We start from the raw sequence: 51,403 nt of genomic DNA, 5'->3' as shown, positions 1-51,403 counted from the left end.
AAGAGCTAGCCGCTGGTGATGGGCGATACAGCCGACGCAGAAAAACTCGGCGGTCATTGATCGGTCCAGTAAGGTGCCGCGTCGAGCTGTCGGCAGGCGCGGCTATGGCACCTTGTCGGCTGTGGAACGCAGCCTGCAAGCCCGAGGTGCTCATCCATCCCTGGGCTGCAGCCCGCCGCAGCATAGGGCGCGACGTCCTGCGTCGGCTGGGCCTGGAACAGGCCGCACTTGCACCCTAACGTACTGCCCGCTGCCCTATTGCAATGCCGATTCGCAGTGTACGAACCCGAGAACCCACAAGCGCGTGCTCCAGCCGCCTGCATCCATCCGCCGCGTCAGCGACGATGCTCTGCCGCGGTAACCCGCCCAACTGCATCCGCCCAATAAAAAAGCTCCCTCCCCGCTGGGCGTCGGGGAGAGAGCTCGATGTTTACGGCGATCGGGTGTTACAAATCAGATCAGCGGTGCCGGGGTTGCGGGCAGCGCGACCGGAGCGGCCTTCTTCTTGCGAGCGGCCGGCTTCTTCTTGGCGACCTTCTTCACAGCAGGCTTCTTGGCAGCAGACTTCTTGGTGGCGGACTTCTTGGTCGCCTTCTTCGGAGCTGCCTTCTTGGCGGTCTTCTTGACGGCCTTCTTGACGGCAGTCTTCTTGGTCGCCTTCTTTGCAGTCTTCTTCACTGCCTTCTTGGCGGCAGTCTTCTTGGTTGCCTTCTTCGCAGTCTTCTTGACGGCCTTCTTGGCAGCAGTCTTCTTGGTTGCCTTCTTTGCAGTCTTCTTGACGGCCTTCTTGGCGGCGGTCTTCTTCACTGCCTTCTTGGCGGTCGCCTTCTTCGCGACCTTCTTGACGGCCTTCTTGGCGGCAGTCTTCTTCACTGCCTTCTTGGCGGTAGGTTTCTTTTTCGCAGCTTTTTTAGTGGTGGCCATGTGTTTGGCTCCTCGTCAGTGAACTATGGAGTTGGAAAACGCCCAGTTGAAGCAAACCCCGTGACGGCATGCCGTCGTCGGGAACCGTCCGCAGGTGATGCGCGACGGGACGGATACAGAAACACCCGCATCGAACGGCGACACGGGTGCGTGATCGGAACGACCGCTGCGTTTTTTGGAGAGAAGCGAACCCGACTCCACCGTTGATGGTGCTTCGGTGGACATCTGGAACAAGCGTGTCGGCCTGATGTCGATTCTGCTCACTCTCTTCCGCAGCAATGTCTGCTGGGCGAAACCTAATCACGCTTTTTTTTACTGTCAACACTCTTTTGCAAATATTTTTCAGTCTGGTGTCGCCACGCGTCGGCAAGCGGCGACGCAAACCGGCGTTGCCGGCGATCACCAACCCCGCATTCGCACAGACGCTTGCGCAGTGGTTTTTTAAAAAGCACTTCTTTTGCGCTGTTTTTTTCATACATGCCGTTCAAGCACATACGCAGGCACTGCGCGCCAGCAACACGACGCGGTGTCTGCGATGACCGCTGCGCCGCCTGTCCGCCAGCTGAAAATTTTTTTGCCGGCGTTGCCGCTTCCGGCGTCGCACAAGCACAAATGCGCAAACTTCTTGCGCCGTTTTGTACTGCATGCGGTGTGGCGCACGCACACCAATGGAGTCGCATGCGTTGGTTCGCGCCATCGGCAATGGCAGTACGACGACTACTTTTTCACCGAGCGCACGCCAACTCCTCACGAGTGGCTCACGCCAGAATTCCGACGCGACGAAAAACGACCGCGCACGTTTGACCAACAAACCGACCGCCCGCATGTAGCGCATCGGCCGACCATCACCCGTGACGGATGCGACAGCGACGACAGCGATCGGTCGACCGCTGCTCCGCGCGCCGACGCCCTGCACGTGCGCATGCATCACCCCCAGCTGGAAAACGACGGCATGCAGGTCTGCGCTCGGTCGGCGAACCACCGCCCGCCAGGCAAAAAAATGGCCGCTCGGAGAGCGGCCATCGGGATGCAGCAGGCGGCGCGATCAGTGCGCGTCGTCTTCCAGCAGCTCGGCGTAATCGTCCGGGGCCAGCAGTTCGTTGAGCTGTTCCTTGTCGTCGATCTCCACCACGAAGATCCAGCCTTCGCCGTAAGCGTCTTCATTGATGGTTTCCGGCTTGTCGCTCAGCGAGGCATTGACCTCGACGACCGTGCCGGTGACCGGGCTGTAGACGTCGGAGGCGGCCTTGACCGACTCCACCACCGCAGCGCCGTTGCCAGCCTGGACGGTGTCGCCAACGGCTGGCAGTTCGACGTAGACCAGGTCACCCAGCAAGCCTTGCGCGTGGTCGGAGATACCGACGGTGACGCGGCCATTGCCTTCGACGCGGGCCCACTCGTGGGATTTGAGGAACTTGAGGTCGCCAGGGATCTCGCTCATGGGTGTGCTCCGGGAAAACGTAGGGTTCGGGGACAAGGCGCTAGTTTAACCAAGGCCGTGCGTCAGGTGCTGGCATCGCGTGATGGCAATGCCGATGGATCGCTGCTGCCGGCCGCGCGAACGACCGGCAGCGGCAGGCTTACGCGCCGAGTACGCCGGGCTGGGCCTGGCCATCGCGCACAAACGGAAACTTCACCGCGCGCAAGGGCACCTGCTTGCCACGGATGTCCACACGCAGATCGTCGATGCTGCCGGCCGGCACGCGTGCGAAGGCGATGGCCTTGCCCAGGGTGGGCGAGAACGTGCCGGACAGGATCTCGCCCTCGCCGCCTGCGCTGAGCACCTTCTGGCCGTGACGCAGCACGCCCTTCTCGTCCATGACCACGCCGATCATCTGGCGGGGTGCGCCCTGCGCTTTTTGCGACTCCAGCACGCTGCGGCCGATGAAGTCGCGGCCTTCGTCGAGCGTGATGGTCCAGGCAAGCGCGGCTTCGTACGGAGTGACGTTGTCGTCCATGTCCTGGCCGTAGAGATTCATGCCCGCTTCCAGACGCAAGGTGTCGCGCGCGCCCAGGCCGGCAGGCGCCACGCCATGCGCGAGCAGCGCATTCCAGAACGCGACCGCATCGGCCTGCGGCAACACGATTTCAAAACCGTCCTCACCGGTGTAGCCGGTGCGCGCGAGGAACAACGCAACGCCATCGCGCGTGCGCGTCTGCAGCGCAGCGAAGCGGCCGAGCTTGCTCGCCGCGCTGGCGTCGGCGGGGTCGAGCAGATCGATCACCTTGCTGCGCGCGTTGGGCCCCTGCACCGCGATCATGGCGAAGTCGGCGCGTTCTTCCACGCGCACCTCGAAGCGTGCGGCCTGTTCGCCGATCCACTGCAGGTCCTTGTCGCGGGTGGCGGCGTTGACCACCAGGCGGAAGAAATCTTCCTGCATGAAGTACACGATCAGGTCGTCGATCACGCCGCCTTGCGGGTTGAGCATGCAGGTGTACAGCGCCTTGCCGGAGGCCTTGAGCTTGTCGACCGAATTGGCCAGCAGGTAGCGCAAGAACTCGCGCACGCGCGCGCCGTGCAGATCGACCACGGTCATGTGGCTGACGTCGAACATGCCGGCGTCGCGACGCACCTGGTGGTGTTCGTCGATCTGCGAGCCGTAGTGGATCGGCATGTCCCAACCGCCGAAGTCGACCATCTTGGCGCCGAGCGCGCGATGGGTGTCGTTGAGGATGGTCTTCTGGGTCATGAGCGCCGGTCCAAGGGAAAGAAGACCATTATCGCCGGCCGGCCATGCTTGCGGGAAACCGCGGGCCGGCACTGGCGCAACGCGCGGCCGATGCGTGGGCATCGGGGTGCGTGCGCCGCTCGGACGCACCCCACCAGCGGCGACCGATGAGTTCCCGATTGACCGGCGTGCGGCGCAAGACGGGCGCATCACGCGCCCGTGGGTGGATCAGGTGTTGGGCTGCACCTGCAGGGTCATGCCGTCGACCGCAACGATGCGCACCGACGCACCGGCGGGCAGATCCGGGCCACTCACCACCCAGAACGCATCGTCCACTTTGGCGCGGCCACGTCCGTCAACGATCGCCTGATCCAGCAGCACACTGCGGCCGATCAACTGTTCGGCGCGCCGGTTAAGCAAGGGCCGATCACTCTGCCGGCCCTTGCCGCGGAACCAGGTGCGATACACCTGGATGGCGACGAAGCTGAGCACCACGAATGCCACGATCTGCAACAGTACCGAGATGCCGGGCACGGCCAGCACCAGCACGCACACCGCGGCGGCCGCGATGCCCATCCACAGCAGAAACGCGCCGGGCGCCAGCGTCTCGGCGGCGATCAACAGCAGGGCCAGCACTGCCCAGGCGACCACGTCCCAGCGCATCGCTCAGCCTCCCGCGCGCGGCGGTAGTGGCGGCACGCGCACCACCGGCGCGTCGGGCTTGCCCAAGGCCTCCTTGGCCAGCTCGGCGATGCCGGCGATGGAGCCGATGATGCCGCTGGATTCCATCGGCATCAGCACGAACTTCTGGTTGGGCGCGGTGGCCAGCGCCTTGAACGCTTCCACATACTTCTGCGCAACGAAATAGTTGATGGCCTGCACGCTGCCCTGAGCGATCGCATCGGACACCACCTGGGTGGCCTTGGCTTCGGCCTCGGCCAGGCGCTCGCGTGCCTCGGCATCGCGGAACGCAGCTTCCTTGCGGCCCTCGGCTTCAAGCACCGCGGCTTGCTTCTCGCCTTCGGCGCGCAGGATTTCCGATTGACGCGAACCTTCGGCTTCGAGAATCTGCGCGCGCTTCTCGCGCTCGGCCTTCATCTGCCGCGCCATCGAATCGATCAGGTCGCGCGGCGGCTGGATGTCGCGGATCTCGATCCGGGTGACCTTGATGCCCCACGGGTTGGTGGCCTGGTCGACCACGCTGAGCAGCTGCGCGTTGATGGTTTCGCGTTGGCTGAGCGATTCGTCCAGGTCCATCGAACCGATCACCGTGCGGATGTTGGTCTGCACCAGGGCGATGCTGGCGATTTCCAGATTCGACACTTCATAGGCGGCCTTGGCCGCGTCCAGCACCTGGAAGAACACCACGCCGTCCACGCGCACCACCGCATTGTCCTTGGTGATGACGTCCTGGCTGGGCACGTCGAGCACCTGTTCCATCATGTTGATCTTGCGGCCCACGCCGTAGACCACCGGAATCAGGAAATGCAGCCCCGGCGTCATCGTGTGGGTGTAGCGGCCGAAGCGCTCCACGGTCCACTCGAATCCCTGCGGCACCATGCGCACCGTCTTGAACAGCACGATGACGCCAGCGACCAGAACCACGATTGCCAAGAACGATGTTGGAAACATGTGCGACTCCTTCCCCGATGCGAACGATCCTTGCCCAAGTATAGGCCTGTGCGTGGGACTGCCCGAATGCGCTGGAGGACGGGAGGCATGCACGTGGGATGATCGATGGGTGTCATCACGCAGGCGGCGCATAGGCGCTGCGCATGACCAACCTTACGCGTGTGCGCGGCGCTTGATCAGTACGCGCGTGATCCCCTCGCATTGCGCAGTGCAGCAGCCACGGCGATCTGTCTCGGACCTGCCGAAGGCAGTTCTTACCGCGACGCATAAGAAGGTGTGGAAAGGCTTTGCCTCAACGTGCAGCGCGATGGCAAGGCACTGCATGCCTGTGACCCACCCGCACGAGCGCACTCAACCGGAGCGCGGCGAGAACATGATGATGGCCATGCCCAGCAGGCAGCAGCCGGCGCCGAGCAGATCCCACCGCGTGGGTGTCACCCGGTCCACCCACCACAACCACAGCAGTGCGGTGGCGATGTAGACGCCACCATAGGCGGCATACACGCGGCCGCTGGCGGCCGGGTGCAAGGTCAACAACCAGACGAACACCGCCAGGCTGAGTGCCGCCGGCAGCAGCAGCCACACGCTGCCGCCTTTGCGCAGCCAAAGATAAGGAAGGTAGCAACCCACCAACTCGGCCACCGCGGTGGCCACGAACAACAGCAGCGTGGTCAGTGCTGCGCTCACTGCGCGGCGGGCTCGTCACGCTTGACGCGTTGCCACAACGCTTCCTGTTCGCTCAGCGACAACGCGTCCAGCGCGGTACCGTCGGCCTGGGCATATGCCTCCATCGCGCGGAAGCGACGCTCGAATTTCAGGTTGGCGTGGCGCAACGCCGCGCCCACATCCACCTTGGCATGCCGGGCCAGGTTGGCGCAGACAAACAGCACATCGCCCAACTCGTCTTCCAGTCGTGCCTGGTTGTCGGCGACCGGGCCACGCGCAAACTCCACGCGCAGCTCATCGATTTCTTCCTGCAGTTTTTCCAACACCGGCGCCGGGCCGGGCCAGTCGAAACCGACCCGCGCCGCGCGCGACTGCAACTTGGTGGCCCGTTGCCACTCCGGCAACCCGCGTGCGATGCCGGCCAGCGCGGAGCTGTCTTTCTCTCCCGCCGCACGGCGCTCCTCGCGCTTGATCTGCTCCCAGTTGGCGCTCACCGCCTGCGCGCCATCCACCTGCTGCGCGCCGAAGACATGCGGATGGCGACGCACCAGCTTGTCGCTCATGCTGGCGACCACGTCGGCAAACCCGAAGGCACCTTGCTCAGACGCCATCTGCGCGTGAAAAACCACCTGCAACAACAGGTCGCCCAATTCGTCCTGCAGGCCGGGCAGGTCGTGGCGATCGATCGCATCGGCCACTTCGTAGGCTTCTTCGATGGTGTACGGCGCGATGGTGGCGAAGGTCTGTTCGACATCCCACGGGCAGCCCTGCTCGCGGTCGCGCAGGCGCGCCATCAGCTGCAGCAGGTGCGCGACGTCGCCGCTGGAAGGAGGTTGGCTCATCGGATCTCTCGTTGGGTGCGGCGGGGCGGCAGGCTTACACCAGCCAGTCGCGCCACGGCAGGCCGGGGTCGCCCAGGGCGATGAAGTCGCCATTGAGCAAGGTGTCGCGGCGGTTGTAGCGGAATGGCTTGCCGGTGCCAGCCGCGAGCAGCGCGCCACCGGCGGCATGCAGCACGCACTGGCCAGCGGCGGTGTCCCACTCCGAGGTGGGACCGAAGCGCGGGTACACATCCAGCTCGCCTTCGGCGATGCGGCAGAACTTCAGTGAGGAGCCCTGCGCCACCACGTCGATCTGGCCCATGCGTTCCAGCGCGGCGGCCGTGCGTGCATCGCGATGCGAGCGGCTGGCGGCGACCCGTAACGGGGCAGCAGCAGGCGTGCGCGAATGCAGCATTTCGTCGCGGTCGCCATCGCGGCGGTAGGCGTTCTCACCGCGCGCCGCATACCAGACGCGGCCATCGACCGGCGCCTGCACCACACCCAGCACCGGCGCGCCCATGTGGATCAGGGCGATGTTGACGCTGAACTCGCCATTGCGCTTGACGAACTCGCGCGTGCCATCCAGCGGGTCGACCAGCCAATAGCTGGTCCAGTACTGGCGTTCTTCCCAGGCCACGTGGACAGACTCTTCCGACAACACCGGCACATCCGGCGTGACCCGGCGCAAGCCTTCCACGATGACGCGGTGGGCGGCCAGGTCGGCCTGGGTCAACGGGCTGGCGTCGGCCTTGATCTCGACAGCGAAATCCTGCGCGTACACCTCCATGATGGCGTCGCCGGCCTGGCGCGCGATCGCGATCACGGTCTCACGCAATTCCATCGGGATGCGGATCATGGGTTGCGCTCCAGCCACTCGCGCGCAATGAACAGGGCCGCCAGGGAACGGCCTTCGGAAAAGTCTTCGCGCAGCATCAGTTCGTCCAGGCGTGCCAAGGGCCAGGGGATCACATCCAGTTCTTCGGGTTCGTCGCCGGGCAGACGCTCGGGGTAGAGGTCGCGCGCCAGCACCAGCCAGGATTGGTGACTCATATAAGTAGGAGCAAGCGTCATGGCGCGCAGCACCTGCACCTGGCGCGCGCCGTAGCCGGCTTCTTCCTTGAGCTCGCGGTCGGCGGCCTGCTCAGGCGTCTCGCCGGCATCGATGCGGCCCTTGACCAAGCCCAGCTCGTAGCGGTGCACGCCGGCGGCGTACTCGCGTACCAGCAGCACGGTCTGCGCATCGAGCATCGGCACGACCACCACAGCGCCGTGGCCCTGGCTGAGCTGGCGTTCGTACAGGCGCCGCTCGCCGTTGGAAAATTCCAGATCGAGCTGCTGGCGCCGGAACGGCCCTTCGCCCAGATCGGTGATCTTGTGGATGGTCGGCAGACGCGTGCTCATGCGCAGCACGCAGCGGCGGAGCCGGCCGATAGAATAGGCAGATGCATCGACATGTTCATGAGCCCGAAATCCTAGCAGACCCGGCAGCCTTCGAAGCTGCCGAACATTGGCGGCAACGCGATCTTGCGGTGGTATGGCACCCCTGCACCCAGATGCGCGAGCACCCGCACACACTGCCGCTGGTGCCGATCGCACGTGGCGACGGCGCCTGGCTGATCGGCCACGATGGCCGCCACTATCTGGATGCGGTCAGCAGCTGGTGGACCAACCTGTTTGGCCACGCCGAACCGCGCATCGGCGCGGCCATCGCGCAGCAGGCCGGCACGCTGGAACAGGTGATGCTGGCCGGCTTCACGCATGCGCCCGCCGTGCAACTGGCCGAGCGGCTGCTGGCCATCGCGCCGCGCCAGCCCGACCGCGCGCCACTGGCCAAGGTGTTCTACGCCGACAATGGCTCAGCCGGGGTGGAAGTCGCCTTGAAGATGGCCTTCCACTATTTCCATAACCGTGGCGAGCACCGCCGCACGCGTTTCATCGCGCTGGAGAACGGCTACCACGGCGAGACCATCGGTGCGCTGTCGGTGGGCGACATTCCGCTGTACCGCCGCGTGTACGCGCCGCTGTTGCTGGAATCGATCTTCGCGCCTTCGCCCGATGCGTACCTGGCCGAGCCGGGACAGAGCGCCGAGGACTACGCGTTGCAGGCGGCCGATGCACTGCAGCATCTGCTGGAGCAATCCCCGGGCGAAATCTGCGCCTTGATCCTGGAGCCGCGGGTGCAGTGCGCCGGCGGCATGCGCATGTATCACCCGGCCTACCTGCGCCGCGCGCGCGAACTGTGCGATGCGCATGGCGTGTTCCTGATCGCCGACGAGATCGCCACCGGCTTTGGCCGCACCGGCACCTTGTTCGCCTGCGAACAGGCCGGCGTGATGCCGGATCTGTTGTGCCTGTCGAAAGGACTCACCGGTGGCTTCCTGCCCCTGTCGGCGGTACTGGCCACGCAGCAGCTGTATGACGCGTTTCTGGATGACTCGCGCGAGCGCGCCTTCCTGCATTCGCACAGCTACACCGGCAACCCGCTGGCGTGTGCTGCGGCGCTGGCGACGCTGCAGATCTTCGCCGACGACGACATTATTGCGCGTAACCAACGCACCGCTGCACACATGACCCAGCTCGCTGCGCAGATCGGCGAGCACAGCGCGGTGGCCGACGTGCGCCAGGCCGGCATGATCGTGGCCTTCGAGCTCACCCAGGGCGGCGACAAGCGCACGCCCTTCCCCGCCGCTGCGCGCGTTGGCCTGCAGGCCTACCGCGCTGCATTGGCACGCGGCGTAGTGCTGCGCCCGTTGGGCGACGTGCTGTACTGGATGCCGCCGTATTGCGTGGACGACGCACAGCTTGCGCTGCTTGCCGACACCACCCGCCACGCCATCGCCGAGGCCGTTGCATGCGCCTGACCCGTTCGTATGTTGCATTGCCGCTGCACAACGGCGGCGATGTCACGCTGCCGGAGGAATCGGCCAACCACCTGCTGCGTGTGCTGCGGCTGCGCGAAGGCGATGCCTGTGTGCTGTTCAATGGCGACGGCAGTGACTACCACGCACGCATCACCGTGGCCGGCAAGCGCGAGGCGCGGGCTGTGGTCGAGCGGGTGGAGGCAGTGAGCAATGAGTCGCCGCTGGCAATCACCCTGCTGCAGGGCATTGCGCGCGGCGAGAAGATGGACCTGATCCTGCAGAAAGCCACCGAGCTCGGCGTGACAGCGGTCGTGCCGGTCAATGCCGAGCGCACCGAGGTGAAGCTGGATGCCGCGCGCCTGGAAAAACGTATGGCGCATTGGCGCAGCGTGATTGTCTCGGCCTGCGAGCAATCCGGGCGCGCACGCATTCCCTCGCTGGCACCGCCCGCGTCGCTGCAGGACGCCGCGCGTGCAAGCGATGCACAGGCGTTGCGGTTGACGCTGGACCCGCACGGCGAACATCGCCTGGGCACGCTGGCGGTGCAGCCCGGGCAAGAGCTGATCGTGGCGATCGGCCCGGAAGGCGGCTGGTCACCGCGCGACCGCACAACGCTGGGCGAGGCCGGCTTTACCGGCTTGCGCCTGGGTCCCCGCATCCTGCGCACCGAAACCGCGGGATTGGCAGCGATTGCGGCGCTGCAGTCGCGATTTGGGGATTTGTAGGCGGGTTGGTCGTGTGTGTGCGGCGCTGGCAAGGTACGCCCTGTTAAGGGCTGGATTTTCTGTAGGAGCGCCCTTGGGCGCGAGGGCGTTATCGGTAGAGCCTCATCGCGCCCGAGGGCGCTCCTACGTGTGTCCGACTAATGCCAGGCGCGTGGTAGCGCTGCGCACCGAACGCATGCCGCCTCCGCGCCCCGCGAAACCCGGGCGCTTAGCGGCCGTGCTGCAGGAACCAGCTGGCGGCACCGATCACGCCGAGCTGGCCATGTTCGACGATACGCACCGGCACCTGCTCCAGCGCAGGGCGCAGCGGGCCCTTGTCGAGCAAGCGTGCAGCGAAGTCGCTGCGGGCGATGAAGTCGGCAATCTGCGGCAGGAAACCACCGGCCAGATACACACCGCTGCGCACGCCGTACAACAGCATCATGTCGCCAACCACGCTGCCCATGAAACCGCAGAACGTCTGCAGCGCCTCGTGCGCCAGCACGTCGTCACCGGCCAGTGCTGCGGCAGTGACCGCAGCCGGGGTGGCGTGCACCGCCGGCGCGTCGCGCAGCGTGGCCAGCGCGGTATACAGCGTGAGCAAGCCCGGGCCGGAGAGAAAGTGTTCGGTCGCCACATGGCTGCGCGTGCGGCGCAACTCCTGCAGCAAGGCCACTTCCAGATCGCTGGATGCTGCCAGCGCGGCGTGGCCGGCCTCGGTCGGCAACACCACCGAGTTCCCACCATTGGGAATCCACAGCGCCGCGCCCAGGCCAGTGCCCGGGCCGAGCACCAATGCCGGGCCAGGAGCGCCCTGGGCGGGGCCGGAAAGCTGCATGACCTGATTGCCGGTCATGTAATTGGCCGCATAGGCGACCGCTTCGAAATCGTTGACCAGGTGCAAGGCCTGCATGCCGAGCTGCTGGCGGATCTGCTCCGGCGCCAGCACCCACGGCAGATTGGCGGTGATCACACGGCCATCTTCCAGTGCATACCCGGCGCTGGCGATCACGCCACGGCGCACCGGCGCGCAGGACAGCTCGGCAAAGAACGCAGTCATGATCTCGGCCAGGCCCGGGTAATCAGCGCAGCGGTACTTGCGGTAATCCAGCACGGTGACCGGCTTGCGCGGATCGTTGCTCTCGCAGGCCAGCGCCAGGCGCACATGCGTTCCTCCGACATCGGCGGCAACGAAGGTTTCGGGGCGCGGAAATGCCACCGCTTCCATTGGGCTGCTTGCGCTCACGCATTCTCCTGATAAGTGGCAGCGGGGCCGACATCGTCCTGCTGGCCGACGAACGGCGAGCGGGTAGACAACGTTGTCAGCAATCGTCCTGTAACGCAACCGTCGCGCGCGTACTGCGTCGCGCGCGCGGCAAATTCCATCATCCAACAAATATCAGCGCTGGTAATGGTGATTCCGGCACAAACTTTAGTGATGTCGGCTTGAATTGCACATCAGCCATAGAAACGGCCGATGGCTGCACACATCGCGTGCGGCCCAATTGCGCAGCGCCGCTGGCGTTCCGCAAACCACCGCACAAAAAATGCTGCATTGCAGCGCAATCGCAGCCACTTCAGAGATCTGTGACGATGTGTTGACAACGCTGTCAACGCTACGCGAGACTCGATTCAAATCGGAGTTCAGGCAGGAGGGGCCATGGACTGTTTTACGACTGTACGGATTGGCGCGCCCCTCGCCCGGAACATCCAGATTTGCGAGCCACGCGTCATGGGACGCTGCACTCGCAGATGTCGCGTTCGCTCCACTGCACCACCACACGGGGGACACCTCCTCTACCACGCGAATTACCGCAGCCGCACTTCGCCCGAAGTTCGGTCAGGCGATCACCGCGATCGGTCAGGGCGTGTTGTTTTGCCGGCCACGCCGAGCGCGTTGCGCCTCACCACGGGCCATCCGCGCTCAAAGCACTAACCAACGAGGTTTAGCCATGCACAGCCGCACCACGACGTTAGCATTCTGTATTACCGCCGCCCTGTACTACTCCGGCGCTGCCATGGCTGCCGGACAAGAACAGCAAGCCGCTCCGCAAGCTGCTCCAAACGCGCCCTCGTCCACCACCGAGCTGGACACGATCACCGTCACCGGCTACCGCGCTTCGCTGGAGAAGAGCCAGGCGGTCAAGCGCTCGGCCAACTCGATCGTCGACGCCATCAGCGCCGAAGACATCGGCAAGTTCCCGGACATCAACGCCGCCGAATCGCTCTCGCATCTGCCGGGCATCAGCGTCGACCGCCAGTTCGGCGAAGGCGAAAAGGTCAGCATCAACGGCACCGACCCGGCATTGAACCGCGTGCTGCTCAATGGCCAGACCATCGCCTCCGGCGACTGGGGCGGCAACCCGACCGACACCAGCGGCCGTACCTTCAACTACACGCTGCTGTCGCCGGAAATCATCGGCCTGATGGAGGTCTACAAGACCCCCGAGGCGCGCATCGACGAAGGCTCGATCGGCGGCACCGTGATCGTGCACACCCGCAAGCCGCTGGACCTGCCCAAGAACACCATCCGCGGCTCGATCGGCTACAACTACAACGATCGCTCGGAAGAAGGTAACCCGCGCGGCTCGGCGTTGTGGAGCTGGAAGAACGACGACGAAACCTTCGGCGCGTTGATCTCCGCCACGCACGACAAGCAGGACCTGGCACGCGCCGGTATCGAATACTTCGGCTACACCACCGGTGCCAACATCCCCGCCAGCGCCACCATCACCGGCGACGGCAGCGATGTGGCCACCGCCCGCGTGCCGGCCGGCATCAGCAGTGCATTCTTCCAGCAGACCCGCGAGCGCAGCGGCCTGCAGGGTGCATTGCAGTGGAAGCCCAACGAGCAGAACGAGTTCAACCTGACCGGTCTGTACATCAAGGGCAAGTACAACAACTTCAGCCAGGCGCGCTATGTCTGCCCGAACTGTTCTTCTCCGGCAGCCGATGGGTCGCTGGACGCGAACGGAAACCAGGTCCAGATCAACAATATGCGTCTGATCGATAGGGCGACAGTACAGGATGGCGTGGTCACGTCTGCAAATTTCGCCGATAACGGTCTTGCCCAACCCTATTCGCAGCTGGACACGATCTATCGCGAAAGTACTGTTACCACCAAAAGCCTGAACCTGCGTCACGACTGGTCGGGCGAAAAGTGGGTCTTCACCACGCAGGGTGGTTACACCGAGGCGACGGGTGGCAAGAACCCCGAATACCTGATGAAGTACCTGATGCAGGATGGCGGCTATAACTACGCCTTTGATGGCCGCAACACTGCGGTCAATTATGAGAATGGTGGCGCGGCCAACTGGGTGTTACCGGGCAATCCGGCAGGCCTGGCACCAGGTCAGGTGGGTAATGTTCCCGGTACAGGGACGCCTATCATGCAGGCCGGCGGTATCGCCTACCAGAAGAGCAAGGACCACGAAAAGTACTTCCAGTGGGACGCCTCGCGCGACCTGGAATGGGGCCCGTTCACCAAGCTGCAGTTCGGCTACAAGTACATCAACCACAACAATGGCGTAGAGGCACGCGGCAATCGCATCAACTCCACCGACGCAGTGTCGTTGACGCAGTTCAATCCCGGCAGAACGCCCAGCAGCCTGTACGACGGTTTGGGTGCCAGTGGCGATCTCACCAACTGGTCGACCGCGAGTCTGGATTCGGTGCGCAACTATCTATTGTCGCAGCCGCACGGTCCGTACCTCACCGACTTCGGCGCCTCGTTCCAGGTCAAGGAAATTACCCAGAACGTCTACACGCAGTTGAACTTCGAATCCGGCCAATGGCGCGGTAACGTCGGCGTGCGCCTGGTCGACACAACCAATAAATCCGAGTTCTGGCAGAGCAACGACGGCGGCGCCAACTTCGACCGTGTGGCCGAAACCAACGATTACCGCAAAGCACTGCCAAGCTTCAATATCGCCTATGACGTTACCGACGATGCCGTGCTGCGCTTCTCGGCGGCCAAGGTGATTGCACGTCCGCGTTATGCCGACCTGGCGGGCACGTTCACCATCAACAGCGGTACCGGTGACCTGACCGCCAACGGCGGCAACCCGGATCTGAACCCGTACGAGTCCACCAACTACGATCTGGCGGCGGAATGGTATTTCGCGCCGTCCAGCATGCTGTCCGGTGAAGTGTTCTATCGCGACATCAGCTCCTACATCGTAAGCACTACCACCACGCAGCCGTTGAATCCGGCACCGCCGGCCGTTGCCGGTCTGTACCAGGTCACCACGCCGGTGAACGTGTCCGATGCCAAGGTCAAGGGCGTGTCGGTCAACTACCAGCAGACCTTCGGTCTGGGTTTTGGCTTGCAGGCCAACTACACCTTTGCCGAATCCGATTCCAGCTCGGGCTTGAACCTGCCGTACCTGTCGCGCGACACCTACAACGTGATCCCGTACTGGGAACACGGCGACTGGACCGTGCGTGTGAACTACAGCTACCGCTCGAAGTACTTCACCCAGATCGGCCGACTGGAATCGCGTGACTTTGCAGATGCCTACAAGCAGCTGGATTTGAACGCCTCGTATCAAATCACCGACTACATGGGCATCACCTTCGGCGCGACCAACCTGCTGGATTCCACCTACCGGGTCTTCAGCAACACGCGTGATACCCCGACCGCGTTCTACAAGAACGGCCGCGGCTACCAGGCACAGCTCAACTTCAAGTTCTGATGGTGTGACGGCGCGCCACCGACCCTCCACGGTGGCGCGCTTTTTTTTCTGTCGTTGCATGGGGCAACGACAGTGCATGCAGTGCACATTGAGTGGACCTGGCCATCGCCCTTCGCTGAAGGATGATGGCCAGTCCCGCTTCCGCAACCACGGGCCGGATGCCTGATGCCGGCGCGTCTTTGCCCACAGGAGTGCAGTTCCCATGACGACCGATAGCCGCCTTGCGGCTCCATCCCGCCGCCACGCCGGAGCTGCACCCAGAACGCGAATGCTCGCGCTCGGTCTGTTGCTCGCGTTGCCTGCCGCCACGCTCAGCGCAGCGCAATCGCCCACCGCGCCGACCGCCACCACGCTCAGCCCGGAGGTCATCGACCAGCAGTGGCTCGACGCCACCGCGCAGTACGCGCCCGAACGCGCACGGCTGGTGCGCGAAGCGCAAGCCGGCGCGCGCAAGGGGCCGTTCCGCCCCGACTGGGCCGCGCTGAAGGCGTACCAATCTCCTGCGTGGTACGACAACGCCAAGTTCGGCATCTTCATTCACTGGGGCGTGTTTTCGGTGCCGGCCTTCGGCAGCGAGTGGTATTCGCGCAACATGTATCTGGAAGGCTCCAAGGAATTCGCCCATCACGTGGCGACCTATGGCCCGCAGGCCAGCAGCGGCTACAAGGACCTGATTCCCAAATTCACCGCGCCCAAGTTCGACCCCACCGGCTGGGCCAAGCTGTTCCGTGAATCCGGTGCGCGCTATGTGGTGCCGGTGGCCGAGCATCACGATGGCTTTGCGTTGTACGACTCGAAGTTGTCCGACTGGACGGCGATGAAGATGGGCCCCAAGCGCGACCTGCTGGGCGAGTTGTCCACCGCGATCCGTGCGCAAGGCCTGCACTTCGGGCTGTCCTCGCACCGTGCCGAGCACAACTGGTTCTTCGATGGCGGGCGCAAGTTCGATTCCGACGTCAACGACCCGCGCTATGCGGCGCTGTATGGCCCCGCGCAGGTGCGCCTGCCCGGCAAGGACGACGCCGACGTCGCCAACGACTGGACGCCCGTATCGCAGGCGTGGCTGGACGACTGGCTGGCGCGCACCACCGAGTTGATCGATGTCTACCAGCCGGACCTGATCTATTTCGATTGGTGGATCGCCCACCCCACCTTCCGCAGCAGCCTGCCGACCATGCTGGCGTACTACTACAACCAGGGTGCGGCGCGGACCGAAGCCGACCGTGGCGTGGTGGTGAACTACAAGCTCGGTGCGTTTCCCGAAGGCGCCGGCACGCTGGATATCGAACGCGGCCAGCTCACCGGCATCCACCCCACGCATTGGCAGACCGACACCTCGGTGAGCAATGCATCGTGGGGCTATATCGAAAACGACACCTACAAGTCACCCACCTTCATCATCCACATGCTGGCCGATGTGGTGGCCAAGAACGGCAACCTGATGCTCAACATCGGCCCGCGCGCCGATGGCTCCATCCCCGATACCGAGCGCGGCATCCTGCTGGCGATCGGCAAGTGGCTCAAGACCAATGGCGGCGCGATCTACGAAAGCAAGCCGTGGCGCGTGTATGGCGAAGGCCCCACCGAAGTGGTGGGCGGCACCTTCCAGGACGTCAAGACCAAGCCGTACACGGCTGAAGATTTCCGCTTCACCACCCGCGATGGCGCGCTGTATGCCATCGAACTGGGCTGGCCGGCCGATGGCAAGGCGGTGATCCGCTCGCTCACCGCCGCCGATGGCGTGCGCGGGGTGACGCTGCTAGCCAATGGCAAAAAGATTCCCTTCGAACAACAGGCCGATGGCTTGCACCTGCAGCTGCCGGCCAAGCCGGTCGGCGAAAGCGCCTACGTGTTCCGCATCGACCTTGCGCCCTCTTCCACTCCCTGACGGATCCTGTCTTCATGATCAAGCGATTGACCTGGATGTTGCTCGCGCTGGCGGTTGCCTGCGCGCCCACCTTGGCGCTGGCCAAGAACCCCACGGCGCTGTTCTATCTGATGAACACGCAGAAATCGACCAATTCGTTCCTGGCCAATGTCGACAAGATCGATGTGGTGGTGCCCACCTGGTATGGCGTGGATCAGAATGGCTTGGTCAACGGCACCCCCAACATGTATCTGTACGACATCGCCAAGCAGAAAAATCTGCGCGTGATGCCGATCCTGTCGATGACCACCGGCCGCGACGGCTTCCACAAGCTGATGCATGACGAAGCGGCCAAGAAGCGCATGATCGAATCGCTGCTGATCCACGGCAAGCAGCACAAGTACTACGGCTTCCAGTTCGATTTCGAGAACATCGCCTGGACCGATCGCGATGCCTACACGCTGATGGTCAAGCAGACCGCCGATGCGCTGCACAAGGCCGGTTTCAAGATGTCGGTGGCAGTGGTGCCCAATGCACCGGGCCATGCCGAAGGCGGCCAGTTTTCCAAGTGGATGTGGGAATACTGGCGCGGCGCGTATGACCTGAAGGCACTGGGCCAGGCCGCCGATCTGGTCAGCATCATGACCTACGACCAGCACACCCGCTGGACCACGCCCGGCCCGGTCGACGGCATGGTGTGGATGAAGAAGCACCTGGACTACGCCATCACCCAGGTACCGAAGGAAAAGCTCTCGCTGGGTATCGCCACTTACGGCTACCGTTGGTACACCGGCAACCCGGTGAAGGAAGACGGCACCGAAGCGTCGAACATCTCGGCCACGTATATCGATGCCGACGAATCCTTCCCGCTGGCGATCGAACAGAACGCCACCGTGCAGTGGGATCCGGTGGAGCAGGAATCGTGGTTCTACTTCTACCGCGACGATATGCGCGAGTGGGTGTTCCGCCCGGATGCGCGCAGCTTCAAGGCACGCTACGACTTGGTGAAGCAGTACGGCCTGGAAGGCTTCAGCTGCTGGGTGCTGGGCGCCGAAGATCCGAAGGTGTGGGACGAGCTGCCGGTGGCGCAGCGCTGAGCCCGCCATGCAACAGGGCGGCGCGCGCACGAAGCGTGCGCCAGGCCCTGCGTCGTTCGCCACGGCTTTGCTACTGTGCGTGGCTGCCGTGTCCTGGCGCGTGGCAAGCTGCATGACACGCGCTGATTGCCACATCGGGATGTGATTGCATGCTCTCCAACACCGGCCCTGTTCCACGCACGCTGTCGTCGCGCCTGCTGCTGTCCACACGATTGCCGTCGCGCCTGCTTGTCTGCTGCGTTGCAGTCAGCGCCCTGCTTGGATGTGGTCAACGCGAGGCCGGCACTGCACCGGCCGTTGCCAGTGCAGGCGCCCCCGCGGCACCTGCCGCCAACACACCGCTGCCCCTGATTCCGGCACCGGCGCAGGTCACACGTGGCAGTGGCAGTTTCCACATCGGTGCCGGCACGGTGATTTCGATCGTCGGTGGCGATGCCGATGCACGCCGCAGCGCCGAATATCTCGCCGAGCTGCTCAAGCGCACGCGCGGCCTGTCGCTGGAAGTGCGCAACGAAACCAGCGCATCGCCGGGCAGCATCCGCCTGGAACGCAGCGCGCAGGCGCAGGTAGCGCAGAAGGAAGGCTACAGCCTCGATAGCGACGCGAAGGGCCTCCGCATCCAGGCGCGTGATGGCGCCGGGTTGTTCTATGGCACCGTGAGCGCGTGGCAGTTGATGACCCCGGATGCGCGCAAGGGCGATGTCGAGGTACCGGCGGTGGCCATCCGCGACTGGCCGCGTTTCAGCTGGCGCGGCCAGCATCTGGATGTGGCGCGCCACTTCCACGACGTGGCAACGGTCAAGCATGTGCTCGACACGATGGCCGTGCACAAGCTCAACGTGCTGCACTGGCATCTCACCGATGACCAGGGCTGGCGGATCGAGATCAAGCGCTATCCCAAGCTCACCGAGGTGGGTGCGTGGCGCACGCCGCCGGGCGCGGGCCAGCACGGCACACCGGAGCGCTATGGCGGCTTCTACACGCAGGAACAGATCAGCGAAGTGGTGGCCTACGCGGCGCGCCTGCACATCACCGTGCTGCCCGAGTTGGACATGCCCGGGCATGCGCAGGCGGCCGTTGCCGCGTATCCCGAAGAAGTGGGCGTCCCCGGTGTGCGCACCCAGGTGGGTGTGGACTGGGGCGTCAACCCGTATCTTTTCAACACCAGCGAGCGCAGCCTGACCTTCATCACCAATGTGCTGGATGAAGTACTCACGCTGTTCCCGTCGACCTACATCCACATCGGCGGCGATGAGGCAGTCAAGGACCAATGGGAAGCCTCGCCGGCCGTTCGCGCACAGATGCGCAAGCTCGGCGTCAAGGACGCACACGCGATGCAAGGCTGGTTCAACGAGCAACTGGCCCAGTACCTCACCCAACACGGCCGGCGCATGATCGGCTGGGACGAAATCCTCGAAGGCGGCGTGCCGGCCAGCGCGGCCGTGATGTCCTGGCGTGGCATCGAAGGCGCGGTGACCGCCGCCAAGCAAGGCCACGACGTGGTGCTGGTACCGGGCGATTCGCTGTATCTGGACAACCTGCAAACCACGCGCAGCGATGAACCCAACGGCCGCCTGACCACGCTGCCGCTCTCGAAGGTCTACGCATTCAACCCGGTGCCGACCGCGCTCAATGCCGAGCAGGCCAAGCATGTGCTCGGCGCGCAGGGCGCGTTGTGGGCCGAATACATTCCATCGCGCTGGCACATCGACCACGCGCTGTTCCCGCGCCTGGCAGCGGTGGCCGAAGTGACGTGGTCGCCGATGGCCGCGCGCGACTGGAAGAATTTCCTGGCGCGGATGCCGGCGCAGCTGCAGCGCTACCAGGCGCTGGGCATCGATTACAGCGATGGCGCGTTTGCCGCCGACATCGACCTGGAGGGCGACGTCAACGCGGTACTGGCCGGTGGCCCGGCCAAGGTGTCGCTCGGCAACCAGAGCGGCGCCGGCAGCCTGCACTACACCGTGGATGGCAGCGACCCCACGCCGGATGCACCGCGCTACACGGCGCCGTTCGCGATTCAGCTGCCCACCACCGTCAAGGCCACCGCCTTCACCGACGATGGCATCGCACTGGCCGCCCCGCGCAGCCGCACTTTTGACCGTGCCGCGCTGCTGAGCCGCGATACCCAGGGTCTGCGTCACTGTGTCGAGCAAGGGGCGCTGGGCCTGCGCCTGCCGCTGCTGCCGGACCTGCCGGGCGCGGACACGCCGGTCTACAACGTGGACCTGTTCCATGCCTGCCGCCTGTATCCGCAGGCGCGGCTGGATGGTGTGGGCGCGATCAAGGTGGACGCCGCACGCCTGGCGCGCAACTTCGGCCTGGCGCACGAGCAGTCCAAGGTGCAGAAGTATCCCGCCAAGACACCCGGCGGCGAACTCGAAGTGCGCCTGGGTTGCGAAGGCGAGGTGCTCGCGCGCATCCCGCTGCCCAAGGGCAACGCGCTCGGCGAACAATTCACGCTGGAAAGCGCGCTGCCTGCGCACACCGGCACGCACGATCTGTGCCTGCGCTTCACCGCCCCCATCACCGGCCCGTTGTATGCCATCGGCGCCGTCCATCTGATTGAAACCACCGCGCAGGCGCCCCCCGCCGCCACGCGCTGATCCCTCCAAGGAGAACCCTGCATGCCCCTGTCCCGCCACCGTCGTGTTCCTGCACCCGCCCGTCTCGGGCTTGCCCTCGCCTTCGCCATGTCGCAGGCCTGGGCGGCGCCGCCCACGGCCGTGACGCTGGACAGCGGCTGGCAGGTGCGGCTGGTGCCGGGGCAGGAACAGGCCAAGACCTACCCCAAGGCCGCGGCCTGGTTGCCGGCGCAGGTGCCGGGCGTGGTGCAGACCGATCTGATCGCCGCCAAGGTCGTGCCGGACCCGTTCTACCGCGACAACGAAGGCAAGATTCAGTGGGCCGGCCTGAGCGACTGGCAGTACCAGACGCGCTTCACCGTGGATGCGACCACGCTCGCGCGTGAGCATGTGGAGCTGGTGTTCGATGGCCTGGATACGTTTGCCGAGGTCACCCTCAACGGCAAGCCGTTGCTCAGTGCCGACAACATGTTCCGGCAGTGGCGCGTGGACGCCAAGGCGCTGCTCAAGCGCGGCGACAACGTACTGGAAGTGAAGCTGTTTTCGCCGATCAAGAAGATCCAGCCGTGGCTCGCCAAGCAGCCGTACGCGCTGCCGGGCGCCTACGATTCGGCTTTCGGCGACGAGCCCGAATCGCGGCACAGCTCCACCTACGTGCGCAAGGCGCCGTACAACTTCGGCTGGGACTGGGGCCCGCGCATGGTCAACGCCGGCATCTGGAAAGAGGTGCGTGTGGAAGCCTGGGATGCGGTGCGCGTGGATGGGCTGCATATCGCCCAGCAACGTGTGGATGCCGATAGCGCGCAACTGCAGGCGCAGCTGGAGTTGCAGGCCGGCCGCAGCGGCCCGGTGCAGGTCAGCCTTGACGTGCTCGGCCCGGATGGCCAACGCGTGGGCCAGTTCACCCAGGACGCGGTGGTCGACCCGGGCCAGAACCGAATCGATCTGGCCGTGCGCATCGCCAAGCCCAAGCGCTGGTTCCCGGCCGGCTACGGCGCGCAGGACCGCTACACCTTCGTGGCGACGGTGCGCGATGCCGATGGCGATGGCGACAGCCAGCAGATCAAGCGCATCACCGGCCTGCGTTCGGTGGAGCTGCGCCGCGAAAAAGACAAGTTCGGCAAGAGCATGGAGATCGTGATCAACGGCATCCCGATCTTTGCCAAGGGCGCTAACCTAATTCCGCTGGATGCCTTCCCCTCGCGCGTCAGCCAGGCGCGCATGCGCAGCACCCTGCAGGACGCGCGCGATGCCAACATGAACATGCTGCGCATGTGGGGCGGCGGCCATTACCAGGACGAACACTTCTACGAGGTGGCCGACGAGCTGGGCATCATGATCTGGCAGGACTTCATGTTCGGTGGCGCGGTGCCGCCGTATGACGTGGAGTTCCGCGAAAACACCCGCCAGGAAGCGATCGAACAGGTCAAACGCCTGCGCGACCATCCCAGCGTGGTGTTGTGGTGCGGCAACAACGAAGTGCAGACCGGTTGGGAAAACTGGGGCGACCGGGTCAAGTTCAAGCAGTCGGTGGACCCGGAAGAACGCAGCCGCATCGAGCGTGGCATGACCACGCTGTTCGGCACCGTGTTCCGCGAAGTGGTCGCCACCTACGATAGCGACGTGCCGTACTGGTCCACCTCGCCCGGCACCAACTTCGACGGCGCCGCCGACCAGGCCAACGATGGCGACATGCATTACTGGAAGGTCTGGGGCGGCCCGGCGCTGCCGGTCACCGAATACCTCAATGTCACTCCGCGTTTCATGTCCGAATACGGCCTGCAGTCGTTCCCCGACATGCGCACTGTGCGCGCGTTCGCCGAACCCGGCGACATGGATCCGGAATCGCCGGTGATGCGCGTGCATCAGAAGTTCGACAAGGGCAACGGCAACAAGCGGCTGATGCTGTATATCCGCCGCGAATTTGGCGAGCCCAAGGATTTCGAAAGCTTCGTCTACCTGAGCCAGCTGATGCAGGCCGAAGGCATCAACCTGGCCGCCTCGCATCTGCGCGCCTCACGCCCGCAATCGATGGGCTCGCTGTACTGGCAGCTCAACGACGTGTGGCCCGGCGCCTCCTGGTCCAGCGTGGACTACTACGGCCGCTGGAAGGCGCTGCACTACCACGCACGCCGCTTCTATGCGCCGGAGATGATCGCCGCGCTGCGCAACGACAAGGGCCAGACCGAGGTCTCGCTGGTGTCCGACCGCACCACGCCGCTGCAGGCGCGCTGGCGCATGCGCGTGATGAGCATGGAGGGCAAGGTGCTGAGCAAGCGCGAAGAAAAAGCCACGCTCAAGCCGCTGAGCAGCCTGCAGGTGGGCAACTTCAGCGACAAGCAATTGCTGGGCAGCGCCGATCCGAAGCGTAGCTATGCGGTGTTCGAATTATTCGACGGCGACAAGCTGTTGTCGCGCGAAGTGGTGTTCTTCGCCGCCGCCAAGCAACTGGCATTGCCCACCGCCACGATGGACAGCCAGTGGCGCGCCGATGGCGATGGCTACGCGCTCACGCTGTCCAGCAAGACGCTGGCGCGCGAGGTGTGGCTATCGTTCGGCGACGTGGACGCCACGCTGTCGGACAACGCCTTCGACCTGCTGCCGGGCGAGCCGCTGACCGTGCAAGTGACCAGCAAGACAGCGCTGGCGCAGTTGCAGTCGGCGATGCAGGTCCGCGACCTGGCCAGCACGCTGGCGGGTGCACCACCGGAGCCGGCCGAAAGCAAATGACATTGCAGTGCGCTGCGCAGTGAGCGCGGCGCGTGCACCGCGGTGAACATCATCGTTGGTGCAAGGCGCGGCGCACGCCAGCACCATCGCACCGCTTCGCACCTGCGCAGCAGCGCGAGCGGGAGTCGCACTACCGCGGCAGTGCCAATGCACGGCCTGCCGCATCCAGATTCATCCCTGCCCGTCGCACGCGACGGGTACCCCAATGCAACGCCGCGCGGCCACTGCCGCACGGCAGGAGTGAAATGATGTCGTTGTCCGTGTTTCCGCATCGCCTGGCCCTCGCTCTCGGATTTGCCTTGGCTGCACCGCTGACCAGCGCGCCCGCTCAGGCCGCAGCGCCCACCGGCACGCCGGAACAGCGTGCCGCTGCACTGGTCGCGCAGATGAGCCGCGAGGAAAAAGTGGCCCAGGCGATGAACGCGGCGCCGGCAATTCCGCGCCTGGGCATCCCCGCCTACGAATGGTGGAGCGAGGGCCTGCACGGCATTGCCCGCAATGGCTACGCCACGGTGTTTCCGCAGGCGATCGGGCTGGCCGCCAGCTGGAATACGCAGCTGATGCAGCAGGTGGGCACGGTGGTGTCGACCGAGGCACGTGCCAAGTTCAACCAGGCCGGCGGCCCAGGCAAGGACCACAAGCGTTACGCAGGCCTGACCATCTGGTCGCCCAACATCAACATCTTCCGCGACCCGCGCTGGGGCCGTGGCATGGAAACCTATGGCGAGGACCCCTTCCTCACCGGGCAACTGGCCGTGGGCTTCATTCGCGGCCTGCAGGGCGATGACCTGGAACATCCGCGCACGATTGCAACGCCCAAGCACATCGCCGTGCACAGCGGCCCGGAACCGGGCCGGCATGGTTTCGATGTGGACGTCTCGCCGCGCGATGTGGAAGCGACCTACACACCTGCGTTCCGCGCCGCGCTGGTCGAGGGCCAGGCCGGCTCGGTGATGTGCGCCTACAACTCCCTGCACGGCACGCCGGCATGCGCGGCGGACTGGTTGCTCAACGGCCGCGTGCGCGGCGATTGGGGCTTCAAGGGCTTTGTGGTCTCCGACTGCGATGCAGTGGACGACATGACCCAGTTCCATTACTTCCGCCCGGATAACGCCGGATCGTCGGCGGCAGCACTCAAGGCCGGCCACGATCTCAACTGCGGCACTGCCTATCGCGCGCTTGGCACCGCGATCGAACGCGGTGAAGTGGACGAAGCCTTGCTCGATCAATCGCTGGTGCGCCTGTTCGCCGCACGCTACCGCCTGGGCGAGCTGCAGGCGCCGCGCAAGGACCGTTACGCCAGGCTCGGCGCCAAGGACATCGACAACGCGGGCAACCGTGCGCTGGCGTTGCAGGCGGCGGCCGAGTCGATTGTGCTGCTGAAGAACGCGAACGCCACGCTGCCATTGAAGGCCGGCACGCGGCTGGCGGTGATCGGCCCCAACGCCGATGCATTGGCTGCACTGGAAGCCAACTACCAAGGCACCTCATCGCAGCCGGTGACGCCGCTGCTCGGCCTGCGCCAGCGCTTCGGCGCGCAGCAGGTGCGCTACGCGCAAGGCGCGCCGCTGGCCGCTGGCGTGCCGGGCATGATTCCGGAGACCGCGCTGCGCAGCGAAGGCAAGCCCGGGCTGCGCGGTGAGTATTTCGAAAATGTCGAGTTGGAAGGCGCACCGCGCGTGACGCGCCAGGACCGCGCGATCAGCTTCAACTGGGACCAGGTAAGCCCCGCCAAGGGCGTGCCTGCCGATCGCTACGCCGTGCGCTGGAGCGGCGAGCTGTTGCCGCCCGGCACTGGCGACTACACGCTGGCAGTGCGCGTGGCGCGGTGCTTCGATTGCACCGGTCACGACCCGGTGCGGCTGTACATCGACGACAAACTGGTCGTTGCCGGCAACGCCGAAGACAAGCACGTGCCGGCCGGCATGCACAATGCCGACGGCCGCAGCGTGGAGACGGTGCTGCATTTCGACGACACCCGCCCACGCAAGATCCGCCTGGAGCTCGAACACCGCGGCCAGGACCAGGGCGTGCGCCTGGAATGGCTGGCGCCGGCCGCCGCGCAACTGGCCGAGGCCGAACAAGCCGTGGCGCAGGCCGATGCGGTGGTGGCCTTCGTCGGTTTATCGCCGGATGTGGAAGGCGAGGAACTGCGTATCGACGTGCCCGGCTTCGACGGCGGCGACCGTAACGACATCGCCCTGCCCGCCGCGCAGCAGGCCTTGCTGGAGCGTGCCAAGGCCTCCGGCAAGCCGTTGGTGGTGGTGTTGATGAGCGGCAGCGCAGTGGCATTGAACTGGGCCAAGACCCATGCCGATGCAATCGTGGCGGCGTGGTACCCCGGCCAGTCCGGCGGCACCGCCATTGCCCGTGCGCTGGCCGGTGACGACAACCCCGGCGGGCGCCTGCCGGTGACGTTCTATCGCTCCACCAAGGACCTGCCGCCATACGTCAGCTACGACATGAAGGGCCGCACCTACCGCTATTTCAAGGGCGAGGCGTTGTTTCCGTTCGGCTACGGGCTCAGCTACACCCGCTTTGCGTACGAGACGCCGCGCCTGTCCGCCACCACGCTGCAGGCCGGCAGCCCCCTGCAAGTGACCACGACCGTGCGCAATACCGGTGAACGCGCGGGCGATGAAGTGACGCAGGTGTATCTGCAGTATCCAGACCGCCCGCAGTCGCCATTGCGCAGCCTGGTTGGATTCCAGCGCGTGCATCTGAAACCGGGCGAGCAGCGCACGCTCACCTTCACCCTGGATGCGCGCGCCTTGAGCGATGTGGACCGTACAGGCACGCGCGCGGTGGAAGCCGGCGATTACCGGCTGTTCGTCGGTGGTGGCCAGCCAGACACCGGCGCCGCCGGCCAGAGCGTGGCGCTCACCATCCAGGGCCGCGCACCGCTGCCAAAGTAAGGCCATTCGCAGCGTGCCGGCGCAGCGCCGGCATGCGCGTCACGAACACCACGCGCCCGCAGCCCGGGCGCGGCATCAGGAGTATCCATGCGTAAGATCCCCACAGACAGCATCACTGAGCCAGCGCGCGACGACAGCACGCAATCCGCCACCGCCGCCGTCTCGCGCCGCACGATGCTGGGTATGCTCGGCGCCGCCGCAGGCAGCGCGCTGATCGGCGGCATTCCCGGTGCGCGTGCGGCGACTTCGTCACCGGCCTCGCGCTTTGTCAGCAAGCGTCCGCCCAAGGCGCAGCGCCGTTTTGTCAGCACCGCAGTGGAGCAGCAGATCACCCAGATCAAGGCGCGCATCGCCGACCCGGAACTGGCCTGGCTGTTCGAGAACTGCTACCCCAACACGCTCGACACCACGGTGGAAACCGGCACCCGCAACGGCAAGCCGGACACCTTCGTCATCACCGGCGACATCCACGCGATGTGGCTGCGCGATTCGTCCGCGCAGGTGCATCCGTACGTGCCGCTGGCCAAGCGCGACCCCGCGCTGCGATGCATGTTCCATGGCCTGATCCAGCGCCAGGCGGCTTGCATAAAGCTCGATCCGTATGCCAACGCGTTCCTGCCCGATGGCCAGACCCAGCGCCTGAAGTGGTCGCTCAACGACATCACCGAGATGAAGCCCGGTGTGGGCGAGCGCAAGTGGGAAATCGATTCGCTGTGCTACCCGATCCGCATTGCGCACGAATACTGGCGTGCCACCAACGACACTGCGCCGTTCGACGACGACTGGCGCGAGGCGATGCACGTGGTGGTGCGCACCTTCCGCGAACAGCAGCGCAAGGACAACCGCGGCCCGTACGTGTTCCAGCGCCCCTCGCCGCTGGCCACCGAGACGCTGGTGCTGGAAGGCTACGGCCAGCCGACCAAGCCCAACGGCATGATCCATTCGATGTTCCGCCCGTCCGACGATGCCTGCGTATTCCCATTGTTCGTGCCGGCCAACCTGTTCGCGGTGGCCTCGCTGCGGCAGCTGGCCAGCATGAGCACGCAGATCCATCGCGACAGCGCCTTCGCGGCCGACTGCACGGCGCTGGCCGACGAAGTGGAAACCGCCACACGCCAGTTCGGGCAGATGCGCGACAGCGACGGGCAGGCGTATTGGGCGTTCGAAGTGGACGGCTACGGCAACCAGTTGTTCATCGACGACGCCAACGCGCCCGGGCTGCTCAGCCTGGCTTACCTGGGCTGCTGCGATCGCGCCGACCCGGTGTTCCTGCGCACACGCCAGCTGGCCTGGAGCGAACGCAACCCGTACTTCTCGCGCGGCACCGCGGCCGAAGGCGTGGGCAGCCCGCATAGCGGCATGGGCACCATCTGGCCGATGGCGATCGTGCAGTACGCGCTGGTCAGCGACGACGACACGCAGCTGCGCCAATGCCTGCAGTGGCTCAAGACCACGCATGCCGGCACCGGCTTCATGCATGAGGCCTTCGACAAGGACAACCCGGCCACATTCACGCGTGACTGGTTCGCCTGGGCCAACACCTTGTTCGGCGAACTCATCATCGACCTGCATCAGCGCAAACCGCAGTTGCTGCGCAGTAGTTGATCGTCCGAAGCGCTAGATCTTCCTTTCCAGGCGGAATGACAGAGCACTTGATCTTCCCTTCTCCCGCCGGGAGAAGGTGCCCGAAGGGCGGATGAGGGTGCCCCGGCATCGGCCCGCAAACTCCGAGACCAGACACATGGCAACACGACGCGGTTTTCTACAAGGCGCCATCGCAGCAGCCCTCTTCGGTAGCGGCGCTCTGGCCACAGGCCTCGCCCGCGCACGCGCAGGCACCTACGCACTGCCGGCCGACGCGCGTGCGCGCCCGGACCTCACCCGCCACGTGGACGTGTTCATCGGCACCGGCGGCCACGGCCACACCTTCCCCGGCGCGACATTGCCGTTCGGCATGGTGCAGCTCAGCCCGGACACCTACAACGCGGTGTGGGATTCGTGCTCGGGCTACCACGAGTCCGATGGCTCGATCATGGGCTTCTCGCACACGCATCTATCCGGCACCGGCATTGGCGACATGCTCGATGTGTTGCTGGTGCCGGCCACCGGCGAGGTCAAGCTGGTACCCGGCCCGCTGGATGATCCCGACGCCGGCTATCGCTCGCGCTACGACCATGCGGATGAAGCGGCCTCGCCCGGCTACTACCGCGTGCGGCTCAAGGACAGCGGCGTGCATGCCGAACTCACCGCCACCGCGCGCGCCGGCCTGCACCGGTACCACTTCCCCAAGGGCAAACCTGCGCACGTGCTGCTGGACCTATGCCATGGCATGCAGGACAAACCCGGCATCGCCACCCGCGTGAGCGATGCGCAGCTGCGCGTGGTCGACGCACAGACCATCACCGGCGGCCGCCGTGTCTATCAATGGGCCAAGGGCCGCTATATCTACTTCGCCATGCGGCTGTCGCGCCCGTTCGAAAAGGTGCAGCTGTACAACGAAGACCAGCCCCTCGCCGCCGGGCTGCGCAGCGCCGATGGCGTGCATCTCAAGGCTACACTGCATTATCCGGACGCCTCCGAGGCGCCGTTGCTGATCAAGGTCGGCATCTCGGCGGTGAGCGCGGACAACGCGTTGGCCAACCTGGATGCCGAACTTCCCGACTTCGACTTCACCCGCGTGCATGCGCAAGCCGTGGCCGCGTGGGAAAAGGAACTGGGGCGCGTGCGGATCGACAGCGACGACGACGCGCAACGGCGCATCTTCTACACCGGCCTGTATCACAGCCTGTTGGCGCCCACGTTGTTCAGTGACGTGGATGGCCGCTACCGCGGCATGGACCTGCAGATCCACACTGCACCCAAGGGGTATCACAACTACAGCACCTACTCGTTGTGGGACACCTACCGCGCTGCGCATCCGCTGCTCACCCTGGTGCAGCCCGAGCGCGTGCCCGACCTGGTGCAATGCCTGGTGCGCGGCGCCAATGAATGCCCGGATGGCGTGGGCATCTGGCCGCTGCAAGGCGTGGAAACCGGCTGCATGATCGGCTACCACTCGGCGGTGGTGCTGGCCGAAGCGCATGCCAAGGGCTTCACCGGCATCGACTACAAAGCCGCCTGGCCGGCCTACCGCAAGCGCGCCATGGACGACACCACGCATGGCCTGGCGTACTACCGCGCGCTTGGCTACATCCCCGCCGACAAGGTGGACGAGGCGGTCAGCCGCACCCTGGAATACGCCTACGACGACTGGGCCTGCGCGCACCTGGCGCAGGCCGCCGGCGCCGCCGACGATGCACGCGCACTGCGCGACCGTTCGCGCAATTACCGCAACGTGTTCAATCGCGACAGCGGCTTCGTGCAGGCGCGGCTGGAAGACGGCAGCTGGGCCAAACCGTTCGACCCGCGCGGCATGGGCCACCTCACCCAATGGCGCGATTTCACCGAATCCAACGCCTGGCAGGCCACCTTCCTCAATCAGCACGATCTGTACGGCTACATGGACCTGTACGGCGGCCGCGATGGCTTCGTTGCCAAGCTCGACGAACTGTTTTCCACCAGCTCCGAACTGCCCGCCGATGCGCCGCCGGATATCGACGGTCTGGTCGGCCAGTACGCGCACGGCAACGAACCCAGCCATCACGTGGCGTATCTGTTCGCCTACGCCGGCCAGCCGTACAAGACCCAGGCGATGGTGCACCGGCTGCTGCGCGAGCAATACCACGACGCGCGCAACGGCCTGTCCGGCAATGAAGACTGCGGGCAGATGAGCGCGTGGTTCGTGCTCAGTGCGCTGGGGTTATATGCGGTGGATCCGGTCAGCGGCAACTATATCCTCGGCAGCCCGCTGTTCAAGCGCGCAGAACTGGATGTCGGCAACGGCCGCACCTTGCGCATCGTGGCCAACAACAACAGCGCACAAAACGTGTACGTGCAATCGCTGACCTGGAACGGCAAACCGATCAACCGTAGCTGGATGCGCCATGCCGATCTGGCGGCTGGCGGCACGCTGGAATTCAGCATGGGCGCCAAGCCAAACCTGACCTTTGGTGCGAACAAGCAGGATTTGCCGCCGTCGTTTGCTTGATGCTCGTTCTTACTCGTTACAAGTCACTCGTCACCGCCGAGAATTTCCCATGTTGCGCACCACCCTTGCACCGCTCGTTCTGGCCCTCGCGTTCGCACTTCCCGTCACCGCGGTTGCCGCTACTACCGACACCTGGCCCAGCTTCGGCACCCAAGGCACGCAGTTCGTGCGCGACGGCAAGCCGTACCAGATTCTCTCCGGCGCCATCCATTTCCAGCGCATTCCGCGCGAATACTGGAAAGACCGCCTGCAGAAGGCGCGCGCACTCGGCTTGAACACGGTGGAGACCTACGTGTTCTGGAACCTGGTCGAACCGCAGCAAGGCCAGTTCGACTTTTCCGGCAACAACGATGTGGCCGCGTTCGTGCGCGAAGCCGCCGCGCAGGGCCTCAACGTGATCCTGCGCCCCGGCCCCTACACCTGCGCCGAGTGGGAAGCCGGCGGCTACCCCGCGTGGTTGTTCGGCAAGGACAATATCCGCGTACGCAGCCGCGACCCGCGCTTTCTCGCTGCCAGCCAGGCCTATCTGGATGCCGTGTCCAAACAGGTGCATCCGCTGCTTAACCATAACGGCGGCCCGATCATCGCCGTGCAGGTCGAGAACGAATACGGCTCCTACGACGACGACCACGCCTACATGGCCGACAACCGCGCCATGTACGTCAAGGCCGGCTTCGACGACGCCTTGCTGTTCACCTCAGACGGCGCCGACATGCTCGCCAACGGCACCTTGCCGGACACCTTGGCGGTGGTGAATTTTGCGCCGGGCGAAGCAAAGAGCGCATTCGACAAACTGATCAAGTTCCGCCCCGACCAACCGCGCATGGTTGGCGAATACTGGGCCGGCTGGTTCGATCACTGGGGCAAGCCGCACGCCAGCACCGATGCCAAGCAACAGACCGAAGAACTCGAGTGGATCCTGCGCCAGGGCCATTCGGCCAATCTCTACATGTTCATCGGCGGCACCAGTTTCGGCTTCATGAATGGTGCCAATTTCCAGGGCAATCCCAGCGACCATTACGCCCCGCAGACCACCAGCTACGACTACGACGCCATCCTCGACGAGGCCGGCCGTGCCACGCCCAAGTTCGCACTGATGCGCGATGCCATCACCCGCGTCACCGGCGTGCAACCGCCTGCATTACCGGCACCGATCGCCATCGCCGCCCTGCCGGAAACCCAACTGCGCGAATCCGCCTCGCTATGGGACAACCTGCCCGCCCCGATCGCCATCGACACCCCGCAGCCGATGGAACATTTCGGCCAGGATTACGGCTACATCCTCTACCGCACCACCGTCACCGGCCCGCGCAAGGGCGCGCTGTACCTGGGCGAGGTGCGCGACGTAGCACGCGTGTATCTGGACAAGAAGCCGGTCGGCAGCGTCGAACGTCGCCTGCAGCAGGTCTCCACCAACGTGGATATTCCGGCCGGCGAACACACGCTCGATGTGCTGGTGGAAAACAGCGGCCGCATCAACTACGGCCCGCGCATGGCCGACGGCCGCGCCGGCCTGGTCGACCCGGTGCTGCTGGACAACCGGCAACTCACCGGCTGGCAGGCCTTCCCGCTGCCGATGCGCTCGCCCGACAGCCTGCGCGGCTGGACCCGCAATCACGTCGATGGCCCTGCCTTCCATCGCGGCACCCTGCGCATCGACACACCGACCGATACCTATCTGGACATGCGCGCCTTCGGCAAGGGCGTGACCTGGACCAACGGCGTCAACCTGGGCCGCCACTGGAACATCGGCGCGCAACGTGCGCTGTACTTCCCGGCACCGTTCCAGCGCAAGGGCGACAACACCGTGGTGGTGTTCGATCTGGACAGCACCGCCAAGCCCAGCGTGCGTGGTTTGCAGCAGCAGGTGTGGATCACGCCGAAGGAGTAAGCGCGGCCAAGAAACCACCGCGCTCATCATCAGACGGGCGCAGCGTTCGCTTCGATCGGTTAAGAGCCGCCAACAAAACTACTGCGTGGCCACCAGACGGTCGCAGTCGGTGCTCGGAATGAGGGTTGGCAGGGATTCGTGTAAAAAATAGCCAAAAGTGAGCTAACTTGCTGTAAGGCAAGAAATTTTTTACGGATTCCTGCCGACCCTCTCTATCGCCGATTGTCAAATTGCTAGAACTTTTTCCACCACTTGCTTTTCTTTTTCTTCTGTTCGATAGATCGTTCGGAAACTTGCCTGACGCTGCTTTCTGCTGGAGCTTGCTCCGCTTGGGCAAGACGATCCCTCTCCGCTTGGGCTTGGGCTTGGGCAAGACGATCCGTGATGAGGCCGCGGCCTGGTGCGATCTCGCTCAGGTCCCTGCCGTCCGCAGAGTCGAACGTGCCGTCGATCACCCTGTGAGCCAGCGTCTCTATCCCGGTCAGCACATGATCGCCGCAGGAATAACCGTCCGGCTGTATCGCGGTGGGCATTTCATGAATTTCTTTATAATCAAGGCCGAGGTGATAGGCCGCCATGTCGGCAAGGTAGCGTTGCTGTGGCTGCGTCTGTGCCATGGAATCGTAGTAGTAGGCTGCGGCAGCGTCCTTGTTGCGACGGTCGACGACGAGCAATGACCAATGAAAGTTGGGCTGATTGATCGGCAGGAACACGATAGGTGGGACGTCGTCTCCGACAAGAAGGCGCCGTGCGCGGGCCTGTTGGCCTGGATCTGTGGAGCTCAGCATGGTCACTACCTGCGAGTCGGCAAAGTGAAGTAAATGGGCATTGGGCTGCCCTCGCAATCGGCGAGCGAGGTCGTCGGTGTAGGCGCGCAAATGTCCATCCAGCAGCCACGAAGTGTCCGTCACTTGAGGAAGCTCGGGGTCTGCGACGTCCTGGGGCGACGGCAGATTGTCCACATCGATCCTCTCGGGACTCATGGCCGAGTGCCCCACGGGAGTCTGCGTGCCGTAGTCCCAAGGCTCATCTTCTTCCTGGGGGGTGTTGAGGTCGAATTCGCGGCCATAATGGCTCATGGAGGAGAGGCCGTCGAAGGTCGAGTCCGTGCTTTGGGCGGGCGTGGCGTACTGCCACCCTGGCTGCTCGATTTCCTGGGGGGTGTTGAGGTCGAATTCGCGATAACCATAGTTCTGCCTGGAGTCCAAGGACTCGAGATCATCGAAGGTGGAACTCGATGCTTCGGGCTGGGCTGGCCATGCACGATAGGAAGAACCCGCCGACGTGGCGTGCTGCCACCACCCTGGCTGCTCGATTTCCTGGGGGGTGTTGAGGTCGAATTCGCGATAACTATAGTTCCGCCTGGAGTCCAAGGACTCGAGATCATCGAAGGTGGAACTCGACGCTTCGGGCCGGGCTGGCCATGCACGATAGGAAGAATCAGCCGGAGTATCGGGATACCACTCACCTGATGCGTTCTGCGGCCAACCGCCAGAGGGGGTGGGCGGGATCAGGGACGAATAGGAAGAATAGGAAGAACCCGCCGGGGTCTTGGGATTCCACGTTTCTTCTGGCCGATGGAAGGCCTGAGGGGGGCTGTTTGGAGGCAGATCCGTTTGTTGATAACGCATTCTGAAGTTGGCGCGAATTGCCGTCTGGATGCCTTGGGATGCTCCTGAAATCACTGCTTCACCCAGACGAGTCAGTTCGCCGGTTTCCTCGTCGACCATTCTTCGAGGTTTGCTTGTGATAAATATCCGCTGCTTGCATCGTCGATACTGCACGTTCTATTGCTGAATTTGCCTGAAATGGCAAGAAGCAAATCTGGGTTTTGACGGAGGGTCCGGAATACGCCTTTTAGAGGCTTGCTTTTTGGAGCGGGCTTGCTTTTTGGAGCGGCCAAGGCCAGTTTGCGTCTCTCGCTTGCCAGATCAAATCTTTTCTTCTGATCCGGGGTGATGTATGGAAGGATGTTAAGTAGCGCCCGGCCGAATGAGCCATCACCACGCAAGTAATTATGGAATCTCACAGCGCTTGGCACTTTCTCTAATGCTTCATATCTTGGTAGATATCCCATAATTTCGCTGATCGCGCTTTTGGCTTCTTTGGCTTCTTTGGCTTCTTTGGCTTCTTCGGATTCTTCGGCTTTGGCTTTGGCTTTGGCTTTGGCTCCGGCAATGCGATCCAAAGCGGCTTGGCTCAGCACCATATTTTGACTGCAAGCCAACTCCAGGTTGCTCAGCGCGATTTCTCGATCTTCAGGAACCAAGACATTCTCAATTCGTCTCATTATTTGATGTATGACCTCGTCGCGTTGACCTTCGTTCAATTCCCGAAGCATCTGCATGCCACTCATACGTGACAGGCTGCTTTCTGCCAAAAAGCCAGAAAAACCTGGAAATCTTCTTCGTAGCTCGGTAATATCTTCGCCATCGCCATAGGCGCCGATTAGTTCTAATACTTTTGAGTAATCTCTATGGGTTTTGGAGGTCGGCGCGGCTGCGCGCATCTGATGGACCGAGCTATGGGCATGCACTTGCGTGGGATTTCTTCGCGGGAGGGATTCAAGCAGCGGATTCATGTTATAACCCGCGCTGTGGTTTTCCCTGTATTCTTCCGGGGGCGTAGAATTGCGGTGATCATCCGCCGCCTCCGTCATTCCGCGATATTTTTTATAGTCAAAATTAAATAATCCGTCCATCATTTGAAGTACCTATTGGAGCTAATTTTGATATTGCCAGGCGTTCACGATGCAAGTAACTCTCGGAGGCGAATCCGTTTTCTTGAAAGCGATCTTCCCGTGTCGCGGTTTGGCGAGCAGCGCTCCGTTTCGCGGTGGCTCACCCAAGTCCTGGTTGAGGCGACGAAGCATTGATACGCCCAAGGCTTTGTAGACAGGTACGTACCACTCATACGCTGCGGTTCTGAGCGCGCAGCCCGCATACACTGAAGACTGCTCGCCAAGTGTTGTCAGCCACTCCAGGCCGTGGCGGCAGGTGTGCATTCCACTGGCAACGACGCCACTGTTGCTGATCGCTCAAGGGCTGAATGACGGCGTTGCCGCGGCCGCAGCGCCTTCGCGGATGCGCGCGGCCTGCATTTCGGTGGCCAGCAACGTGCCGCGCACATCGCTAGTGTGCCGCCGGGCCTGTTTCATGCAGAAATGCGCAAAGCCCGCACTTCCTGGCTGCGGCGTGATCGCGTTTGCGGTCAACGCAGCGATCAGGCGCTGTTGCAGCCCCTGCATCCTGTTTTCTGCGCGCTGGATTTTTCTCATGTCCGAACTTTCCAGCTCCTCGTTTGCCATGCCCAGTTCTTCCAACATCAAGCTGACAGATCGCAGTTGGAACTCGTCGCGCTCACGCGCTTGATGCAGTTGCGTGGTCAAGCGTGCGTGCGCCTGCGCAGCCGTCGTGGCTGTGGCCTCTGTGTCTGGGATTGCACCACTGGCAGCATCCTCCGCCGGCAGCTCCACCCGCAAGCGCAGTTTCGAGTCTAGATATTTCTTTTGTAACTCCAGGCAACTTTGCATGTACGCAACCCGCGACTTGACCGAGCCTGGCGTTTGCAGCCACTGGTTCAACGCTGTTTCGGTCAATGTATCGGTATGTTTTGCATAGCTTCGCGCGGCTTTTTCGCCAGCGACGCGGGGTTTGCCGGTGAGCACTGCTCGCCCGTAGGTCGCCCCAGCAAAAAGCGCTGCCCTGGCTCGCTTGGCGAGCGAGGACGGTTGAGCCGCCTGACCAGTTGCTGGGCTCTGATCGGTAGAGCGAGGCACTGCCCGATAGCGTTTCTTCATGTCGTTGGCGCAGCTCTGCAAGAGCGCGTCCCGTGCTTTTTCCTGACCGTCGATACAGGCGTACAGGGCGCTGCGCAGTTCGAATCCATGCTGCGGAACGGCAACAGTCGCCTCCGTCGCGGCTGACGCGTCGTCGGCTGCAGGCGATGCCTGTTTTGCCGCTACCGACTGGGCAGCCACCGTGTGTTCGGTTGGGCCGGGCATGACATGGTCAGACTCCAGCTGGTCACCAGTGCCCGTCGTCACGACGGTGTCCGACGCTTTTCCCGAGGCACCGTCACTGACGCGTGGTGTGCCATGCGGATCCACTTCCCCCGGTGAGGCAGCGACGCCCGCCTCGGGCGTGGGCAGCAGGTCGGCCATGGCAAGCAATGCCCGGTCCACGCTGGGCATCTCCGCAGTCTCGTAGTTGCGATACCGTTTTTGCTTGCCATGCGCCAGCAGAAACTGGTGGCCACCAACACCCATCGTGACCGCACCCAGCAGACCGGCACCGACCACCAAACCGGTGCCCACCGGCCCGGTCACGGTGGCTGCACCCAGCACAACAGCAGCACTGACTCCGGTTTTGGTCAAAGTGCTGGCCGTGTAGGTGACGCCGCCAACGACAAAGCCCTTGTTCCAGTTGTTGAAGCTGCCGGCGAATCCGCTGCGCTGGGTCAGCTTGGTGCTCAAGAAGTGCTGGTAGCGTTGTGCGCCAGGGCTGAGCTCGCCCGGTTCCAGGCGTTGCATGAAGTCTTCGACACGCGCCACATCGGCAACCACGCGCGTTTTCTCCTTGCGTGACTGGTGCAGAAACGTACCGCCAAGCGCGGTGGCAGCGACGCTTGCCAGCGGAGCCAACACAAATGTGCCGGCAATACCGGCCGCCGACGCGACGCCTGCGGCGGCGGTGCTGTGGCCGATCAAGCCAGCAGCATTTGCGTTATTGGCGCCGAGTGCCAACCCGCCCTGGATGCCGAGCTCTGTCGTGGCCTTGGTAAAGATCACGCTTGCGGACGCCATCGAGGTCACCGCGATAGCGCCATCACGTGCGTTGCGCTGTTGTTGGTAAGCGACTGTATCAATCGCCTCGCTCAAGGCATGGACCTGAGCGCCTGCAACTGCATTCAATGGGCCGCTCTCCGGCACAGTTCGCAACGATGCCATCTCTGACCGCAGCTGCCGTTCGCGCTGCCGCAGGGCGCCGCGTTGTTCGGCCACTTCGCGGGTTTCCTTGTAGGCGGCGTAGATCGCAAGGCCAGAGAGCGGCAGCATGGCGCCACTGATGCTCAAGCTCATTGCCAGATCGGCAACGCCTTCCGGCGCCCCCTCCTCAGCCAGGGTGTGCAGGAGGCTCTCGTGCGCTGCAGGCTCGATCGGATGCGGATCCAGAGAGTGCTCCGCGCCGATACCATGCTGCGTCTGATGGTCTGCCGACACTGGCGTGTGATCGATCGGCGTGTGTTCGTGTGAATGCGCGGGTTGGTCGGCTTCCGGGGAATGTTCCGGTTCGCCCGAGTTGGGCATTTCCGCGATCAGTTCCGCCGTATTGTCTACAGTGCCATGCAGTGGATCGGCAAGATACTTGGCGACCACGAATGCATCATAGACCGCCTCTGCTTCCTGAATTTCGGCCATGGCATTTTCGCCGGTGTGCCTGCCGGACGCGTGCCTGGAAGAGGAATTTCTCCGAAGCGAACCTTTTCTTAACGATTCCAGCCCCATGGGCCAGCCGTTGGAAGCGGGAAAATCTTCAGCTGAAACAGGCACATCTGGAGCGGGCGAATTAGACAGACGAACATTACTGTTTGTGTGTTGCTGGATGCGCATAGCTCAGGCTCCGCATACGTGAGCCGGGAGGCTACGCCTCCTGCCCACGGGTCTCAGTGCAACTGCGAATGCACGTGCCCGGGAACGAATCGCGGAGCAAGGCGCATTCAGGGCTGACTTACATAGCTGATGAGGACTTCGCCTGAGAAAGTATCGTGTGTTGTCGCTCTATCCATCACGCCTATTTTAGTGAGCGTATTCGCACAGTTGCACGCCATTTCGCCTTGTCTTACACGACTTCGTACGAAGGTGCCGCGTGCGCTACATGTCTGAGTAGAAAGTCGCACGAGCGTCCGCGCGACGGCTGGGGATGGCCGCCATTCGTGTCATGCCTGCCCTGACAACTCCCTGCGATTTACCAGCCGCTCACTTCAACGATTACGGCACGTGTCTCTCACCATGAAAAAGATCTCACCCACCTCCCCGGTTATCCCACATGGCATGAAAGCGGAGGGCGATCAATCCGAGACCTCAATGCATCCTGCATCCGAACACCATGAGCCCGCCACTCCCGGCCAGGATCCCCTGCTCAACCTGCTGGAAAAAAGGAGAATCAGAAGCGGCGAGTCCTCTGTCCAAGAGTTGAGTGTGAACATAGATCACCCACCTCCCAGACTGATAGTGCCACGCTCCCTTCCACGCTCGCTGTCCAGCGGCAGCAGCACATCAACAACGCCAGGCTCCGATTCCAGCCGCAGATCGACGCCATACTCCGATTTGCCGGTACTGGGATCGCTACTCGACCCGCCCACACCTGGCTATCTCGCCCTGACACCGTCTCCCTCGAGTGCCTCCGGCATCCTGCGAAACGAAAGAATACGGTCACGGGACATGCGTTATCGTCAACAGGACGTCTCGCTCAGTCCGCGCACAATAAGGGACCTCACCACCAATTCTCGGCGTTCAGAACTGATCGAGCGACTGTCATTGTTGAAACCTGGTGCGCTGGAAATCGAGAACGGCTTCCTCCCTGTGCGGCTTGAAGGAACGCACAACGGCGACACCCAAAACCTCAAGGACATGCAGCCACTCGGAAAAGGCGCTTCCGGGCGAGCCTATGCTGTGCGTCTGGCTGAGGATTTCTGGCGTGGCGAAGAAAATTGCGGGCGGGACTTTGTCTTCAAGGCGATGTTGAACCCCGATCCCCAAGATCCGATCCCGACCAAACTGTATGACAAGCGCTTCCAGGAAGATGCGCCCGATCCAAAAAACCCTGTCTCGTTGCACAAAGCCAACATATACAGGGAATATCAAATGACCGTGTCGCTTGATGAGCGGTCTCGTATCATGCGTGCCTACGGTCTGGTGCAGATCGACGACATATTCGGCATACTGCTTGAAAAAATCAACGGCATCACTGTCGGCAATCTGATCAAGCGCGCACGCACGGCATTGCAGCAAGGGATGATCGCTGCGCCAGAGTATCTCGACGTGGCACGGCAACTGATAGCCGATGTCCTGATCGCCTTATCCTGCTGTGAAGACACGGGAATCGTTCACCAAGACGTTTCGCACAACAACGTCATGTACGACGGATCCAAGAAAATTTTCCGGCTGATCGACTTTGGCCTGGGTGAAGAAGAAGGTGAGCCCGTCAGGTATGGCACGCCCGGCTTTATCGAGGCAAATCCGCAGGCCACTGACCGGCTGGCCTCTCATCCACGGGATGTCTACAGCGCTGCTCAGCTCCTGGTGCATTTTATCAAATGCCCGACTCACGACATGGGTTTTACTGGAATCTTCAGGGCGAAGACAGAAGAAGATTTCCCGTTCATGGATGCGCTGAAACAGCTACACTTAAAAGACAGGGAAGAGATCGTCCGTTTTTTCAACCGCATGATTACCCCAAAGGAGAACGGCGGCGCCACGGCAGAGGATTTACTGAAGGACCCGTTCCTCAACGCCGCCGCGATAGGGCCCCGGGACAATGTCCATGCAACTCTCGAAAAATTGACCTGATGCGCCGCCTCTGAAAATCCTTTCAAACCCGAAGCAAAAAAGCTATCGGGCATGGAGATCACGCAAAAACACCCCCCCCAAAATCAACCGCTGCCTGCCGACATAGCCTGGCGACGTGGACATAGCCAGCTGCAATGGCCAATGCCATCGTCTATGTTGCCGAGAATGGCTGGAAATGACGCGACCTGCCCACGCGTTTTGGCAACTGGCATACGGTGTTCACGCGCATCAACCGTTGGGCAACGTGGGTTCACGGCGGTGGCGCCCAACCTAGTCCAATCGCCAGTGGCCCTGAGACTGACGGTAAAACCGAGAATGACCGAGCCAATACAGCCCAGGGTTGCTCGGATTTACCAGCGTATCAGCACTGATGGCCAGGACCTCACGCGACAGGCCGCGATCGTCCAAGAGGCCAAGGCCGTTGGCTTCTACGTCGCCGGCGTTTATCGTGAGAAGGCTTCTGGTGCGCGCGCCGATCGCCCTGAGTTGCTGCGAATGATCGAGGATCTGCAATCGGGCGAAGTGGTCATCGCAGAGAAGATCGATCGGATCAGTCGCTTGCCACTGGTCGAAGCCAAGCGCCTGGTGGCGTCTATCCGCGCGACGGGTGCGCGCCTCGCCGTTCACGGCGGCGTCGATTTCTCCGAAGTGGCGGCCGAGGCGAAAGGCGTGGCAAAGGTCGTGCTCCAATCAATGCAGGACAAGAAGGCGCCTGGATTACAGCGCAAACACCAACATTGCACGCCATCTCGGCGGTGCTGATTGAAGCCCGCAAGATACTGGTTAGTTGTTCAGAGTTTTCCTTGCGATACTTAATGCCGATTGCACAAGGCTTGGCTGCCACGTACCCATATCGCGTGCAACGAACGCATTAAACACTGCACGAGCCGCATGCGGACTGACACGCACCCGCGCCGACACCATCACCCGCCGCATCCTTCAAACCGTAGCGTGCAGCGTCGCCGGCCAGCGCGCTTCATCAAGAATCAGACGTACCTGCTCTGCCAGCAGCTCTAGACAGAGCGCCAGCTCGTCCATGCGAATCGCCAGTTGCGGGGCCTGCTCTTCTGCGCGCGTGCGCGGCTCCGCAATCCGCGCCAGAAAACGCATGTGCTCGCCAAGCTTCTGCAGGCGGTCCTGCGCCTGCTCGGGCAGGTAATAACCCAGCACGGAGCCATCACCGTCAAAAGATTGCTGCATTCTTTTCTCCCGTCACATACCGAATGGCGTGCTCTCTCGTCAGGAGACACCGCTCCTTGACCATGAGATTACCAAGCAACCGGCTTTCGCGCATCCATTTTTATTGCATCAAATAAAATGAAGCACAAATTTGTTGACAGGAATAGGGTTTTTCTTCATTGTGCGCTTCATGATCAATCATGCACTCATCACCACCCTTGCCAAGCACGCGGATGTCCGCATGGGCTACCCGTTTCGCGGGTCGATTCCTGAGGTTGCCGGGGGCAGCGTGCGCGTCGTCCAAATCAGGGACGTCCCACGCACCCGGCTCTGCACCTACGACGCGCTTGTCGCAACAGAGGTGGAAGGCCGCAAGCATCCCGACTGGCTCCTGGATCAGGACGTCGTGTTCATCGCCAGAGGGTCCAACACCTTCGCGGCGCTGGTGCAGGCACCGCCGCCACGCACGCTCTGCTCCCCACACATCTATGTCATCCGGGTGAAGGCACCGCAGCAGTTGTTGCCCGCCTTTCTCGCGTGGCAACTCAATCAGGCGCCGGCACAACGCTATCTGCGCCAATCGGCCGAGGGCAGCAACCAGCTGAGCATCCGCCGCACGGTGTTGGACATGACCCCCATCCGCCTACCCCCACTGCAACTGCAACACGCGGTCATTGCGCTGGAGCAGGCTGCACATGCAGAGCGCGACGCGTTGCACGCACTCATCGACAACCGCACAACAGAGCTGGCGATCCTCGCCGAGCGCCTCCTCGCCTAAGCCTTTGGAAACCCCATGAGCAAGACAGACATCGCCCAGGACACCATCAACGCCGCCGTCTGGGCCGCCTGCGACACCTTCCGCGGCACCGTGGACCCCAGCGTCTACAAGGACTACGTGCTGACCATGCTGTTCCTGAAATACGTCTCCGACGTCTGGCAGGACCATTACGACGACTACACCGCCAAGCACGGCGACAAGCCCGGCCTGATCGAAGAGCTGCTCAAGAACGAGCGCTTCGTGCTGCCGCACCGCGCCAACTTCTACACCCTGTACGACCAGCGCCACCGCCCCGGCAACGGCGAGCGCATCGACACCGCGCTGCACGCCATCGAAGACGCCAACCTGGGCAAGCTGCGCGACGTGTTCCAGGACATCAGCTTCAACGCCAACAAACTCGGCGAGGAGCAGCAGAAGAACGACCTGCTGCGCCACCTGCTGGAAGACTTCGCCAAGCCCGCACTCAACCTGCGTCCTTCGCGCATTGGGCAGCTCGACATCATCGGCAATGCCTACGAGTACCTGATCAAGAATTTCGCCTCCAGCAGCGGCAAAAAGGCAGGCGAGTTCTACACCCCGCCAGAGGTTTCCACGTTGATGGCGCGCCTGATGGACCCGCAGCAAGGCGACGAAATCTGCGACCCCACCTGCGGCTCCGGCTCGCTGTTGCTCAAGTGCGGCCGGCTGATCCGCGAGCGCACCGGCAGCGGCAAGTACGCGCTCTACGGCCAGGAGGCGATCGGCAGCACCTGGGCGCTGGCCAAGATGAACATGTTCCTGCATGGCGAGGACAACCACCGCATCGAATGGGGCGATACCATCCGCAATCCCAAGCTGTTGGCCGGCAACCACCTCAAGGACTTCGACATCGTGGTGGCCAACCCACCGTTCTCGCTGGAAAAGTGGGGCCACGACAGCGCCGATACCGACCCGCACGACCGCTTCCGTCGCGGCCTGCCGCCGCGCACCAAGGGCGACTACGCCTTCATCCTGCACATGATCGCCACCATGAAACCGCGCACCGGCCGCATGGCCGTGGTGGTGCCGCACGGCGTGCTGTTCCGCGGCGCGGCCGAAGGCCGCATCCGCCAGAAATTGATCGAAGAAAACCTGCTGGACGTGGTGATCGGCCTGCCGGAGAAACTGTTCTACGGCACCGGCATCCCGGCAGCAGTGTTGGTCTTCCGCTCCAAGAAGAAAGACAAAAAAGTGCTGTTCATCGACGCCAGCCGCCAGTACCAGGACGGCAAAAACCAGAACCTGCTGCGCGAGAGCGACCTGCAACGCATCCTGGACACGGTGCAGGCGCGCCAGAACGTAGACAAATACGCCTACCTGGCCAGCCCGGAGGAGATTGCCGGCAACGACTACAACCTCAACATCCCGCGCTACGTGGACACCTTCGAGGAAGAAGCAGAGATCGACCTGATGGCAGTGCGCCGCGAGCGCGAGCAGTTGAAGGGCGAGCTGGCAACACTCGAAACGCAGATGGCCGCCTATCTCAAGGAGCTTGGCTATGAGTGACGAAAAAACCCACATCGCCACACATGCTGACGAGGGCTTCCCGGCACACGACAGTGCTGCAGTCCGGCGCACATGGCACCAAGGCCAATGGTGGTTTGCGGTCATCGACCTGGTTGTCGCACTGACCGACTCGGAAAGCCCGGAAAACTATCTACGCAACTTGCGTCGCCGCGATGAAGAGCTCTCCCGCAGTTGGGACACATTGGTCACTCCCCTACGCGTGGCCACTGCGGGCGGACCGCAGCTGTTGAACTGCACCACGCTGGAAGGCGCCTTGCGCATCATTCAATCGATCCCCTCGCCCAAGGCCGAACCCTTCAAGCGCTGGCTGGCGCGCATCGGCAACGAACGCCTCCAGGGCGAAGAAGCCGTCGATTTCGATGCCCTGAGCGAGAACCAGCGGCGCCTGTTCCTGCGCGACCAGATGAGCCAGCACAACAAGGATCTGGCCGCCGCAGCCAAACAGGCCGGTGTGGAAACACCGCTGGAGTACGCCGTCTTCCAGGACCACGGCTACAAGGGGTTGTACGGCGGCCTGGGCGCAAAGGACATCCACGCACGCAAGGCCCTGAAGAAAAGCCAGACGATCCTCGACCACATGGGCAGCACCGAACTGGCCGCCAACCTGTTCCGTGCCACGCAGGCGGAAGAAAAGCTGCGCCGCGACAACGTGCAGGGCAAGACGGCGGCCAACCGGACGCATCTGGAGGTGGGCCAGACGGTGCGCAAAACCATTCAGGAACTGGGTGGAACCTTGCCGGAAGACCTGCCCGCACCGAAAACCAGCATCAAGCGGCTGCAGAAGGACGCCAAGCCGGCATCGGGCAACGACAAGGCCAAGAAATGAACAGCCAGCATGTCGCATGGCAAATCAAGCACTTGCCGCAAGGGGGGGGTCAATTTGACCCCCCCCTTCCCAGGGCAATCCGGACAACCGCCTTACCTGGCTTGCAGCGATGGGCATCCCTCTCACAGGCTCGGATTGAGGCATCAATTGTCAAAGACAACGTGACAACTGCCGCCGACGGCCAGAAGACCGCTGCGCAACCGGCGGTCGAACCCGCCAAGCCCAGCAAGCCCAACATCGCACTGACCGGCGGGAAAGCCAGCCGCGTGCGCAAGAACGACCTCATCTTTGCCAGGAACGCTCTCGACCCAGAGAAGGTCGCGCAGTTGAACCGTATCTCCTTGATGTTTTTTGGCTACGCCAAGGACCGCGCCAGCCAGCGCCGGGACTTGCGCATGGACGACTGGCGCCAACACGTGGACCGCTTTGTCGAATTCAACGAACGGCCGTTGTTGAAAGATGCCAGTACGGTCAGCCACGAGCGCATGCAGCAGATTGCGCATGAGCGCTACGCCGCGTTCGAAACGAAGCGACGCACGGCAGAGGCATTGGCGGCGGATGTGGAAGACATCAAGGCATTGGAATCGTTGGATATAGCTGCACGTAAGGAGGCAAACGTGCCTCTTGATGATTTGAAGTTGATGCCGGGTAGAGAAGCGCTTGGACCGCAAAGTGTTGGGGTTTTCAACCTGGCACGGCTAACCGAAATAACAAAGCGATTGAATAAGGAAGGATCCAGCAATGCTTCCTGATGGATGGGTAAAAACAACTGTCGGCAAGAGTTGCACAATCAGAAACACGTTGCGATTTCCACTAAATGCAACGGACCGGGCGAACATGCCTGGTGAGTATCCGTATTTCGGCCCGACCGGAAAGCTCGACGCGATCGATCACTATCGAATCGATGAACCCTTTGCGCTCATAGGCGAAGACGGCGACCATTTTCTAAAGTTCCGGGATCGCCCGATGACCCTATATTTCGAGGGAAAAGCAAACGTCAACAATCATGCGCACATCATCGGCAATTCGAAGGAGTGCCTGGCAAAGTGGTTTTACTACTGCTTCATGCACAGGGATCTGACCGCGACTCTTTCCCGGCAGGGTGTAGGTCGTTACAAGCTGACAAAATCCGGGCTTGAACAACTTGAGTTGGCACTGCCACCTAAGCAAGAGCAAGCTGCAATTGTCGAAGTGCTTTCGACCTGGGATCAAGCCATCGCCACCACCGAGCGACTGCTAGCCAACAGTCGTCACCAGAAGATGCTGCTTTCACAGCAAGTATTGACCGGCAAGGCACGTCTTGCGGGCTTCACTGCTAGTGGGCATAAGAGGAACACGCCCTATGGCTCAGTTCCAGTGGAGTGGGACTACCCCCGAATCGGCGATGTCGCTGCGGAAATAAGCGAAAAATTAGGCGATTCGGAGCCCCACCCGGTCTTGTCCTGCACCAAACACCACGGGCTGGTGGATTCACTGAAATACTTCAAAAAACAAGTTTTTAGCCTAAATACGTCCACCTACAAGGTTGCTCCTCGGGGCTGCTTCGTCTATGCAACGAATCATATCGATGAAGGCTCCATCGGCTATCAGAACTTGTACGACGCCGGCCTGATCAGCCCTATGTACACGGTCTTCAAGACAAACGATAAGGTCGTTGATGCCTACCTGTTTGCGCTTCTCAAGACAGAGCACTACCGCCAGATATTTGCGTCTGCGATCAATGCCTCTGTGGACCGCCGCGGAAGCCTGCGCTGGAAGGACTTCCAACGCATCCACATTCCGTTGCCGTCCGTAGAAGAGCAGCAGGCGATTGCGACGATGTTGGCTCAAGGCGGCCGCGAAGTTGCGTTGATCAAGAACCAGCTGGACCTGCTGCGCGAAGAAAAATCCGCCCTGATGTCCCAACTCCTCACCGGCAAACGTCGCGTGCGCCTGCCCGCCGACGAGGCAGAAACCGCATGACCCACAGCGCCCCGGACACCCGCGAACAGGCCAGCGCGCAGCTGCCCGCGTTGCACCTGCTGTGCAACCTGGGCTGGCGTTACCTCAGCAGTGCGCAATGCCTGGCGCTGCGCGGCAGCACCCGCGAGGTGCTGTTGCTGCCGCGTCTGATTGAGACGTTGCAGAGCCGTCGCTTCGACTACAAGGGGCAGACCTACCCGCTCTCGCCGAGCGGCATCGACCAGATCGTGCGCGAGCTGTCGGCGCTGCCGCTGGGCGATGGGCTGCTGGCCGCCAATGAGCGGCTGTATCAACTGCTAACGCTGGGCATTACCGTCACCGAGTTCATGCCCGACGGCAAGAAGCACCAGCCCACCATCGCGGTGATCGACTGGGGCGATGCAGCCCACAACCTGTGGGATATCACCGAAGAATGCGAGGTGCTCTCCACCCAGGGCACGCATACGCGCACGCCCGACATCGTGGGCTACGTCAACGGCATCCCGCTGGTGGTGATCGAAACCAAGCGCGCCGATGCCGGGCATGCCGGCAAGTCGATGGTGGCCGAAGCGGTGAGCCAGCAATTGCGCAACCAGCGGGCAGAAGAGATTCCGCAGTTGTTCGCCTATGCGCAGTTGTTGGTTGCCATCAGCCTGACCGAGGCGCGCTACGGCACCACGCACACCCCGGCCAAATTCTGGGCGCGTTGGCGCGACGAGCAGTTCGACCAGGCGCAGCTGCGCCGCCTCAAGAACCTGCCACTGCCTGCGGCTACCCGCGATGCCCTGCTGGCAGACAAGCCGGCGCCGCTGCGGGCCTACTGCCAGGCGTTGTGGGCCAAGCCCATGCTGCCCACCGAGCAGGACCTGCTGTTGGCCGGGTTGCTCACCCCGGCCCGGCTGCTGGAGGTGCTGCGCGGTTTTGTGCTGTTCGACCGCAAGGTCGGCAAGATCGTGGCGCGCTACCAGCAGTTCTTCGGCATCCGCGCATTGCTGGCGCAGATCCGCACGCATCGCCCCGACGGCGGACGTCAAGGCGGCGTGCTGTGGCACACCACCGGCTCGGGCAAGAGCTTCACCATGGTGTTTCTGACCAAGGCGCTGGTGCTGGATACGGCCTTGACGCAGTGCCGGGTGCTGGTGGTGACCGACCGTACCGATCTGGAGGCGCAGCTGTCGCGCAACTTCATCAGCGGCGGCGCGTTTGGCTCGGCCGTCGGCACCAAAAAAGAAGGTGAGCGCAGCAAGGCCACGACCGGCCGCGATCTGGCGCGCCGCATCGGCCAGGGCAGCGAGCGCATCACCTTCTCGCTGGTGCAGAAGTTCACTACCGCCGCCAAGCTGCCCGAGTGCCACAACGCCTCGGCCGATTTGATCGTGCTGGTGGATGAAGGCCACCGCAGCCACGGCGGCGAAACCCATGAGCGCATGCGCAAGGCGCTGCCCAATGCAGCCTATCTGGCGTTCACCGGCACCCCGCTGCTCAAGAACGAGAAAGCCGCCAACAAGTTCGGCCCGATCCTGCATGCCTACACCATGCAACGCGCAGTCGAAGACCAGACCGTGGCCCCGCTGCTGTACGAAGAACGCGTGCCGGAGCTGGAGGTCAACGCGGCGGCGGTCACGCGCTGGTTCGACAAGATCACCGCCGGGCTTTCGGACGCGCAGAGCGCGGATCTGAAAAAGAAGTTCGCCAGCAAGCGCGCTATTTATGGGGCGGCCAACCGCATCGAACTGATCGCCTGGGACATTGCCGCGCACTTCAACGAGAACATCAAACCGTTGGGCCTGAAGGGGCAGCTGGCGACCGACAGCAAGCGCGACGCCATCCGCTACAAGCGCGCCCTGGACGAGACCGGCCTGGTGACAGGCGCGGTGGTGATCTCCCCGCCCGATACCCGCGAGGGCAACAGCGACGTTGATGAAGACACCCTGCCCGACGTACAGAAATGGTGGAAGCAGGCCATCACCGACCAACGGCTGGATCCGCACGAGTACGAGCGGCAGACCGTGCGCGACTTCGGTGGCGATGGCGACCCAGACCTGCTCATCGTGGTGGACAAGCTGCTCACCGGCTTCGATGAGCCGCGCAATGCGGTGCTCTACATCGACAAGCCGCTCAAGGGCCACAACCTGATCCAGGCGGTGGCACGGGTGAACCGCCTGCACGACGCCAAGCGCTACGGCATCCTGGTGGACTATCGCGGTATCCTGACCGAACTGGACACGGCGGTACGCGCGTATCAGGACCTGGAAACCCGTACCCAAGGCGGCTTCGATGTGGCCGATATCGAGGGCCTGTACCAGGCGATCAGTACCGAGTACAGACGCTTGCCCGCGCTCAATGCCAGGTTATGGGCATTCTTCGACGGGTTGGCCAGCCATGACGATCCGGAGCAGTTCAGGCAGCGCCTGAGCCCGCGCTTCGTCGCTGACGAAGAGGGCGCCGATTACGACGAGCGGCAGAAACTGCGCGACGACTTCTCCGCCGTGCTGACCGAGTTCGGCCTGTGCCTGCAGACCGCACTCTCCTCGCGCAGCTTCTTTGAAGACGCTGCCTTTCCGGATGCATTGATCGACCGCTACAAGCGCGACCTGCGTTTCTTCTCCGGGTTGCGCAGGACCGCACGCCAGGATGCGATGGAAACCGTGGACTACAGCATCTACGAAGAGCAGATCCGCAAGCTGGTGGACAAACAGGTGATCGGCCGCGAGGTGCGTGAATCCTCCGGTGCTTACGTCGTGCACGAATTGGGCAAGCGCGAAGATCCGCAGACCTGGTCGGAAGAGAAGACCCGCAACGAGGCCGATCTGATCCAGACGCGTCTGCGCAAGACCATCGAACAGGAGTTGGCCAGCGACCCGTACGCGCAAAAAGTCTTTGGCGAGCTGTTGCGTGAGGCCATTGCCGAGGCAGAAGCCATGTTCGACCACCCGTTGAAGCAGTACGCCGTGTTCAAGGCGTTCGAGCAGCGCCTGGAGGCCAGGCAGATCCCCAGTATTCCGGTGGCATTGGCCGATAACCCGCATGCCAGTGCCTACTACGGCGCGATCCTGCTGGAATTGGGCGAGGATGCCATGCACGCCAAGAGCGCTGCCGAGGCAACGCATCTGGCCGATCTGGCACTGACGATCGATGGCGTGGTGCGCACCGCCATTGCCGAGAACTCGTTGAACCTGCACAGCATCGAGTCGCAGATTCGCCAGACCTTGCTTCCGCCCATCTTCGATCTGGTCGGGCTGGACCATGCCAAGGCCATCGTGGAGCAGGTCGTGCACATCACGCGCATTGGGCTCAGCCGCACGTGACACCAGGTCAGAACGACACCGAGATGGTGGTGAGCTACGGCGAGCGCCGCATCCACTGCCAGATCCGGCGATCCGCGCTAAGGCGCACCCAACGCGTGGCCATCCATGTGGAACCCGATGGCTGCGTACGGCTGGATGCGCCGCTGCAGGCGACCGATACTCAGATCAGACGCGCGCTGACCCGGCGCGCACGCTGGATCCACCTGCACTTGGTGGAGATCGAACAACGCCTGCGGCATGTCACCCCACGCGAATACGTCAGTGGCGAAACTGTGCTGTATCTGGGGCGCCGCTACCAGCTAAAGGTAATCCTTGACGACCAGATGCATGACGTCCGCCTGCGTTGCGGTTACGTCGAAGCACGGGTGCCCAGCCGTGCGCCCGAGGTGGTGCGCGCAGCGCTGGAAGACTGGCAACGCGAGCGCGCCAGGTTGCTAATACCGCAGCGCGTGGCCAACATGGCCGCCCAACTCCGCTGGATCAAACAGATGCCCCCTCTCTCACTGCGGATGATGCAGCGCCAGTGGGGAAGTTGTTCACCCTCGGGAAGGATCAGCTTGAATCTCGGTCTTATCCGTGTCCCGGGCGCCTGTATCGATTACGTCATCCTGCATGAGCTGTGTCATCTGAAAATCCACAACCACGGCAAGGGCTTCTATCGCCTGCTCGCTGCCCATATGCCTGGTTGGCGGGAGATCAAACAACGCCTGGATAGTCTGGCCGAGCTGGCGTTGCGTCACTGAGCAATTAGATCAGTCGGGCTTCTCCGACCGCCTGGGGCAAGCGTTCGGGTGGTCGGCGTAGTGGAGGCTTACTGCTTACTGCTTACTGCTTACTGCTTACTGCTTACTGCTTACTGCTTACTGCTTATTGCTGACTGCTGTCTGCTGTCTGCTGGGGCAATGGTTCTTGGCTGACTCCGCTGCATGCGTTGCCAGAACGTGAACCGGATCTGCCAGAGATGTTTGCATCTCTCAGCAACAGCCCTTCAGACCGCCGCGCCCGCGCCGTTATCTGTACGTCCGCCGCCTGCGCAGCGTCTGCTACCAATTGTTGTATCGAACGGATGGCATTCCAGGCAAGATCACCGGCTCACGCCGTTGTGGAAGGCAGTGGCGCATTCCCGTCGTTCCATCGAGCGACGGTCGGTTGGTGAGTTCCAGGAGCGTTTCATGTCGTCGTCCACCGTTACGCAAGACCCTGTCTCCGCGGTTCCGGAGCAGACCCAGCACGCCTTTGCCGAACACGTCCACAGCAAGCCCGCGCCCAGCCAGCCGATCGGCAGCACCGAAGCGGCGCACCTGATGACGTTCTTGTGCCAGACCCACTCGGCCAAACAGCCGCAGATCCTGCTGCCGCCACAAGCGCGCGACAACGATGCGGCCTGAGCGAGACGACGCGCTCGCGTCAGCAACTGCACCAGTGGCGACAGCACTGCAGCTGTCGCCAATCGCCATTACTTGCCGCCGTTGAACGCCTTGAGCACGGTGAGCAGACTGGTCAGATTGTCGGCCACGCCCACTTGCGCGACCTTCTCGACGTCCGCCGCCGTAGCGGTCGTATCGATGCTGTAGATCTGCATCACGCCCTGCGTGGTTGCCGCCTGCGCCAAGGTGTATTGCTGTTGTTGCGCCGCGTTCTGAAACAGGGTGCCGGTCGCATGCGCCATGCTCTGGTAGATCGTACCCATCGCCATTGCAGACGCTTCGCCGATCACCTTGACGTTGGTCTGCGTGACGGCATCGGTGATGTGATCGTTGACTGCGGTTGGAAAAGCCATGTGCGCGCTCCTGAGTGGACGGATACACGGCATGCGCGTTTGCAGACCGATCTGCGCTGGAAGCCAACCGCACCTGCCTACTGCGCGCGGTGCGCTGACCATGCAGCAGCCCACGCACACCGTGTCATCTCGATAACGGCCTGCGCGCGTGCGACTGAATCCCCACAACACCTACGCAATGCACATCGCAGGCGCAGCGAAGTTCTGCGCGATGGCAGTGGGCAGGGTCAACGCGGTCAGGCCAAGTGCGGCCAGTCAGCGCAATGGGGAGAGCGGGTGTGACGACATCGCGGGTCCTCGCAGTGGTCGGCGACCACGGCCGCCTGGGTTGAC

35 protein-coding genes, 1 other RNA gene and 3 pseudogenes are annotated in these 51,403 nt (G+C 63.1%); 24 read left to right on the top strand and 15 right to left on the bottom strand.

Translation table 11 applies throughout. The annotated features are described in order from the left end of the window. Positions 1-505: 505 nt before the first annotated feature. Positions 506-946: a hypothetical protein gene (locus tag ACD584_RS08960; RefSeq protein ID WP_228438010.1), complete on the top strand. Its 441-nt coding sequence runs from the start codon at positions 506-508 to the stop codon at positions 944-946. 274 nt (positions 947-1,220) lie between these two features. On the opposite strand, the gene ACD584_RS08955 is transcribed toward ACD584_RS08960, so the two are convergent. From ACD584_RS08955 to nudE, 9 genes are all read right to left on the bottom strand, one after another. Then, positions 1,221-1,604, bottom strand: a complete 384-nt coding sequence (locus ACD584_RS08955) for a hypothetical protein (protein ID WP_175611657.1) — start codon at positions 1,602-1,604, stop codon at positions 1,221-1,223. A 365-nt stretch (positions 1,605-1,969) separates the two neighbouring features. Continuing rightward, positions 1,970-2,365, bottom strand: a complete 396-nt coding sequence (gene gcvH / locus ACD584_RS08950; protein ID WP_011038001.1) for a glycine cleavage system protein GcvH — start codon at positions 2,363-2,365, stop codon at positions 1,970-1,972. A 139-nt stretch (positions 2,366-2,504) separates the two neighbouring features. After that, positions 2,505-3,614 carry a glycine cleavage system aminomethyltransferase GcvT gene (gene gcvT, locus ACD584_RS08945; protein WP_076036971.1) on the bottom strand — a complete coding sequence of 370 codons (1,110 nt, stop codon included), beginning with the start codon at positions 3,612-3,614 and terminating at the stop codon, positions 2,505-2,507. A gap of 207 nt (positions 3,615-3,821) precedes the next feature. Next, complete coding sequence (locus tag ACD584_RS08940; protein ID WP_076036972.1) at positions 3,822-4,256, bottom strand: NfeD family protein; 435 nt, start codon at positions 4,254-4,256, stop codon at positions 3,822-3,824. A 3-nt stretch (positions 4,257-4,259) separates the two neighbouring features. Continuing rightward, complete coding sequence (locus ACD584_RS08935) at positions 4,260-5,225, bottom strand: SPFH domain-containing protein (RefSeq protein ID WP_070690209.1); 966 nt, start codon at positions 5,223-5,225, stop codon at positions 4,260-4,262. Positions 5,226-5,576: 351 nt separating this feature from the next. After that, complete coding sequence (locus tag ACD584_RS08930) at positions 5,577-5,912, bottom strand: YnfA family protein (RefSeq protein ID WP_012437730.1); 336 nt, start codon at positions 5,910-5,912, stop codon at positions 5,577-5,579. Further along, on the bottom strand, positions 5,909-6,733 hold the full coding sequence (gene mazG / locus ACD584_RS08925; protein WP_070690207.1) for a nucleoside triphosphate pyrophosphohydrolase: 825 nt from the start codon (positions 6,731-6,733) through the stop codon (positions 5,909-5,911). The genes ACD584_RS08930 and mazG overlap by 4 nt, the downstream gene beginning before the upstream one ends. A gap of 34 nt (positions 6,734-6,767) precedes the next feature. Then, on the bottom strand, positions 6,768-7,568 hold the full coding sequence (cysQ, locus tag ACD584_RS08920; RefSeq protein ID WP_076036973.1) for a 3'(2'),5'-bisphosphate nucleotidase CysQ: 801 nt from the start codon (positions 7,566-7,568) through the stop codon (positions 6,768-6,770). Then, positions 7,565-8,113 (bottom strand): ADP compounds hydrolase NudE, encoded by a 549-nt coding sequence (gene nudE / locus ACD584_RS08915; protein ID WP_029216848.1) that lies wholly within the window; start codon positions 8,111-8,113, stop codon positions 7,565-7,567. The genes cysQ and nudE overlap by 4 nt, the downstream gene beginning before the upstream one ends. Positions 8,114-8,154: 41 nt before the next feature. Between nudE and bioA the strand changes: the two genes are divergently transcribed. Beyond that, positions 8,155-9,573, top strand: coding sequence for an adenosylmethionine--8-amino-7-oxononanoate transaminase (gene bioA / locus ACD584_RS08910; protein ID WP_076036974.1), 1,419 nt, complete (start codon positions 8,155-8,157; stop codon positions 9,571-9,573). Then, positions 9,564-10,298, top strand: a complete 735-nt coding sequence (locus tag ACD584_RS08905; protein WP_070690202.1) for a 16S rRNA (uracil(1498)-N(3))-methyltransferase — start codon at positions 9,564-9,566, stop codon at positions 10,296-10,298. Before bioA ends, ACD584_RS08905 begins: the two co-directional genes overlap by 10 nt. Before the next feature lie 208 nt (positions 10,299-10,506). Here the strand turns inward: ACD584_RS08905 and ACD584_RS08900 are convergent, their stop codons facing one another. Together ACD584_RS08900 and ACD584_RS08895 are read right to left on the bottom strand one after the other, a co-directional pair. Continuing rightward, the gene (locus ACD584_RS08900) at positions 10,507-11,505 is read right to left on the bottom strand and encodes a glucokinase family protein (protein WP_175611854.1); all 999 of its coding nucleotides are present in this window, start codon (positions 11,503-11,505) and stop codon (positions 10,507-10,509) included. Positions 11,506-11,519: 14 nt separating this feature from the next. Continuing rightward, the gene (locus ACD584_RS08895) at positions 11,520-11,666 is read right to left on the bottom strand and encodes a hypothetical protein (protein WP_016944149.1); all 147 of its coding nucleotides are present in this window, start codon (positions 11,664-11,666) and stop codon (positions 11,520-11,522) included. Between the two features lie 563 nt (positions 11,667-12,229). On the opposite strand from ACD584_RS08895, the gene ACD584_RS08890 reads away from it, so the two are divergent. The 9 genes from ACD584_RS08890 to ACD584_RS08850 all read left to right on the top strand — a co-directional run bounded on the left by ACD584_RS08890 (position 12,230) and on the right by ACD584_RS08850 (position 32,143). Next, complete coding sequence (locus ACD584_RS08890) at positions 12,230-14,971, top strand: TonB-dependent receptor (RefSeq protein WP_076036976.1); 2,742 nt, start codon at positions 12,230-12,232, stop codon at positions 14,969-14,971. A 202-nt stretch (positions 14,972-15,173) separates the two neighbouring features. Continuing rightward, positions 15,174-16,859: an alpha-L-fucosidase gene (locus ACD584_RS08885; protein WP_076036977.1), complete on the top strand. Its 1,686-nt coding sequence runs from the start codon at positions 15,174-15,176 to the stop codon at positions 16,857-16,859. Between the two features lie 14 nt (positions 16,860-16,873). Next, complete coding sequence (locus ACD584_RS08880) at positions 16,874-17,935, top strand: glycosyl hydrolase family 18 protein (protein ID WP_076036978.1); 1,062 nt, start codon at positions 16,874-16,876, stop codon at positions 17,933-17,935. A 149-nt stretch (positions 17,936-18,084) separates the two neighbouring features. Then, a complete protein-coding gene (locus ACD584_RS08875; RefSeq protein ID WP_076036979.1) occupies positions 18,085-20,541 on the top strand; it encodes a family 20 glycosylhydrolase in 2,457 nt (818 codons plus the stop codon). Positions 20,542-20,562: 21 nt separating this feature from the next. Then, positions 20,563-23,250, top strand: coding sequence for a glycoside hydrolase family 2 protein (locus ACD584_RS08870; protein ID WP_076036980.1), 2,688 nt, complete (start codon positions 20,563-20,565; stop codon positions 23,248-23,250). A gap of 248 nt (positions 23,251-23,498) precedes the next feature. Beyond that, the gene (locus ACD584_RS08865; RefSeq protein WP_076037868.1) at positions 23,499-26,165 is read left to right on the top strand and encodes a glycoside hydrolase family 3 C-terminal domain-containing protein; all 2,667 of its coding nucleotides are present in this window, start codon (positions 23,499-23,501) and stop codon (positions 26,163-26,165) included. 174 nt (positions 26,166-26,339) lie between these two features. Beyond that, positions 26,340-27,770 carry a glycoside hydrolase family 125 protein gene (locus tag ACD584_RS08860; RefSeq protein ID WP_175611855.1) on the top strand — a complete coding sequence of 477 codons (1,431 nt, stop codon included), beginning with the start codon at positions 26,340-26,342 and terminating at the stop codon, positions 27,768-27,770. 136 nt (positions 27,771-27,906) lie between these two features. Then, positions 27,907-30,252, top strand: coding sequence for a GH92 family glycosyl hydrolase (locus ACD584_RS08855; RefSeq protein WP_076036982.1), 2,346 nt, complete (start codon positions 27,907-27,909; stop codon positions 30,250-30,252). Positions 30,253-30,301: 49 nt separating this feature from the next. Then, complete coding sequence (locus ACD584_RS08850; RefSeq protein WP_070690193.1) at positions 30,302-32,143, top strand: beta-galactosidase family protein; 1,842 nt, start codon at positions 30,302-30,304, stop codon at positions 32,141-32,143. A gap of 233 nt (positions 32,144-32,376) precedes the next feature. On the opposite strand, the pseudogene ACD584_RS08845 reads toward ACD584_RS08850, so the two are convergent. After that, positions 32,377-34,724: pseudogene (locus ACD584_RS08845) on the bottom strand (Ulp1 family isopeptidase). Positions 34,725-35,043: 319 nt separating this feature from the next. Between ACD584_RS08845 and ACD584_RS08840 the strand changes: the two are divergent. Beyond that, a non-coding RNA gene (locus tag ACD584_RS08840) (sX9 sRNA) lies at positions 35,044-35,119 on the top strand. A gap of 61 nt (positions 35,120-35,180) precedes the next feature. On the opposite strand, the gene xopK is transcribed toward ACD584_RS08840, so the two are convergent. After that, the gene (gene xopK, locus ACD584_RS08835; RefSeq protein WP_274340382.1) at positions 35,181-37,754 is read right to left on the bottom strand and encodes a type III secretion system effector XopK; all 2,574 of its coding nucleotides are present in this window, start codon (positions 37,752-37,754) and stop codon (positions 35,181-35,183) included. Between the two features lie 399 nt (positions 37,755-38,153). On the opposite strand from xopK, the gene xopAU reads away from it, so the two are divergent. The 3 genes and pseudogenes from xopAU to ACD584_RS08820 form a co-directional block, all read left to right on the top strand. Next, a complete protein-coding gene (xopAU, locus tag ACD584_RS08830; protein ID WP_076036983.1) occupies positions 38,154-39,713 on the top strand; it encodes a XopAU family type III secretion system effector serine/threonine kinase in 1,560 nt (519 codons plus the stop codon). A gap of 134 nt (positions 39,714-39,847) precedes the next feature. Beyond that, positions 39,848-39,955 (top strand): annotated as a pseudogene (locus ACD584_RS08825) (transposase); the annotation flags it as partial. 73 nt (positions 39,956-40,028) lie between these two features. Continuing rightward, a pseudogene (locus ACD584_RS08820) lies at positions 40,029-40,415 on the top strand (recombinase family protein); the annotation flags it as partial. A 237-nt stretch (positions 40,416-40,652) separates the two neighbouring features. Here ACD584_RS08820 and ACD584_RS08815 read toward each other — a convergent pair. After that, entirely contained in the window at positions 40,653-40,913 is a 261-nt protein-coding gene (locus tag ACD584_RS08815; protein ID WP_076036984.1) for an XAC0095 family protein, read from the bottom strand. Between the two features lie 169 nt (positions 40,914-41,082). Between ACD584_RS08815 and ACD584_RS08810 the strand changes: the two genes are divergently transcribed. From ACD584_RS08810 to ACD584_RS08775, 8 genes are all read left to right on the top strand, one after another. Further along, positions 41,083-41,670 carry a restriction endonuclease subunit S gene (locus ACD584_RS08810; RefSeq protein ID WP_175611658.1) on the top strand — a complete coding sequence of 196 codons (588 nt, stop codon included), beginning with the start codon at positions 41,083-41,085 and terminating at the stop codon, positions 41,668-41,670. A gap of 15 nt (positions 41,671-41,685) precedes the next feature. After that, a complete protein-coding gene (locus ACD584_RS08805; RefSeq protein ID WP_076036986.1) occupies positions 41,686-43,194 on the top strand; it encodes a type I restriction-modification system subunit M in 1,509 nt (502 codons plus the stop codon). Further along, the gene (locus ACD584_RS08800; protein ID WP_175611659.1) at positions 43,187-44,041 is read left to right on the top strand and encodes a BRO family protein; all 855 of its coding nucleotides are present in this window, start codon (positions 43,187-43,189) and stop codon (positions 44,039-44,041) included. Before ACD584_RS08805 ends, ACD584_RS08800 begins: the two co-directional genes overlap by 8 nt. Positions 44,042-44,202: 161 nt before the next feature. Then, on the top strand, positions 44,203-44,793 hold the full coding sequence (rhuM, locus tag ACD584_RS08795; RefSeq protein ID WP_228438009.1) for a RhuM family protein: 591 nt from the start codon (positions 44,203-44,205) through the stop codon (positions 44,791-44,793). Next, the gene (locus ACD584_RS08790; protein WP_075285460.1) at positions 44,783-46,003 is read left to right on the top strand and encodes a restriction endonuclease subunit S; all 1,221 of its coding nucleotides are present in this window, start codon (positions 44,783-44,785) and stop codon (positions 46,001-46,003) included. Before rhuM ends, ACD584_RS08790 begins: the two co-directional genes overlap by 11 nt. Continuing rightward, positions 46,000-49,290, top strand: a complete 3,291-nt coding sequence (locus ACD584_RS08785) for a type I restriction endonuclease subunit R (RefSeq protein WP_076036987.1) — start codon at positions 46,000-46,002, stop codon at positions 49,288-49,290. The genes ACD584_RS08790 and ACD584_RS08785 overlap by 4 nt, the downstream gene beginning before the upstream one ends. After that, positions 49,287-50,033 carry a SprT family zinc-dependent metalloprotease gene (locus ACD584_RS08780; protein ID WP_076036988.1) on the top strand — a complete coding sequence of 249 codons (747 nt, stop codon included), beginning with the start codon at positions 49,287-49,289 and terminating at the stop codon, positions 50,031-50,033. The genes ACD584_RS08785 and ACD584_RS08780 overlap by 4 nt, the downstream gene beginning before the upstream one ends. A 429-nt stretch (positions 50,034-50,462) precedes the next feature. After that, positions 50,463-50,678: a hypothetical protein gene (locus ACD584_RS08775; RefSeq protein ID WP_006448659.1), complete on the top strand. Its 216-nt coding sequence runs from the start codon at positions 50,463-50,465 to the stop codon at positions 50,676-50,678. A 68-nt stretch (positions 50,679-50,746) separates the two neighbouring features. Here ACD584_RS08775 and ACD584_RS08770 read toward each other — a convergent pair whose 3' ends face one another. Further along, entirely contained in the window at positions 50,747-51,070 is a 324-nt protein-coding gene (locus tag ACD584_RS08770; RefSeq protein ID WP_076036989.1) for a RebB family R body protein, read from the bottom strand. Positions 51,071-51,403: the final 333 nt, after the last annotated feature.

It is taken from the genome of Xanthomonas sp. NCPPB 2922, assembly GCF_041520885.1.
Classification (GTDB): Bacteria; Pseudomonadota; Gammaproteobacteria; order Xanthomonadales; family Xanthomonadaceae; genus Xanthomonas; species Xanthomonas campestris.
Note: the sequence above shows the minus strand (reverse complement) of the source record. Positions and strands in the feature narration are given on the sequence as shown.

What these genes read in the sequence shown, in the direction of transcription:
- ACD584_RS08885 (WP_076036977.1), top strand. Translation starts at nt 15,174, where the DNA reads ATGACGACCGATAGCCGCCTTGCGGCTCCATCCCGCCGCCACGCCGGA.
- ACD584_RS08790 (WP_075285460.1), top strand. Translation starts at nt 44,783, where the DNA reads ATGCTTCCTGATGGATGGGTAAAAACAACTGTCGGCAAGAGTTGCACA.
- ACD584_RS08810 (WP_175611658.1), top strand. Translation starts at nt 41,083, where the DNA reads ATGATCAATCATGCACTCATCACCACCCTTGCCAAGCACGCGGATGTC.
- cysQ (WP_076036973.1), bottom strand. Translation starts at nt 7,568, where the DNA reads ATGATCCGCATCCCGATGGAATTGCGTGAGACCGTGATCGCGATCGCG.
- ACD584_RS08880 (WP_076036978.1), top strand. Translation starts at nt 16,874, where the DNA reads ATGATCAAGCGATTGACCTGGATGTTGCTCGCGCTGGCGGTTGCCTGC.
- xopK (WP_274340382.1), bottom strand. Translation starts at nt 37,754, where the DNA reads ATGCGCATCCAGCAACACACAAACAGTAATGTTCGTCTGTCTAATTCG.
- ACD584_RS08800 (WP_175611659.1), top strand. Translation starts at nt 43,187, where the DNA reads ATGAGTGACGAAAAAACCCACATCGCCACACATGCTGACGAGGGCTTC.
- bioA (WP_076036974.1), top strand. Translation starts at nt 8,155, where the DNA reads ATGCATCGACATGTTCATGAGCCCGAAATCCTAGCAGACCCGGCAGCC.
- ACD584_RS08935 (WP_070690209.1), bottom strand. Translation starts at nt 5,225, where the DNA reads ATGTTTCCAACATCGTTCTTGGCAATCGTGGTTCTGGTCGCTGGCGTC.
- ACD584_RS08900 (WP_175611854.1), bottom strand. Translation starts at nt 11,505, where the DNA reads ATGGAAGCGGTGGCATTTCCGCGCCCCGAAACCTTCGTTGCCGCCGAT.
- ACD584_RS08860 (WP_175611855.1), top strand. Translation starts at nt 26,340, where the DNA reads ATGCTGGGTATGCTCGGCGCCGCCGCAGGCAGCGCGCTGATCGGCGGC.
- nudE (WP_029216848.1), bottom strand. Translation starts at nt 8,113, where the DNA reads ATGAGCACGCGTCTGCCGACCATCCACAAGATCACCGATCTGGGCGAA.
- gcvH (WP_011038001.1), bottom strand. Translation starts at nt 2,365, where the DNA reads ATGAGCGAGATCCCTGGCGACCTCAAGTTCCTCAAATCCCACGAGTGG.
- ACD584_RS08850 (WP_070690193.1), top strand. Translation starts at nt 30,302, where the DNA reads ATGTTGCGCACCACCCTTGCACCGCTCGTTCTGGCCCTCGCGTTCGCA.
- ACD584_RS08855 (WP_076036982.1), top strand. Translation starts at nt 27,907, where the DNA reads ATGGCAACACGACGCGGTTTTCTACAAGGCGCCATCGCAGCAGCCCTC.
- ACD584_RS08870 (WP_076036980.1), top strand. Translation starts at nt 20,563, where the DNA reads ATGCCCCTGTCCCGCCACCGTCGTGTTCCTGCACCCGCCCGTCTCGGG.
- ACD584_RS08805 (WP_076036986.1), top strand. Translation starts at nt 41,686, where the DNA reads ATGAGCAAGACAGACATCGCCCAGGACACCATCAACGCCGCCGTCTGG.
- ACD584_RS08890 (WP_076036976.1), top strand. Translation starts at nt 12,230, where the DNA reads ATGCACAGCCGCACCACGACGTTAGCATTCTGTATTACCGCCGCCCTG.
- ACD584_RS08875 (WP_076036979.1), top strand. Translation starts at nt 18,085, where the DNA reads ATGCTCTCCAACACCGGCCCTGTTCCACGCACGCTGTCGTCGCGCCTG.
- ACD584_RS08815 (WP_076036984.1), bottom strand. Translation starts at nt 40,913, where the DNA reads ATGCAGCAATCTTTTGACGGTGATGGCTCCGTGCTGGGTTATTACCTG.
- xopAU (WP_076036983.1), top strand. Translation starts at nt 38,154, where the DNA reads ATGAAAAAGATCTCACCCACCTCCCCGGTTATCCCACATGGCATGAAA.
- ACD584_RS08905 (WP_070690202.1), top strand. Translation starts at nt 9,564, where the DNA reads ATGCGCCTGACCCGTTCGTATGTTGCATTGCCGCTGCACAACGGCGGC.
- mazG (WP_070690207.1), bottom strand. Translation starts at nt 6,733, where the DNA reads ATGAGCCAACCTCCTTCCAGCGGCGACGTCGCGCACCTGCTGCAGCTG.
- ACD584_RS08785 (WP_076036987.1), top strand. Translation starts at nt 46,000, where the DNA reads ATGACCCACAGCGCCCCGGACACCCGCGAACAGGCCAGCGCGCAGCTG.
- ACD584_RS08895 (WP_016944149.1), bottom strand. Translation starts at nt 11,666, where the DNA reads ATGATGGAATTTGCCGCGCGCGCGACGCAGTACGCGCGCGACGGTTGC.
- ACD584_RS08770 (WP_076036989.1), bottom strand. Translation starts at nt 51,070, where the DNA reads ATGGCTTTTCCAACCGCAGTCAACGATCACATCACCGATGCCGTCACG.
- ACD584_RS08775 (WP_006448659.1), top strand. Translation starts at nt 50,463, where the DNA reads ATGTCGTCGTCCACCGTTACGCAAGACCCTGTCTCCGCGGTTCCGGAG.
- ACD584_RS08865 (WP_076037868.1), top strand. Translation starts at nt 23,499, where the DNA reads ATGTCGTTGTCCGTGTTTCCGCATCGCCTGGCCCTCGCTCTCGGATTT.
- ACD584_RS08940 (WP_076036972.1), bottom strand. Translation starts at nt 4,256, where the DNA reads ATGCGCTGGGACGTGGTCGCCTGGGCAGTGCTGGCCCTGCTGTTGATC.
- ACD584_RS08955 (WP_175611657.1), bottom strand. Translation starts at nt 1,604, where the DNA reads ATGCGACTCCATTGGTGTGCGTGCGCCACACCGCATGCAGTACAAAAC.
- gcvT (WP_076036971.1), bottom strand. Translation starts at nt 3,614, where the DNA reads ATGACCCAGAAGACCATCCTCAACGACACCCATCGCGCGCTCGGCGCC.